The following is a 57,671-nucleotide window of genomic DNA, read 5'->3' as shown; positions in this document are numbered from 1 at the left end:
CTTTTGAGCGTCAGTTGCGTGGTATTCCGACGGTGTAATATTCTTATAGTGAACTTGTCCAGCTTGCATTTCTTGTCGCGAATAACCAGTCATGCGACAAAAGGTCTCGTTGGCATCGATAATCTGCCCTTCGGTGTTCCAAAAGAGAATGCCGATCAGATCGGATTCAAACACGCCTCGGAAGAGAGCTTCGCTTTGACGCAAAGCTGCTTCGGCTTGTTTGCGTTGTGTAATATCTCGAATCAACCAACGCCAACCGACTAAATCTTCTTGACCGTTGCCGATCGCCGCTAGCGAAACTTCCGCAGGAAAAGGCTTGCCTCGGAAGGGTTTTAAGTTCAATTCCCAAGTTTGAATTAGCTGCGCGGATGTAGAATGATTCGCCTTTGCTGCAAATCGATTTAACTGTCTCCAAAAAACCTGCATTTCTTGCGGAGCGACAAAGGCGTTTAAAGGTTTGCCAATTAACTGTTGTCGATCGATCGCTAGCAAGCTTGTTATAGCTCTGTTGGCTTCTTGAATTATGCCTTGGCAATTGGTAACTAAATATCCATCTGGGGCAAAATTGAATAAATCTTGATACCGCTGGCTTTGTAGTTCGCTCAAATTACGAGCTTGGCTCAGTTCTTCGTTTTGTTGGTTAAGTTCCTCTTGAGAAATTTGGAGTTCCTCTAACGCCACCTGCAAATTCTGATTGCTCTGTGTTAATGCGGCTGCGCGTTGCTCTAGTTGAGCGTAAACATCTCGTAGGGTTGCTTCAGCTTGTTTCTTATCGCTAATATCTCGCCCTTCAGGAATAAGCAGCACGACTTGTCCGGTTTCATCAAACACTGGTTTGAGGGAAAAATCAATCGTTGCTATCCTGTCACCTGCACTCAACACATCCACTTCATATCGAACAAATTCCCCCGCCGCCGCTTGCTCGATCGCTTCTCGTAACCGTGCTTGAATTTCGGGTGAAATCGTCCACCATTTGGTTTCCCAAAACGGGCGATCGATAACTTCTTCTTTTGCCACTCCCGCAAAATCTAGGGCAGTTTGATTCACTTCGAGTAAAATTCCTTCAGGGGAGAGCGATCCAATCATCTGAAATGTGGAATTGAAGATGGCGCGAAAACGGCGATCGCTCTCTCGCAGTTTTGCCGCTAACAAACGGTATTGCTGTTTATTTCTTTCCGCTGCCTCACGCACTTGTTTTTCTTGAGCTAATATTTGTTCTCGCTCAATTTCCGCTTGTTTGCGTGCCGTGACATCTCGCCAAGCTGCAACAAACCCATCATTTAATTTACTAATCCGAATATCGAAAGCTCTGGTTAAGCAGCGCTCGCCATAAACATCTGTATAGTCGAGAGATTCTTTAATCAGCGGTTTGCCTGTTTCTACGACTTGGCAATATTCCTCAAACAAACCACTGTCCTTGTGAGCGGGGAATAACTCGCAAAGTCTTCTCCCAATTTGCTGTTCCTGGGACATGCAATTCTGTTCGCAAGCCGCTGCATTGACGTATTCAACTTGAAAGTCTACGATGCGTCCAGATTCATCGCGAATACTTGAATAAATGCCAAAACAGTCGAGTAAATTTTCTACAGATGTTTGGAACCGTTGTTCGCTAGCTTGCAGTTTTTGTCGTAGTTGAGTATTGGCGATCGCACTACCTACTGCTTGCCGCAATTCATCCGCTGTGGCTTGCCCTTTCACGAGATAATCTACTGCACCATTTTTCAGTGCTTTGACTGCGATCGCCTCACTCCCATAACCTGTTACCATGACTACGGGAGGGCAATCTTCACCTGCTTGCTGTCTCAGCCTAGTTAGAAATGCCAAACCATCTAAATCTGGCAGTTGATATTCCAATAAAATTCCATCAACCGATCGCGATTGACACAGCAATAAACCACTTTGTCCCGATTCCGCCTCTATAATTTTATACTCAACTTCTTGCTCTGCTAAAAGATACTCTCGATAAATTTCTCGCTCTGGCGCACAACAATCAACAATTAGAACTGTGCGGTGCTGTGTCATAAATTCTATTTATAGATGCAGTACTTTACGGGCGATCGAGAAAGGCAGAAAGCAGAGGACAAAAGGTAGAAAGAAGTTTGACTACCAGTAATAGAATATACTCAATTACTGAGCAAATTACTGATAAATTTTTACATCCTATCTTTCGATACTTTGAAGCAATTCTCCTCCTTAAGACATCTATCCAAAAGTAGATTGCTTTTTGGTTAGTCATTTGTGAGTAGCTGGCGGCTAGTGGCTAGTGACTGAACTCTTTTCTAGCCACCAACCGCTAGTCACTATTAAAACTCTGCCTCTAGCTGCCGATATAAACGTTGATGGCGAGAGAATAACTGATGATAGGTGCGTGTCAAGTCAGGGTTGGGCGAAATGCGATCGCGAATTTTAATTGTCGGTTGCACCTCAGATAAATCGGCGATCGCACCTACGGCATACATTGCTAATACAGCTGCCCCGTAGCCACTGGCTTCGTAAACTTCAGGTATTGCTACCACCATACCAAATGCATCTGCCATCATTTGCAACCATGCATGAGAACGGGCAAAACCCCCAGAAGCGCGAATTTCTCCTGTCGTTCCAGCGATCTCTTGAATTGCCACGTTGATACTGTAGACGGCAAAGATAATTCCTTCCATCGCTGCCCTAATTGTATGCGATCGCGTGTGGTTGAAATTCAATCCGAAGAAGACACCTCGCGCTTTAGGGTTCCAGTAGGGGGCGCGTTCTCCCGATAAATAGGGTAAACAGATCAATCCTTCTGCGCCTGCGGGTATTTCCATCGCCGCTTGAATCATTACGTCATACGGATCGATACCTAATCGTTTCGCCTCTTCTACTTCTGGATGACAAAAGCGATCGCGCAACCATCGTAAAACAATTCCACCGTTATTGGTCGGTCCCCCGATCGCCCAATGTTTTTCGGTGAGGGCGTAACAAAAAGTTCGCATCTGCGGATCGGTAATCGGTTCGGCGGCTACAGTGCGTACTGCACCACTCGTACCGATGGTAATGGCAAATTCACTAGGGGCGATCGCGCCTACGCCTAAGTTTGCTAATACGCCGTCGTTTGCACCAATAATAACAGGTGTATGCGGATCGAGTCCCATTGCTTCTGCATACTCTGTTTGCATCCCGCGTAAGATGTGGGTGGTAGAGACTAATTGGCTTAATTGTTCTGGTTTTATTCCTGCTATTGTTAAAGCTTCTGCATCCCAATTCAGTTGTTTTAAATTAAATAATCCTGTCGCGGAAGCAATAGAATAATCTACTACATAACGTTGAAAAAGTCTGAAAAAAATATACTCTTTAATTGAAATAAATTTTGCTGCTTTATGGAAAATCTCTGGCGCTTTTTCCCGCAGCCACATGAGTTTAGTCACAACAGAGACGGGATGAATTGGGCTACCCGTTCGCAGATATAAATTATGAGCAATCTCCTCCTGTTTGAGTCTTTCTGTTTGAGTAACACTGCGATTGTCCGCCCAAATAATGATATTTGATAAGGGTTTATTGTTAGCATCTACTGGCAGTAAACTATGAGTTGCTGCACTAAAACCAACTGCGGCGATTTCCTGTTTAGAGATACCAGTACCCATTGCTTGACGCACGGATGTAATGACTGCATTAAACAGCGCTTCTGGGTCTTGTTCTGCCCAGGTTGGATGCGGGACGATAATTTCATATCCCTGACTGCCCTTAGCTTTAATAGCACCATCATGAGAAAATGCGATCGCTTTGGTGCTAGTTGTGCCGATGTCTACGCCGAGGAAGTAGTTCATGATGGGAAGGGATAAGGGGGACAAGGGGGACAAGGGAGACAAGGGGGACAGAGAAAAATTATTTATAAAATCAATTTTAGGTTTTTGTGTGAGAGAAAGTGCGATCGCTTCAATTTAAATAACAGTTTGTTTTAAGTAGCGATCGCCATTTGAATTGTAGCTGACATTTGTAAGACAATTACATCAGCAGAAACAGAAAATATTTAAGAGGTAAAATGCAAAAAGTGAAAATTGTTGAAGTTAATCAAGAGAACTTTAATGAGTGGCTAGACCTGGCGTTAAAACTTTGGTCAGATGAATCAGTTGAAGAAATGCAAATAAGTCTGACCAATATTCTTTACTCTCCTCGCGAAGCAGGATTTTTAGTCAAAGATGATAACGCTAAAGCAATTGGATTTATAAATCTTTCGCTGCGCTACGACTATGTTCCTGGTGCTACTCAAAGTCCTGTGGCTTATGTAGAAGGAATTTATGTAGAAGATGAATATCGCAAACAAGGTATAGGGACAAAATTAATTCAATTTGCTCAACAGTGGGCAATTGAACGTGGATGTATGGAGCTTGCTTCAGATGCTTTATTGGACAACACGGCAAGTTATGATTTTCATACAAAGGTGGGGTTTCAAGAAGTAGAAAGAGTTGTCACTTTCATTAAGCAAGTAACATCTTCTAGATGATACTGTTATTGTAAACATGCGATCGCTATTCTTTTACTTCTATTTTGTTGATCTCAAAGATAGTGAAATTACGTCATGACACAAGCACTCGAACGACAAATCTACACGCCTGAAGAGTATCTCGAACTCGAAGTTGCGTCCGAAACCCGCAACGAATACCGTAATGGAGCAATTACCCCAGTGGCAGGAGGTACACCCGCACACAACCGCATCAGTGGAAATCTTTACATCGCTTTGAGCGTCGCTATGAGACGTAAGCCTTACGAAACATTTCATACCGACCAACGGCTTTGGATTGGCGATCGCAACTTATATACATACCCTAATGTTATGGTAGTCGAAAAGCCTCTCCAATTTAAAGAAGGACGCACAGATACATTAGTTAATCCATGTTTTATTGCGGAAGTCTTATCTAAATCTACGCAAGATTACGAGCGTGGTGAAAAATTTGTCGCTTACCGTACTATTAATAATTTTCAAGAATATTTACTAATTGACCAATACAGCATTCATGTAGAACACTATGTTAAAACTGCTGTTAATCAATGGTTGCTCTCAGAATATGACGATCTTAATGTGACGCTATCTTTTAAAGTTTTTGAGTTTCAAATTCAAATTGCAGACCTCTATGAAAATATTGAGTTTGCCAACATATAAATTTTTCAACTGATAGCAAATAGTCTACAAGAATTAAATCTTTATTACACGAAAAAGCTGATAATAAAAACTACTAAGAAACCTACGCAACCAACGATTGTTTCCATGACCGTCCACGCCCGTAAGGTTTCTTTTTCTGATAATCCTAAATAACGACTGACTAACCAAAAACCAGAATCATTAACGTGGGAAAGTACGGTTGCACCAGAAGCGATCGCAATTGTAATCAAGCCTACCATAGGCGGCGAATATTTCCCCGCTTCAATTGCTGGAGCCATGATTCCTGCTGCTGTTACCATCGATACTGTAGCTGAACCTTGGGAGACTCGCACGGCAGTTGCAATCAGAAATGCTAGCAGAATTATTGGTAAATTTGAGGCTGCCATTGCCCTAGCTAAAACATCCCCAACACCACTGGCGACTAAAACTCTACCGAATACACCCCCAGCACCCGTGACTAAAATAATTAATCCTACTGGTTCTAGCGATTTGGTAGCAATTTGTTGAACTTCATCCAGGGAATATCCGCGTTTAATTCCTAAAATATAAAAGGAAAGTAGGGCAGCAATCATTAAAGCTGTAAATGGGTGTCCTAAAAAGGTAAGGAAGTTCCGCAAAAAGTTTCCTTCTGGCAAAATGACTGTAGAAACAGTATTGAGCAGAATTAATACTAAGGGAATGGCAATGATAGAAACTACCGTACCAAAGCGAGGTGGTTCCTTGCCGAGTTCGTGCTTTGGTGCTTCAATTTCCATATATTCTGGGACTGTAGCGTGAATTTTCCCTGCTATATATTTACCGAAAAGTACACCACCAAAAATCGTAGCAGGAATCCCCGCGATCGCACCAAATAAAATCACCCAACCTAAGTCTGCATTAATTAATGAGGCGACTGCAACTGGACCAGGAGTCGGGGGAATGTAACTATGACCGATCGCCAATCCAGCTGTCAGAGGTATAGCATAATATAACAATGACTTCCCCGTGCGTTTTGCTAAACCATAAACTAAGGGGATGAGAATAATTAGCCCGACATCAAAAAAAACGGGAATCGATACAATCAAACCTGTTAAACTCAAAGCCCATTGAGCTTTATCTTGACCAAATTTTTTCACTAACGTAGCTGCTAGCACTTCCGCGCCGCCAGATACCCGCAGCATTTCACCAAACATCGTCCCTAAGCCTACCACGATCGCGATAAAGCCGAGGGTACTGCCCATTCCCTGCTGGATCGTTTCGGCTATTTTATCTAACGGTATACCCGCTGCTATGGCAACAAACAGACTCGTCAATAACAGGGCAACAAATGCTTGCAAGCGCACGCCAATGACGAGAAATAAAAGAAGGGCGACACCTAGCATCGCCACAAAAATTAATGCACCAGGAGACATAATTAGTTATCAGTGACCAGTGACCAGTTAACTTTGACTTTTGACTTGTAACTTTCGACTAGCTATCAGTTGACCAATTACCAATTTGAAAATCTAATTTTGTTTATTTTCGGAGATTAAGAGTGTTTTTACTTCTATCTTGAGATTCATTCTTAGCTTGGCAATTTTAGTTGCATTGCAGCTAAATTAATAAGTATTTTTAGTCAAGATAAATTTAATAGTTTTTAATTTATTTGAGAGAACTAATATATACAAAAATTAATATTTTAGTTTTGACAGCGATCGCCGCCAAACAATTTATTTTTTAATAATAGACACGCTATATAAACTTATTAGCAATATTTCTTAAATTATTTTGAATGTAAAAATATACATAAAAGTTAATATTTAAAGCAAGCAGTTTTACTAGAAGCGATCGCCTAACGAGTGTTTATCAGCTAAATTTATATGTACTTTACAGAATTTAACTCTAAATAGGGTTGAAATGAAAAGAAATACTCATCAGCGGCAAGACTATCACTTTATTCGAGCAAGAAGCATACGCCCTGAGACAGTTTGTCGCGATCGCCTCCCTATATCTTGAGAGAGTTGTAGTCTTAATTACAATTAGATTATTTTATAAATTGCGGGATAATTGCCGCTAATACCATAAGTAATTTTAACTAGAAAACTGCGAGTTAGAACGGGATTGAAGTCATACTCAATCTAAGCAAGAATAAACTGGTAAAATCGTTTCATGTTGGTTTAGTACAACATAGTTGTTGATTTACTTCAACACCAATAGCAAAATTTCTACTGGGTTGAGTGCTTGAATATACTCAGTCTAAAACGGTGCGCGATCGGCGATCGCGATTTTAATTAACCCAACGATCGATTTTCAATTCAATAACATTTCAATTCACATCGATTGAACTCTTAACATCACAATGGATCGTCAGTCAAAAAACAAACTGCATACTCTCCATCAAAAACTGAAAAAGTGGTATCGATGGATGCTGCTCTTCGTGCTGTCCCTTAGTATTATCCTGACAGCATGGATAGCGATCGCACAGCAACCAGTTGTCTTGAATACCTTAATTCTTGCACCCGATGTCAAAGATCTACGAGCAGGAATGTTTCAAGACTTTGAGAAAGAAAATCCAGGAATTCGCATCAACGTTATTGAAGGTCCAAATGCTGCTAATTTAATTGAGGATCTTTACTCCTCAGCTTTTCTCTTAGGTGAATCTCCTTACGACTTAGTACTTTTAGATATCATTTGGACCCCAAAATTTGCGGCGGCTGGATGGTTGATGGACTTGCAAAATCGGGTAAGTCCAGAGGAATTAAAAGCATTTACAGCCCAAGATATAGAAGCAGGAAGATACAGGGATGGATTATATCGCATCCCAATCCGTGCAGATGTTGGCATACTTTACTACCGCGAAGATTTACTCAAAGCAGCAGGATTAAAACCGCCAGAAACCTTCCAAGATTTAATTCAGGCATCTCAAACTTTACAAAAACAAGATAAAGTCGATTGGGGTTATGTCTGGCAAGGACGGCAATATGAAGGACTATCAGCAATGTTCGTTGAAGTTCTTGAAGGTTATGGCGGATTTTGGGTAAATTCAGATACACAGGAAGTTGGGCTAGACAAACCCGAGGCAATTCAAGCAGTCCAGTTTCTCCGCAGTACGATTGAAAAAGGTATTTCTCCACCAGGGGTAACAACATACATAGAAGAGGACACTCGCCGCCTATTTCAAAGCGGTCAAGTTGCCTTTTTAAGAAACTGGCCCTATGTCTTACCTTTAGCAAATGAAAAAGGGTCTCAACTCAGAAATCGAGTAGCTATTAAACCAATGGTTCACGCCCCAGGAGAAACAAGTGGTGCTTGTTTAGGAGGCTGGGGTTTTGGTATTTCGAGTAACTCGACCCATAAAGAAGAGGCTTGGAAAGCCCTGCAATACTTTATGAGTCGGGAAGCGCAAAAGCGATTTATCTTAGGGGCGGGATACGTACCCAGCCGGAAGGAATTATTTACCGACCCAGACGTTGTGGCAAAATATCCCTACTTTCCAGAGTTACTGCAAATTGCTCAAAAAGCAGTTCTGCGTCCGGCAATTCCCCAATACGCGCAAGCTTCTGATATTTTGCAACGTTACCTCAGTGCTGCCCTTTCCAACCGTATGAGTCCCGAACAAGCAATGGAAGCGGCTGCTAAAGAAACCCGCACTTTATTAGGTCGAAATCAAGCCTAGAAAAAGTCAAAAGTTAAAAGTCAAAAGTCAAAAATAATAAGTACTAATGACAAATGACGTAGGGCGAAGCCCTTCCCGAAGGGTATGACAAATGACCAATGACCAATGACAAAACTATGAAACTCGATGTCGTACAAAAAAGAGAACAGAAAACTGGATGGATCTTACTCTTACCAGCACTAATTGTCATGTTGGTAGTGTATGCCTATCCAATTTTACGAGCGTTTTGGCTGAGCGTCTTTACTCAAAACCTGGGAACTGAGTTAGAACTAGTGTTTTCCGGTTTGAGTAATTACGGGCGGATGTTTAACGACGGGCGATTCTGGCAAAGTTTGTGGAACACCACCGTGTTTACAACCGCTTCCGTGTTGTCAGAATTAATTTTAGGTATTGGTGTCGCTTTGGTACTTAACCAAGCCTTTAAAGGACGGGGAATTGTGCGGACAATTACCTTAATTCCTTGGGCTTTGCCAACGGCGGTTATGGGGGTTGCGTGGGCGTGGATTTTTAACGACCAGTATGGTGTAGTTAACGATATATTACGCCGCCTGGGGTTAATTGAAACAGGGATTAGTTGGCTGGGAAATCCAACGCTGGCAATGATTGCGGTCATTTTAGCTGACGTGTGGAAGACAACACCATTTATTGCATTGCTGTTGCTAGCGGGGTTGCAGTCAATACCTGGCGACTTGTACGAAGCGCATTCTTTAGATGGTGCGACTCCGTGGCAGAGTTTTTGGAAGATTACCGTCCCTTTGTTAATGCCGCAAATTATTGTTTCTTTGTTGTTCCGTTTTGCTCAAGCTTTCGCTATCTTCGACTTAATTCAAGTTATGACTGGCGGTGGTCCTGGTGGGGCAACGGAAACGGTTTCAATTTATATCTACAGTACAGTGATGCGTTATTTAGATTTCGGCTACGGTTCGGCGTTGATTGTCGTGACATTTTTGATTTTAGTCATTGCTGTCGCGATCGCATCCTTACTCTTAACCAGAGCGCGGGCTAATGCCGCAGGAGTACGTTAATTATGGCAATTGCACAATCGCGATCGCAAGCCAAAGCAGGGATAAATTGGCGAGCCATTTGGCTACCAATTGCAGTAGCTTTAGTTGTTATATTCTTTCTCGCCCCCGTGCTGTGGCAGGTATTAACTTCCGTAAAAGTTAACGAAGACATCTCAGCCGTTCCTACAGTTTACTTTCCCACTCGCTTCACCTTCGAGCATTACGCATCTCTATTTACCCGTCGTCCATTTGGACTTTACATTTTAAATAGTGCCTTTGTTTCTATTACCTCTACCCTACTGTGTCTAGCTTTTGGCGCACCAGCAGCTTATGTTTTGGCACGGTTGCGATTAGTGGGTAAGGAAGTTATTCTCGCGATCGTCCTAATCGTTACCTTATTTCCCACGGTATTACTATTTCTAGGACTGTTGGAAATTGTTCAAGTAACCAATTTAGCCAACAACTTTTTAGCGCTAATAATTCCATACACGGCGATTAATTTACCTCTAACAATTTTGGTAATGCGCAGTTTTTTTCAACAACTACCTAAAGATTTGGAAGATTCAGCGCGAGTAGATGGATACAACACATTTCAATTACTATGGAAGATTCTATTACCCATGACTCTTCCCGCTTTGGTGACGACAGGAATTCTGACTTTTATTGCTGCTTGGAATGAGTTCATTTTTGCCCTAACATTTATTTCGCGAGAATCAATGAAAACCATACCCGTAGCAACCGCTCAATTGAGTGGGGCTTCAGTATTTGAAATTCCTTATGGACCCATCGCTGCTGCAACCATTTTAGGCACTCTACCTTTAATTCTCCTCGTCCTCTTCTTCCAGCGCAAGATCGTTCAAGGTCTGACTGCTGGCGCTGTTAAGGGATGATTCAAAAGTCAAAGTCAAAAGTCAAAAGTCAAAAGTCAAAAGTCAAAATTAAACACTCGCCACTACTCATTATTCACTTTTAAAAATGGCTAAACTCGAACTCAGAAATTTAAATAAAACTTATGCTCCTAAAGTTGTCCCAGTTAAAGATGTGAGTTTGACTGTGGATGATGGAGAATTTTTGACGTTACTCGGTCCTAGTGGCTGTGGTAAGTCTACAGTATTGCGGATGATTGCAGGGTTAGATGCCCCAACTCGCGGACGCATCTTTTTAGGTGGGGAAGATATCACCTCCAAACGACCAGGCGATCGCAATATGGCGATGGTGTTTCAAAGCTATGCTCTCTACCCGCACATGACGGTAAGCGAAAACCTCGCTTCTGGACTGAAGCTGAAAAAAGTTTCTCGCGCCGACATCGAACAACGGGTAGCGGAAGTTAGCAGACTATTGGGACTGGATGAGTTAATGAACCGCAAACCAGGACAGCTATCTGGCGGACAAAGACAACGGGTAGCTGTCGGTCGGGCGCTGGTACGTCAAGCTCAGGTATTCTTGTTAGACGAACCCCTAAGTAACCTCGATGCATTATTGCGGGAACGAGTCCGCGCCGATCTCAAGCGCATATTTGCAGCCCAAAAAGCCCCTGTAGTCTACGTCACCCACGACCAAACTGAAGCAATGACGCTTTCTTCTAAGGTGGCTTTGCTCAATGATGGGTACTTACAGCAACTCGACTCGCCCGATCGCATTTACAATCATCCGGCAAATCGATTTGTAGCAGGATTTGTTGGCAGTCCTCAAATGAATTTGCTTACCCTACCCTGTAAAGGTAGATCGGCAATGCTAGGAGATTTCCAAATTCCCCTACCTGACTTGCCCACCGTACCACCAGAAATTATTTTGGGTATCCGTCCTGAAAACGTTGGCATTGCTCGACCTGGCGATACTAGCTTTGTCCGAGGGCGAGTCAACGTTGTAGAAAACTTGGGAATGAATTATTTGGTCAGTACGCGGGTCGAAAGTCACAGCACCCCCACGCAGATCGTGCGGGCGTTGCTACCTACAGACCGTCGCTGGAACGAAGAGGAAGAAATAGCCCTTACCCTACCACCTCAACACCTGCACTGGTTTGACGTTCAATCGGGTGATGCTTTAATTGGGCGGCAGATGGCAGGAGTTTATTCATAATTTGTAAATGTAGAGACGTTACATGTAACGTCTCTACATTTATGTTATTCTTCGTTGACTAACTTTCTGGCTTTATTGGCTCTCGCTTCAGCGTTTGTCATCACTTCGTCCATTTTCTCTTGAATTTCCCCTGGATAGTTTTCTAAAACTTTTGTGGAAAGGGAAATTCTGCCTCTACCTTCATCCAAATCGATAATTACCGCTTTAATTTCCTGCCCAATTTTAAACAGGGCGGGTAGAGAAGCGGTATAGTTTTGGCTTACCTGCTTGATGTGGAGTAAACCACTGACTCCATTAAGATCGACAAACACACCAAAAGGTTGAATGCTGGAAACTTTACCCGTAGCAAGTTGACCAATTTCCAATTGGCTGAAGCTACTGGCGCGAGTCGCTAAGCGATTGGAAAGGACGAGTTTTTTATTGTCGTAATCGACTTCCAGAAAACTAACTGTCAGGTTTTGACCCTTGAGCGATTCCATGTTTTCTTTTTCAACTAAATGCGATCGCGGAATAAATCCCCTCAAACCCAGCACGTCAACTGTCACGCCACCCTTATTTGCTCCTGTCACTCGTACCTGCACTGTCTGGCGATTCTCTTGCATCTGCTCGATGCGCTCCCAAATGTGCTGAATTTCTAACTGACGACGCGATAAAGTGACCTGTCCATCTGCATCTTGGTCGCGGATAATCAGAAACTCTAGTTCCTCTTGCAAAGGTAGTACGGTAGACAAATCCGTAACCTGTTGTAGGGAAGCTTGATCTGCTGGGAGGAAAGCAGCGGATTTACCACCAATATCGACATAAGCGCCGTTGCTGTCGTATTGAAAAACTTTACCGCGTACTGTTTGCCCTTTCTGGAACTGATAGTCATGTTGTTCCAGTGCTTTAGCAAAATCCTCCATCGAGAACGATGAGCTAGATACAGATGGGGTCGAATCAGATTTCATAGGAATACAAAAAGGGAGTCGAGAGTGGGAGGACAAGGGAGACAAGGGGGACAAGGGAGACAAGGGAGTAATTAAGATTTGTATTCTTCTGACTCCTGACTCCTGACTTCTGACTCCTCACAAAGTTTCAAACAGGTGTTTCACTTGCTCCCAGGCATTAGCTGTAGCTTCTGGATTATAGCTTGCGCGGCGATCGCAGAAGAAGCCGTGACCTGCTCCATGATAGCGAAAGATTTTATGAGATATGTGGTATTTCGTCAGCTCGGCTTCAATTTGGTTTATATGCTCGGTAGGAATACTCCCATCCTCCAAGCCAAAAAAAGCATAAATTGTGCCGGAAATCTCGGATGTACGAGATAGGGTAGGAGAACCACCACCAGGAGTACGGGTAGGAATGCCAGCACCATAAAAAGCCGCAGTCGCTTTAATATCTGGTAAAGTTGCCGCTAGATATGCGACGTGACCCCCAAAACAAAAGCCGATGCAACCAATTGCGTTTGGTTTGACTTGAGGCAAAGCTTTTAAGTAGGCGATCGCGGCTTGGATATCGCTTAACAGTTCTGACGCTTTGGTTTGCTCCCAAGCATATTTTCTCCCCACTTCCAATTCTTCTGGAGTATAACCAGTCTCAAAACCTGGTGCGAGGCGTTGAAATAACGCGGGAGCGATCGCCACGTATCCCAGTTTAGCGATTCTCTCCGTCACATCCCGTATGTGAGAGTTGACCCCAAATACTTCCTGCAACACCACAATCCCAGGATACGTCCCATCTACTGTTGGTGCTGCTAAATAAGCATCGATATCCAAATCTCCAGCCAAAATTTTGACGTGATTTGTCTGAATTTCTTTATCTGTCATGATGGTATAGATTCAGTTATCAAGGAGTGGTGCGTGGTACGTGGTGCGTGAATTTTGAATTGCTCCCTCAGCCCCCTCAGCCCCCTCAGCCCCCTGGGCTCCCTCAGCTCTCTTCCCCCGACTCTCTAAAAAAATGGTTCAATTTCACATTCAGCCAGATAGCGATATTCCTGCTTCTACTCAACTTTACAATCAAATTCTTTATGCGATCGCCTCTAGGCAGTTTCCACCTGGACAGCGTTTACCCAGTACGAGAGCATTAGCAATCCAGACTGGTTTGCATCGCAACACTATTAGTAAAGTTTATCGTCAGTTGGAGGAAGACGGTTTAGTCGAAAGTTTGGCAGGTTCGGGCATCTACGTCCGCGCTCAAGCTCATAATAGCAGCCCCCGCTCGTCTTCCCCCGTGATAGAAAAGTATCCCGCAGCAGAAAAGATTGTCCGACGCAGTTTAGAGGAATTACTCAAGTTAGGCTGTTCGCTCAACGAAGCACGGGAAGTATTTATCGCTGAAATTGATTGGCGATTGCGCAGTAGCGCTCAAGTCTTGGTGACGGTTCCAAGTGATGATATCGGCGCGGGTAAGTTGATGGTGGATGAATTGCAAAAAGCATTAGGTGTAAGTGTTCAGCTAGTTCCGATTGAGGAATTAGCTGCAATTCTAGAACAAACACCTTCTGGTACGGTGGTGACGAGCCGCTATTTTATTGGTGTTGCAGAAGCGATCGCCTCACCTAAAGGAGTACGTGTCATCCCTGTAGATGTCTACGATTACAGTCAAGAAATTCAAACTTTGAAAAAATTACCTAAAGGTAATTGTGTGGGGATTGTCAGCCTCAGCTCTGGTTTGTTAAGAGCTGCTGAAGTCATTATTTATAGCCTGCGAGGGAGCGAATTGTTAGTACGAACAGCCCAAACAGGAGATAGCTATAAGCTTAATGGCATTGTCAAAAGCGCCCACTTAATTATTAGCGATCGCGCCAGTTATGCTGCTGTTAGAGCCGCCGTTCAAGCTGCGAGAGAAAACATTATTCGCCCGCCCCAACTTGTTTGTTGCGAAAATTATATTGCCACTGACTCAATTGATTCTCTCAAACGCGAGTTAGGGATTGATTAAGAAATGGTTGATGGTTGATGGTTGTTAGTTTCTATCCCCGATCGCCAATAACTGTTTAAACTTAAATCATTTATACTTAAAATATTAGATTAATACTCAGCATTTAGTAAATAAAATGACTGTAGACATTCATCCTTCCACTGGTTTGAAAGAAGCGATCGAGCAGCGCCGTGCAGCTAGAGCGTTTCGTTCCAATCCAATTCCCGAAGCAATTCTAGAAGCAATTTTTCAGATAGGATTACGCGCTCCCTCTGGCTTTAATCTCCAGCCTTGGCGATTTATCGTCGTGCGAGAACAACAAAATCGCGACAAACTGAAAGCTTGTGCCTTTAATCAGCGTCAAGTAGGGGAAGCCCCAGTCGTACTAATTTGCTGTGGCGATCGCGCCAGTGCGGAAATGGAAAATATTGAAGCCGTCATCGCATTGGGTTCTGAAGTGGGGGCGATGAACGATGACTACGCAAATTACATGCGATCGCAAATTCCACCTTTCTTTGAAAACCATCCTAGTTTCGAGTCGATGGAAGCGTGGACAAACCGCCACACCATGCTAGCTGTCGCCCATCTAATGTTAGTTGCTAAAAGCTTTGGTGTTGATAGTTGCCCGATGGAAGGCTTTTCTACAGCACAAGTCAAGGAAGCCTTTCATATTCCACCCCATGTCGATGTTTGCTGTTTAGTCGCCCTCGGCTACGCCGCCGAACCCTTCAAACAATACGGCGGGCGTTTCAAAAGCGATCGCGTTTGCTTCAGCGAAACTTACGGCGATCCTTTTTTAGGATAAACGTAGGCGCACACAGCTGTGCGCCCCTACCCGTCCTGCCTTCTGCCTGTTTTACACAGACACAGGAAGCGCCAAAAACTCCCGTACTTGCTGAAGGTAACTCTGAGGATCTTCCAGCATGGGAAAGTGAGCCGTATTGGGGATCGTCACAAACTCCACGCGATCGCTCAATGCAGCTGCCTGTTTCCCCATCGCCGCTGGAATAATCTTGTCATACTCCCCAGAAATTAATAACGTCGGCACTTTCAGACGGGTAAACTCCTGGGGCATCACTTCTGCTGCTGTCTTGCTGACGGAAGTAAAAATCGTTCCCAAAGCTGCTTCGTAATCCGCTACCAAAAAATCTTCTAGAAAAGCTTGGCGTTCGGTAGCAGGAATCGAACGATGCAGAAACCGTGCCATAAACATGCGATCGACAAATGGTATTTTCTTCAACCACTGGGGACGAAACTTGACAACGTAACCGCCAAATTTATGAAAGGCAGCAAAAGCCTTCTCGTCATACTCAAAGATGCCGCTACAAGTAAGAATCGCTTTTTCTACCCGTGCTGGATAGCGATTGAGAAAAAATGTTGCTACCGACGCTCCCATCGAATGAGCGTTAAGGTATACCCAAGGTAATTTCAGCCGATCCAGCAATCCTGCAAGATCTTCGGCGTACTCTTCTAGCTCGTAGCTTAACTCAGCGATCGCCTCAGCTTGTGCTTGCGGTGACTCTGCCTCAGCTACATCAACGTTAGCAGCAGATAGGGCAGGTTTCCCGCGCGATCGCCCAAATCCCCGCATGTCATATAACAAGCAATCGAACTGTTCTGAAAGTGCTTGTGCCGTACTGCGCCAATAACGAGCTGAACCAGCCCAGCCATGCAGAAATACCATTACAGGCTTATCTTGTTTGGCTTCCGGTGTCCGAATCCACTCGTAGTAATGCTCAACGCCACGAACTGAAATATAAGGCATCTATAATTTTTGTCCTTTGTCATTTGTCATTTGTCATTTGTTAGCAACTTGAGGCAAATGACAAATGACGGTTGACCAACGACCATCAAGCCGATTCCGGTTTGGGCAAGGAAGACGGATGCAGCAGCAGTTCGGCGGTAGAGCGTTTCTCTACCATTTCCCGCGTCACCGCACAACGAGTTAGATCTTTGCGCGATGGCAACTCGTACATCAACTCCAACATGAGTTCTTCTACAATTCCTCGCAGCGCCCGCGCCCCAGTCTTGCGACGATAGGCTTCTTGAGCGATCGCCCGCAGGGCTTCAGGTTTGAACTCTAGTTGGACGTTATCCATCTTCAGCAGTTTTTGATATTGCTTGACTAACGCGCTCTTAGGCTGAGTCAGAATTGCCACTAACGCTTCTTCATCCAATGGTTCGACCACAGCTACCATTGGCACGCGACCGATAAATTCGGGAATCATGCCAAATTTTACCAGATCGTCTGGCTCTAAGTGGACGAGAATATCTGCCGTCCGCTTTTCTCGCGATAGCCCTTCTCCTGGCTGAATGAAACCTATTGACTTTTTGCCAATTCTCTGCTCTACAACTTTTTCTAACCCGACAAAAGCCCCACCGCAGATAAATAGAATGTTGCTAGTATCGATTTGGATGCAGTCCTGGTAAGGATGTTTTCTCCCCCCTTGGGGTGGAACGTTTGCCACAGTACCTTCCAGCATTTTTAGCAGCGCTTGTTGTACGCCCTCTCCCGAAACGTCCCTGGTAATTGAGGGGTTCTCACTCTTGCGGGCAATTTTATCGATCTCGTCGATGTAGATAATGCCTCTTTGAGCTTCTTCTACATCTAAATCGGCAACTTGCAATAATCTGAGCAAGATGTTTTCTACATCCTCGCCAACGTAACCCGCCTCTGTAAGCGTTGTGGCATCGGCAACCGCAAAGGGTACGTCAAGAATCTGCGCTAAAGTTTGCGCCAGTAGAGTTTTGCCGCAACCAGTCGGACCAATTAACAAAATATTAGATTTTTGTAACTCTACGATATCTTCTGCACCAGCTTTACCGCTACTATTTTTCGACTGTACTAAGCTCAGGCGTTTGTAGTGGTTGTAAACTGCTACCGATAAAACTTTTTTCGCCTCATCTTGACCGATAACGTGTTCGTCGAGATGTGCTTTAATCTCGCGGGGTTTGGGAATTTGGTTGAGCGAGATCCCCCCAGTTCGACTGCGCCGCTTTGGTGGTGGTTCTGGACGAGGCTGTTGGGGTGCAGCAGCAGTTGAGTCTAATAACTCCTCATCCAGAATTTCATTGCACAAATCTACACATTCATCGCAGATGTAGACTCCCGGTCCGGCAATCAATTTCCGTACCTGCTCTTGCGATTTGCCGCAAAATGAACACTTTAAATGGGAGTCGTACTTAGACATAAGAAGCCTCTTACTTCACTGATGTGACTGCTTCGCCCGCTTTGGGGAGATTTTGCTTAGAGATCGTTTGGTCGATCAACCCGTAATCTTTTGCCTCTGCTGCCGACATGAAAAAGTCGCGTTCCGTATCGGCTTCGATTCTCTCCAAGGGTTTACCTGTGTGGTAGGCGAGGATTTCATTTAATCGCCGCTTGTGGTAGAGGATCTCTTTGGCTTGGATCTCAATGTCAACTGCTTGTCCTTGAGCGCCACCGAGGGGTTGATGGATCATGATTCGCGCGCTGGGTAGAGACATCCGTTTTCCGGCTGCTCCGGCTGCGAGCAAAAACGCTCCCATACTAGCTGCTAATCCAAAACAAATAGTAGCAACATCAGAGCGAATCTGCTGCATTGTGTCATAAATCGCCATACCAGCCGTAACAGAGCCGCCTGGAGAATTAATGTAAAGATGGATATCTTTTTCTGGGTCTTCAGCTTCTAAGAATAACAACTGAGCCACGATCGAATCAGCAACAGCATCATCGACTGGAGTGCCCAAAAAAACAATCCGCTCTCTGAGCAATCTAGAGTAAATATCAAAGGCACGTTCTCCCATGCCTGATTGCTCCACTACCATTGGCACGATGTTGCTAGGAGCCATCATAGAGTTTAGCTCTAGATGTTTGTGGCTGCTAATGAGTGGATAGTATGAGGACTGAGATACAAGCATAGATAATTGTTCCAGAAGTAGAGCCAGATGCAGTGGATTTAACTGGCGCTGAAGGCGATCGCACTTTTCACCAGTGGCTTTGCTATCTGTTGACTATTATGCCTCATGAACTAGGGGTTAGGAGTAAGGGGTAAGGGGTAAGGGGTAAGGGAAAAGTTAAAAATCAAAAGTCAAAAGTCAAAATTTTCTTACATTCCACTCCCGACTACGCGGCTCCGATGCGGAGGATACCTCCGCCTCCACCCGCTTCCCGACTCCCGACTTCCCAATCACTCAGCTTCAGTTGCTTCTACTGTTATAGTCGCTTCTGACGCTTCTGGCTGGGTCGATTCTTCTATAATTTCCGCATCATCAATTTCATCCTCTTCATCGTCCTGTAAAGAACCTTCTGGTACGAGTTCGATCGCGGAATGTTCTTCTAGCCAAACAAAAATCTTGTCTGTTAGCAGTTCTTCTTGGACGACTTCTTTGAGCCTGTCTCGATCGATATCTTGACCGGAGTATTCAGCCATTAGCTCTTTGACCCGTGCTTCCACGGCAGCTGGCTCGACTTCAATCGATTCTTTTTTCGCGACTTCCTGTAGAGCTAACGATCGCTTCAATCGATCGATCGCTTCTGGACGCGATCGCTGTCTTAGCTGCGGCACTGTATCTTTAGTAAACAGTTTCTTGACATCAATTCCTTGTCTTTGGAGCTGCATCGCCGTTTGCGTCAACACCGAATCGACTTCTTGCTCGATCATCGTCTCCGGTAAATCGGCTTCTAGATGCTCGATCAGATCGTCCAACAATGCCTGTTGCTTATTTGTCTTAGTTTTCTTTTCTGCTTCTTCGCGAAACCGAGTTTCTAGCGTCGAGCGCAGTTCTGCTAAAGTCTCAAATTCACTAATTTCTTGAGCAAAATCGTCATTCAGCTCCGGCAACTCTTTCTCTTTTAACTCTTTCACGGTTACCGTAAACTTTGCTGGCTTGCCTGCTATTTCTTGCTGAGGATATCCTTCGGGAAACTGCGCCGATATTTCCTTTGTTTCCCCTGGACTCATACCGACAATGCCATCTACAAAGCCTTCAATAAATCTTCCTGGCGATAGCTCTGTTTCAAAATCCGTGGCTGAGGCTCCTTCGATCTCCTGTGGTTCTTCGCCTTCTGCCTCCGGTACGAGATAGCCCTTGAAGTCTATAATGACTACATCTCCCATTTGCGCCGCCCGCCCTTCTACAGGAATTAAGGTAGCTCGTTCCTGACGATTTTCTTCTAAAACTTTTTCTACCTTTTCTGGGTCATACTTGACTTCTTCTGCCTTAACTTGTAAGCCGCTGTACTGCTTCAGCTCAATTTCCGGCAGTACATCCACCGCAGCGGAGAATGTCAAGGGTTTTCCTGGCTCGAACGCACCAATTAAATCCTCAAAAGAGGAACGCAACTGAGGTTGACCGATCGCTTCTATTTCTGCTTGCTTAATGGCTTCCGTAATGCCACTTTGAATTAACTCTTCTAACGCTGCTGCCTTGATCCGCGTTGTCCCTAGCCGTTGCAATAAGATTTGGCGCGGCACTTTACCTTTACGGAACCCAGGAATGTTGGCGGCGCGGGTGAAGTTTTGAATTACCTGCTCGTAACTCTGTTGAGACTTGTCGGCGGGAATTTCTATTTCCAGACCAATTTGACTGGCGGGAAGCTTTTCCTGGGTGACTTTCATTTTGATAGAAGATATGTAACTGATTGTTTTTTACCTGCTGAAGTACCACACTAGCACTAGTCCTACTCCGATCGCCTAATGCCATAAATTAGCGGCTGTGACCGACATTGCTTGCCTTGAGGGAGGACGACTTCTAAAGCGTTTTAGCTTTTCTGTTTGCTTGGCTCTCGACTTGCTCGGACAAATAACTGCTTTGAGGTCTAGTTGCTAGACGTAACTAGTCATCTATAGACTATACTGCTGGAACACCTGTTATGAACTGAATGCATTCTCCTCAATTTTCTGATAATATGCCAGCTTATATGTGATGATAATTGTTAAAATCATTGGAACTTTTTGCGACCATCCGCCCCAAGCCGCCAGCGATCGGCGAAAGCCGAAGGTTAACTGAATTGTTAAAATTACTTAAGTAGGGAGATAGAAAACGGCAGACAAGAGGCAGAATAGTGAATCCTTAAATCTATAGATAGACTTTTTATCTTTTTCGTTCTAACAACACAATTATTAAGTTCATCATCATTGAATCCAAACGCTAATGGGTCGCGATCGCCAAGGCTAATTTGAATTTTTTAAAATTTTAAAGTATAACCCCAAACTTTTAAAAAAACTCGTTTCAGTTTATTGCAATATTAGGAGGCAGAAATTTTGAGCAAATCCTATTCAGTTGCCATCTTGGGGGCAACGGGAGCTGTTGGGACAGAATTACTAAGTTTACTAGAAGAACGCCACTTTCCTGTCGCCCAATTGCGGCTACTCGCATCGCCTCGTAGTGCTGGTACGATCGTGACATTTGCAGGAGAAAATATTCCGGTAGAGCCAGTAAGCGATCGCTCCTTCGACGACATAGATATTGTCCTAGCATCAGCTGGTGGTTCCACTTCTAAGGCATATGCTACCAAAGCCGTAGCAGCAGGGGCTGTTTTTATCGACAACTCCAGCGCCTTTCGGATGCACCCAGACGTTCCCCTCGTCGTTCCAGAAGTGAATCCCCAAGCAGCAGCTACCCACAAAGGGATTATTGCCAATCCCAACTGCACCACCATTTTGATGAACGTTGCTGTTTATCCCCTCCATCAAGTCAGTCCAGTAAAACGGATTGTTGCCGCGACCTATCAATCAGCGAGCGGTGCTGGTGCTAGGGCAATGGAAGAAGTTAAAGCTCAAGCTCAAGCGATTTTAGCAGGCAACACCCCCATAACTGAGATCTTCCCCTACCCTCTGGCGTTTAATCTCTTCCCTCACAACACTCCGCTCAATGACCAAGGGTACTGTGAGGAAGAAATGAAAATGGTGAACGAAACCCGCAAGATTTTTGCCGAACCTCAGTTGCAAATTACGGCAACCTGTGTGCGGGTTCCCGTACTCAGAGCGCATTCAGAAGCGATTAATCTAGAATTCGAGCAGTCTTTAAGCGTCGCCGAAGCAAAGGAAATTTTGTCACAAGCTCCTGGCGTGCGTGTAGTCGAAGACTTCGCTGCTAACTATTTTCCCATGCCCATCGATGCCTCCGGTCGCGATGAAGTACTCGTAGGTCGCATTCGCCAAGACATTTCCCATCCCCGAGGCTTAGAACTATGGCTGTGTGGCGACCAAATCCGTAAAGGTGCGGCATTGAATGCCGTGCAAATTGCAGAATTATTGGTAGCCAAAAACTTACTTCAGCCCTCCGAAGTAGCAGCAGTGTAGGCAGATTGAGTGCAAGCAGATTTTTTACAGTTCTTACAGCTGAGCGCTTTGGCAAAGAATGCCGACAGCTAAAAATTAGGAGTCAAGCGTGGTAGATTTTGGCAGAGTGGTGACCGCAATGGTCACGCCATTTCAAGCAGACGGTAGCGTAAATTATGCAGTTGCGGAGCAACTAGCAGCGCATTTGGTGACACAAGGAAGTGACGCTTTGGTGGTTTGTGGTACGACAGGAGAGTCTCCCACTTTGAGTTGGGACGAGGAGTACCAGCTATTCCAAGTCGTAATTAAAGCTGTTGCAGGTAAGGCACTAGTCATTGCGGGAACGGGTTCTAATTCTACTCAAGAAGCGATCGCGGCTACCCAAAAAGCAGCTAAAATAGGAGTACATGGTTCTTTACAAGTAGTCCCCTACTATAATAAGCCTCCACAAGCAGGGTTATTTAGCCATTTTCAGGCGATCGCACAAGCATGTCCCGATCTGCCAATGGTGTTATATAATATTCCCGGTCGCACGGGTCAAAATCTCTTGCCGCAAACAGTGGCTCGGTTGTCAGCAATAGGTAACATTGTCGGAATTAAAGAAGCGACGGGTAGCCTCGACCAAGCTAGTGAAATTAGTCGCATGACACCGCCAGAATTTAAAATCTACTCTGGTGACGATTCCCTCACATTACCTTTACTGGCGATCGGTGGATATGGTGTCATTAGCGTGGCAAGTCATTTAGTTGGCAAGCAGCTACAACAAATGATTCAAGCCTTTGCCGCAGGACAAGTTCAAACGGCAACTCAAATTCACCTCCAACTACTCCCTCTATTCAAAAGTCTGTTCCTGTCAACAAATCCCATTCCCGTAAAAGCAGCCCTCAGACTTCAAGGCTGGGATGTAGGTTCAACTCGTCTACCGTTAGAAGACGACCAAAATGGATTAGCACAGAAACTCAAGCCAGTACTAGCAGAGTTAAACCTGATATAGGTATAGAGCTTTCAGACAACTGAATAATTCGTGCAAGATACTTCCAAGTCGTTATCGCGATCGCTCGGATTGAAAATAATTGCCCCTATTGACAACTCTTATCTATCGCAAAACCACCTGACTTTGTTTTATCTAACTCAAACAACAAACGTGAATCTAAAAAAACAACTGTAAATTAAGGATACAAATGAGTAACAACGGAACGACAGCCGCCGTCAAAATTATTCCCCTTGGCGGTTTGCACGAAATTGGCAAAAACACTTGCGTTTTTGAATACAACGATGAAATTTTTCTCCTCGATGCAGGGTTGGCATTTCCTACAGATGAAATGCATGGCGTAAACATCGTTCTACCAGATGTTACGTACTTACGCGAAAATCGGCATAAGATTAAGGGCATGATCGTCACCCACGGTCATGAAGATCATATTGGTGGCATCGCCTTTCATTTAAAGCAATTTGATATTCCGGTTATTTACGGTCCCCGCTTGGCGATGGCAATGCTAGAGGGGAAACTAGAAGAAGCAGGAGTCCGCGATCGCACGGAGTTAAGATCGGTACGTCCCCGCGAACTCGTCCGTATTGGTTCCTCTTTTATTGTTGAATTTATCCGCAACACCCACTCAATCGCTGATAGCTTCACCGTCGCCATTCACACCCCCCTCGGCGTAATTATCCACACGGGGGATTTTAAATTCGACCATACTCCAGTTGATGGCGAACATTACGACATCCAACGGCTGGCAGAACATGGAGAAAAAGGCGTATTGTGCTTAATTAGCGACTCCACTAATTCCGAAGTCCCAGGACATACGCCTTCAGAACGATCGGTATACCCCAACTTAGACCGTATTTTTATGCAAGCTAAGGGTAGAGTCCTCGTCACCACCTTTGCTTCCTCCGTACACCGGATCAACATGATTCTGGAATTGGCGCAAAAACACAATCGTGTCGTCTCAGTCGTCGGGCGATCGATGTTAAACGTAATTGCTCACGCTCGAAATCTAGGCTACATCAAATGTCCAGATAACTTGTTGCAGCCGCTACACGCCATTCGCCAACTTCCTGACGAAAATGTTTTGATTCTAACTACTGGTTCTCAAGGCGAACCGATGTCAGCCATGACGAGAATTTCTCGCGGCGCACATCCCCATCTCAAAATTCGCGAGGGAGATACAGTCGTATTTTCAGCAAACCCGATCCCAGGTAATACGATCGCCGTAGTCAATACGATCGATCGCTTGATGATGCAAGGTGCTAAAGTCATCTACGGTCGGGAACAGGGCATTCACGTTTCTGGACATGGTTGCCAAGAAGACCAAAAACTGATGATTGCCTTGACTCGTCCCAAGTTTTTCTTACCCGTGCATGGCGAACATCGGATGCTAGTGAAGCACTCTCAAACAGCACAAAGCATGGGGATTCCGGCTGAGAATATGGTCATCATCCAAAATGGTGACGTAGTAGGACTATCAACAGAGGAAATTAAGGTAGTCGGGAAAGTGCCAGCGGGGATCGAACTGGTAGATACCTCTGGTTCTGGTATTGTCAGCGGTAAAGTGCTGCAAGAACGTCAGCAAATGGCAGCAGATGGCATTGTTACTATTGCCGTCGCGATCGATTGGAATGGGAAGCTAATGACCAAGCCGGATATTCACTTGCGAGGCGTAGTCACTACGATTAACCGCGATTTGTTGCAAAAGTGGGTACAAGACCAGATCGAGCAAATATTAAGCGATCGCTGGACGGATTTCGGTCGCTCCTTTGACGGACAAGAAGTTGATATTGATTGGACGGGATTGCAGGTACAGCTAGAAAAAGACTTACAACGGGCAATTCGGCGCGAGTTACAATGTCAACCCACTGTCACTCTACTCATGCCTATCCCTGAAGAACCGGTCAAGGCAGCTGACGGTAGAAGACGGCGACGCACTGCTGCTGCACCAGTCGCCTCGTGAACAGCAACCAGCAACCAGTAACCGGCTGTCAGTGACAGATAGGGTTTCTATCTGGCTCAATACGTAAAATCCCTCCGATGCGCTTTCAAAAGGCGATTACGGGGGATTTTATGTTGTCAGCGATTGGTGTAGAAGTCTGATAGCGCTTTTCAATTGGATGCAATATATGTCTATATGTCTGGTAGGGGCGCACAGTTGTGCGCCCCTACCAATGTCATCCACACAATCGAGAATTGCTATGACATGTCACATCACTTATAGAGTGACTAACAACCATCAACTATCAACTATCAACTATCAACTATCAACTATCAACTCTCCATCAACTATAAAGAAAATCTAACGAAATTAGCTTGACAAATCGTCAAACATCGGTAAATATACGGAAGCTGCTTTTAATTATTTCTTTATTATTTTAAAAATTTCCGTATTGTTGCTCATACATCACGCAGGAATTTTAGGCAGAATCAAAGCGATTCCTATTAGAGAGGTAGAACAAAAATTGTGTTTGAAACTACAAAGAATAAATTTGTATTTTTGAATACGAAATTGATGTAGATGTGATTCGTGCATCGCTTGAATGTTTGTTCTACATGCACTTCCAGTCAAATTCGCTAAACTTCACTAAAGTTTTATATAGGTCAAATTTCAGAAAAATCTCTCTAGTAACCTACCAGTTCTGCCAAATCGTTAGTTAACGTGGGGTAGTGATAAATAGGTTCCTGAATTGAGAGAAAATCCTTCAAAAATTTTTAATTGATTTAGGAAACATTATTCCGGTAAAGATCGTTGAGACATTGTATGTGTTCTATAGCAAGCTCAAGTTGCTTCATACAGTACGAGGAGTGAATCATGAATGCTTCCCCATATACATCCCAAGATATTGCCCTAGCCAGTTGGATCTGGATCGACCAAACTCAACAGTCTCCAGAAATACCCATTGCAGCTAGTCCGTTACAGCAACCCAAACAGCGCAAATTAGACTTGTTGTTACCTCTGCGCCGCTGGCTGGATAGCGTTGAAGTTCGCAATCCTCAGTTAGCACATCGCTTATGTCAACTTATTCCTTCCCAGTGTCCGTTTGAACGGGATGTCGTTCTATTCGGTCGCAAGCTGTTCCACATTCCACCAATGTGCAAGCTCAACCCGCTATATGAAGAAGTTGTAGGCTTGCGTTTCCGCGCCTTATGCTACCTAGCCGACGAATGTGGTGAAGACGTAACCCCTTACTGTTAACAGTTATTAGTTAACAGTTATCAGTGAAGAAAGCGAGCAGGGAGCAACTATCAAGTCACAAATCGCTCTTTCGCAAGTCGCCATGAAATTCACGCACTACGACTGATGTGACGATCGCTTGACATGGAGTTATACTGAGGCTGAGCTGCAACAACCTAAAAAGAAGGAGATCGCGGCTATCGGCGCTCAATATAATTACCAAATTATAAGTGTTAAGCGACTATGGGGAGATACTTCTTTCACCAATGGTTGGATCTAGCAGCCAAAGCGACTAAAATTGCTGTTGTTTCATTCAGTTCCCTGGGGCTAGCAAGCAGTTTCTGGCTGGTAATAGAGCATCAAGTACCACAAATTGCCCGCACCCAAACAGTCAATACTGACGTGACACTCGACCGTCGCCCCGACGAAACCTACGAAGCACTACGCAGTCGGGCTATAACAGCGGCTAGAACAGCAGCAACACAGAATTTAGCAACCAATCGACAAGCTACAGATATCACCGTTACGGTAGTTATCCGCGATCGCGGGCAAATTGCACCTATACTTTCGCTGACAGCAAATCGCACTGAAGGAATTGACCCCGATCCCCGGCAAGGAATTAAATATTTCGACCAAGCGCGATCGCTACTTCGATTTGACGAGCGTGATGTAGCAACAAACGATGCCGATAGCGCACCTCGAAGATCGTTTCCGAATCCAACTCCCTCCTCATCGAGAACGCCAGCCAACTCGAATTCTAGCAACACAAGAGGTAGCGGACAGGGAACGTTCTCCCAGCCAGGACGCTTGATTCCATCTACATCGGAACAGCCTACTAACACCACTCCTTTTAGTCAGCCAGGTACGACAAACTCAACCAATACACCTAGCAGTCAAACACAACCAGGTACGGGTTTAGTCCCTCAATCGTTGCCAGATACAACTCCCAATTCCATAACCCCCAATTCATCAAACACGCCGACAAACCAACCAACTGCATTTCCCGATTCATCACCAGATACATCAACCAGTCCGTCTACAACAACTCCTGCTTCATCTTCTAACACGGGTATAACTCCAGCAACGCCTGCTACTCCTTCGGGACTCACACCCAGTCAACCCCTGACTCCATCAACCTCACCCCTACCAGGAACGAGTTCTACTCCCACGACTTCACCTTTTGGAACCACTACGCCGACGACACAACCTTGAGGTCAGTTGTCAGTTATCAGTTATCAGTTATCAGGGAGCAGTGACCAACTACCAACTACCAACTACCCATTACCCATTACCACTCAATAAATATTTGGCTTACAATGGAAAGGTTGTGAAAAATTAAGTCTGTGTCGTCATGGCTGTTCCAAAGAAGAAAACATCTAAGTCTAAAAGAGATAAGCGCCGAGCTACTTGGAGAGGAAAAGCTGCAATAGAAGCACAAAAAGCCCTGTCGTTAGGTAAGTCTATTCTCAGCGGACGCTCTAAGTTTGTCTATCCCAATCCTGAAGAAGAGGAAGAAGATACTGAATCCTAGTTGTGGTGCGCTTAGGCATCTATCGCTCATGGATCTGCCTAGAAGTGTTGTAAGAGATCGGTGAGTTGCGCTAAAGATCTAAGTAAAGGTTTTTTAACCTTTGAATGCAACAATAACCTATACGTCTACACCGCATGGTAGGAAAATTTTTTCAGAAACCAGGAGCAGAACAAAGCGATCGCGTCCCTCCTGGTCAATACTTAACCAAGGGGTTTCCCGTACTAACCTATGGTGATACTCCTCGGGTTAATCGAGAACAATGGCAATTTAAGGTTTGGGGTCTGGCACAACCAAAGACTCTGACTTGGGAAGATTTTATGGCGCTACCGCAGCATGATTTTACTGCGGATTTTCATTGCGTCACTCGCTGGTCTAAATTGGATGTCAAATGGACTGGCGTGAAGGTGACAGACTTCATGCAACTGATTGAAATCGATCCTAAAGCCGCTTATGTCATGGAACATTGTTATGGCGGCTACACGACAAATATTCCTTTAGAAGACTTTCTGCGGGAAGAAAACTTTTTTGCCCACACTGTATTTGACGAACCTCTTCCTGCCGAACATGGTGGACCAATGCGGTTAGTCGTACCTCACCTTTATGCTTGGAAAAGCGCCAAGTGGATCAATGGTCTAGAGTTTTTAGAACAAGATGAATTAGGCTTCTGGGAACGGAACGGCTATCATCGTCGAGGCGAACCTTGGGCAGAGGAGCGCTACAGCGGCGGGTTTTAGGTTTCAATGCTAACCAGCTAGAAAAAAACTTGTATATTCTGGTGGGCATTGCCCACCCTAATTCTTTGCATGAGCGTGGCAACAAGCGCCTTACTGACAAAGCATTTGCTGAAGTAGCAATTGAAGCGAATGTTACTTCAATCGCGCCGTTCTTGGTAGTCATCAGAAGATTTGGGATCTAATTCCCAACGGCGATCGTCGCGGTCTTCTAGAATATCTTGAGTGCGTAAAAAACTGCGATCGTCCATTTCCAGACCAACAGCTGCTTCAATCTCTTCAGTTACGTCTTGGTCGGGAGTAGCAACAGTACCACCTACAGCCTCATCTCCTTCTTCTGCTGCTGTTTGCCACGATGCATCGACATCTCCGCCAGTCAATTCTGGACTAGTATTAGTGTATTCTCCTGCTTCTCTACCAGCGTTCGTCCTTGGGTCATCGTGAACGCCAGTACCAAAAGATTCAGTAATTTCTTCGGATAAGTCTTGAATATTTTTATCGTTGCGATCGCCCATAAGTTCAGAGTCATTTAGTTGTTGGTTGATGGCAACTATTCGTTGGTCACTGATAGCTCCACTTCAAGATAGCGTTTTATATCAAATTGCACCTATTCCCAGAGTTATATCCCCAGAAAAGAACATAATCCATACCCTTTGGAGGAAGAGGATTTGGGGTACGGCTGCATAGGCTTGGTACTGGAGCAAAGAAGTTTTACTGAGTTTGAGGACATACAGAGTGAAGTACGACGAGTTCATCAAACACGTTCAGACAGTGGCACAGATGGATTCCCGTGAAGATGCACAACGGGCGACACAAGCAACTCTAGAAACTATTAGAGAAAGGATTGTCGGTAACGAAGCCAAAGATTTAGCTTCGCAATTACCGCAACAATTCAGTGAATATTTGCGTGGAAGAGAGGGTGAAGACGGTCAGCCTTTCTCAATGGAAGAATTTCTACAGCGCGTCAGTGCCAAAGAACAAGTAGAGCCAACTGTCGCAGCTAACCACGTTCGGGCTGTATTTGCAGTGTTGCAGAATGCAGTGACACCTGGAGAATTCACCGATTTCAAAGCTAACTTTTCGGACGATTATATCGACTTATTCGCCACAGGATCGAATCTAGGAGCGTCTGCTGCTTCGTAGCGATCGCTGTTTTCGGCTTTCAATAAAACTTACAAAGTAGGAGAGATATTTATGACACAAGCTAACGGTAATCTCGAAAAAAAAAGAGTTGCCATTCTGATTGAGAATGGTGTGGAAGATGCGGAATTCAAAATTCCTTATGAAGCCTTGAAAATGGCGGGAATTGAAACTGTAGTTCTCGGTTCTCGGACAAACGAAACATATAAAGGTAAGCAAGGTAAAGTTTCGCAATCGGCTGACGGCACGACAACTGAAGCAATGGCATCAGAGTTTGATGCCGTGGTTATTCCTGGTGGGATGGCTCCCGACAAAATGCGTGTCAACCCCAACACCGTGCGCTTCGTTCAAGAGGCAATGCAACAAGGGAAATTAGTTGCTGCTGTCTGTCATGGACCCCAAGTTTTAATTGAAGGCGATTTGCTAAAAGGCAAGCAAGCCACAGGATTTATTGCCGTGCGCAAGGACATGATCAATGCGGGTGCAAACTACGTCGATGAGCCACTGGTAATTGATGGTAATTTAATCACTTCCCGTCAGCCCGGAGACTTGGCAATTTTCACCACAGCTATCCTCAGCCGTCTAGGTTACGGTGGCAAAGAAGCTGCTTTACCAGATGTGCGAGATGTCAATGCAGAATGGTGGAAACTAGCTGATGCTTGGGGTGGTTCTACTAAAGGAGAAATTGTCAAAGGGCTAAATACTGCTTTAGCTGGTGAAAAGTACGCTCAAGAGGCGTTTGGGCAGTATATAGAGAAAGCATCTGACCCTCAATTTAAGGCATTGTTGCTAGAGATTGTTGCTAATAAGCAGCAACACATCGAGCGGCTAGAAGCACGACTATCAGCTTTAGGCGAGAAACCATCACTGACGGCAAATGTGGCTGATAAGTATGCCAAAGTGAAAACTGCTTTACAAGGTAGCGACGATCGCAATCTAATGCGACGGGCTTTAGGAGATATTCAGACAGGTGTGGTAGATGCGCACAATCTGTTTGTTCAATTTACAGATCCCGTATCAACAGCCTTATTTAAGCAGATCGAGCAAGATGGAGCGCTGTACGAACGCCATATGGCAGAACTCTATCGCTTGCGTGTAGGAACGACACAGCCTGGGAAGCCGACGACTGGGGCGGCGGTAACTATGTAGGAAGATCCCCCAACCCCCCTTAAAAAGGGGGCTAAGAGATCCCTGCAATCTCCACTTTTAAGAGGGGAGATCTATTCAGACAAGGGAGACAGAGAAGGTGGCTTCGACGGTAGAGAATCAGCAAGGACAGGGAGATAGTAACGAAATCGGGCGCTGGGCATCACTGATTGGTGGTGGTGCAATGGTACTGATGGGGTTACAACAGCGATCGCTACGGGGTGCTTTGTTGGCGATCGCAGGTGGTGGATTGGCATATAAAGCAGCAACGGAAAAGGGCGATATGCAACAAGCATTGGGTTTAAACCAAGCAATTAAGGTAGAAAAGACGGTAACGATAAATAAGCCTGCTGATGAGCTGTATCGTTACTGGCATGATTTCAAATATCTGCCAACTTTTATGAAACATCTCAAGTCAGTAGAGGTGTACGACAACAAGCGATCGCATTGGGTAGCAAATGCACCTTTAGGTGCAAGTGTTGAATGGGATGCAGAAATTATTGAAGACCGCGAAAACGAATTTATTTCCTGGACTTCGGTAGAAGGGGCAGATGTAGACAATTCTGGTTTTGTCAGATTTAAGCCAGCACCAGGAAATCGCGGTACGGAAGTAAAAGTAGTCATTGAATACGCGCCACCAGGCGGAGTCTTAGCATCGGCGATCGCCAAACTCTTTGGTGAGGAACCGGAACAACAAATTGGTGACGACCTGCGCCGCTTCAAAATGCTTATGGAAGCAGGTGAAATTGCTACCACTGAAGGACAACCAAAAGGCGGTTGATAGTCAACCATCAACCATCAGCTATCAACCAACAACCAACAACTAAAAGTTAAGTATGAAAGCAGTTTGCTGGCACGGCGCAAATGATGTGCGGGTGGAATCCGTACCCGATCCGAAAATTCTTAATCCTCGCGATGTGATTTTAAAGATTACCTCTACTGCAATTTGCGGTTCTGACTTGCACATTTACGGCGGCTACATTCCCACCGTGCAACCAGGTGACATTATCGGTCACGAATTTATGGGGAAGTGGTCGAAGTTGGTAGAGGAATTAACAACTTAAAAGTCGGCGATCGCGTCGTCGTTCCTTCTACAATCGGTTGTGGTGGTTGCTATTATTGCCAACACGATATGTGGTCGCTGTGCGATAACTCTAACCCTAACGGTTGGGTTGAAGAGAAGTTGTTTGGCAATATCACCTCAGCGATTTATGGATACTCCCATGCTTTCGGTGGATATGCTGGGGCGCAAGCAGAGTACGTGCGCGTCCCATTTGCCGATGTGGATGTGGTCAAAGTCCCTAAGGACATACCAGACGAAAAGTTACTATTTATCTCCGATGCCATTCCTACAGGTTACATGGGAGCTGAGTTATGTGACATTCAACCTGGGGATACAGTAGCAGTGTGGGGCTGCGGTGCAGTCGGGCAATTTGCCATGATTAGCGCCTACATGATGGGTGCAGAAAAAGTGATTGCGATCGATCGCTTCCCCGAACGCTTAGAATTAGCCAAAAATTTCGCTAAAGCAGAAGTAATTAACTACGAAGAAGTAGATGCAGGCGAAGCTTTGAGAGAAATGACGGGGGGTATGGGTCCCGACGCTTGTATTGATGCTGTAGGCTTGGAAGCGCACGGAGTTGGCTTTGAAGACTTTTACGACCAGACTAAGCAGAAATTAAAGCTAGAAACCGACCGTCCGCATGTTTTGCGACAAATGATTCTATCTTGTCGTAAAGGTGGAACTCTTTCAATTATGGGTGTCTACGGTGGCTTTGTAGATAAGATGCCTTTTGGTGCAGCATTCAATAAAGCTTTAACTTTCAGAATGGGACAAATGCACGGACAAAAATATATGCATTTGTTGCTCAAGATGATTCTGGAAGAGAAATTCGATCCCTCCCGCGTTGTCACGCATCAATTACCCCTCGAACAAGCTGCCCACGGCTACGACATTTTCCAACAAAAGAAAGACAACTGTATCAAAGTTGTACTGAAACCGTAGATGGGTAATTGGTAATGGGTAATTGGTAATTATAATTACCACTTGAAAAGTAAAAGTAGAGGATGACAATGAAGAAATTAATTTCCCTTTTTCGTCAGGTAACAATTGTTTTTTTGGTAGGGCTGACTGTTTCTATACTGCAATTTGGCTATAACAGTAATTTGTCTGCTAGAGCTGAAACAGTAACACCTGAAGCTAGAGCATATCAAGCAAAGCAGCCTGGAACTGAAATGAATCGAGGAAATCCGCTTGAAAAGGCTAAGGAAAGCATCAAAGAAACTGCTGAAAATGTTCGAGAAAAGCTCAATTTAGATGAGCCACTCGATCCTGGTACGAAAGAAGTTTTGAATTCTGCTCAGAAAAACGTGGAAAAAACAGTTAAGCCCGTCACTGGAAAAGAGCAAGGTTCTTATCAGCAAAATACAAATTAAGTCGTAAGTCGTAAGTCGTAAGTAAGAAACGTATTACCAATTGACTTACGACTAATGACAAAGGACAAATAAAAAACTACTTCCTACTCACTAATTAATTATGAAAGCAGTTTGCTGGCACGGGGAAAAGAATGTCAAGGTAGATACAGTCCCCGATCCTAAAATTGCAAATCCCCGCGATGCAATTGTCAAAATTACGTCAACAGCAATCTGCGGTTCGGATTTGCACCTTTATAATGGCTTTATCCCCACTATGGAGAAAGGGGATATCCTCGGTCACGAATTTATGGGAGAAGTGGTTGAGGTTGGGAGTGCGGTTAAGAATGTAAAAGTCGGCGATCGCGTCGTCGTTCCTTTTACAATTTCTTGCGGTAACTGCTTTTTCTGCAATCGCGATCTGTGGTCGTTGTGCGATAATTCTAACCCCAACGGTTGGATGGCAGAGAAGCTGATGGGACATTCACCAGCTGGTCTATTTGGCTACTCTCATATCTTTGGCGGTTATGCTGGCGGACAAGCGGAGTACGCGCGAGTCCCATTTGCCGATGTCGGGTTATTTAAGATTCCTGATGGGCTGACAGACGAGCAAGTATTATTCTTAACCGATATCTTTCCCACTGGCTACATGGCAGCAGAGAATTGTCATATTAAGCCTGGTAATATCGTTGCTGTCTGGGGTTGTGGTCCGGTAGGACAGTTCGCGATTAAGAGTGCGTATATGCTGGGTGCGGAAAAAGTCATCGCGATCGATCGCATCCCAGAACGCTTGCAAATGGCTAAGGAACAGGGTAAAGCCGACGTACTTAACTACGAAGAAGTGGATGTTGGGGAAGCGTTAAAAGAAATGACTGGCGGGCGCGGTCCCGATGCGGTAATTGATGCCGTAGGACTAGAGGCGCACGGTACTGATTTTATGAACTTGTTCGATAAAGCAAAACAAGTCGTGCGATTGGAAACAGACCGACCCACAGCCTTACGTAATGCGATCGTTGCTTGCGGGAAAGCAGGTCATGTCTCGATCGCAGGGGCGTATGGTGGTTTCCTCGATAAAATCCCAATGGGTGCGGCAATGAACAAAGGTTTGACATTCAAGATGGGACAAACCCACGTCCATCGGTACTTAAAACCACTACTAGAACACATTCAAAACGGTGACATCGATCCAACGTTCATCATCACTCATACTCTTCCCTTAGAACAAGCACCCCACGCCTACGATATCTTCAAGCATAAAAAAGATAATTGTATCAAAGTTGTGTTGAAGCCTTGAAATTGGTAATAGGTAATTGGTAATGGGTAATTGGTAGTTGCGACTTGCCAATTACCAACCAGTAACTACCAAAGAAAAAACTATGTTTTGGCACAGCTTGCGACAAAAATTCTTCTGTCTGCTTTTATCGAGTTTATTGTTTCTTGCTTTTGTTCCTCCGGCTTATGCCTTACCGCAGGAAAAGACCGTGGGCAAGATTGAATCGGTAGCTTCGTTTAACGGTGCTATGCCGACCGGAGTAACAGTGTCTCAAAGGGGGAGAATTTTTGTTAACTTCCCTCGCTGGGGAGACAAAGTAGATTATACGGTAGCGGAGATAGTCAGGGGTAAAGTCGTAGCTTATCCCAACGCCAAATTCAATCGCCCTCAAAAAGACCAATCGAAGTCACTCGTTTCTGTTCAAAGTGTGGTTGTCGATCCTTTAGACCGTTTGTGGATCTTGGATACTGGCAGCATTCAGTTTGCACCTACTGCTTATGGGGGACCGAAATTAATCGGGATAAATCTGAAACAAAATCGAATTTTTAAGACTATCTTGTTTCCCCAAGATGTAGCGCTACCGACTACCTATTTGAACGATATCCGCTTCGATTTACGGCGCGGTAAAGCAGGGATGGCTTTTATTACCGATTCTTCCGGTAACGGTGCTAATGCCATTATTGTTGTCGATTTAGATTCTGGTAAAAGTTGGCGGCGGCTGAACGACCATCCTTCTACGAAAGCAGAACCGAATTTTCTCCCAGTAGTGGAGGGACAACCGTTGATGAACCGTCCGCCAGACAAGCCACCCAGCCCAATTACAATTGGTGCGGATGGAATTGCAATCAGTGCCGATGGGAAACAGTTATTTTACTGTAATTTAGCTGGAAGAAGGTTATATAGTGTCAGCGTTGATGCTTTAGTCGATGAGAAATTAAGCGACAAAGAAGTAGCAGCGACCGTACAAGATTTGGGAGATAAAGGCGGTGCATCTGATGGCTTAGAGTCGGATGCTCAAAATCGAGTTTATCTGACCAACTACGAGCATAATGCAATTTTGCGGCGATCGCCTGATGGGATGTATGAAACTGTAGTTCACGATCCTCGCGTTTTATGGGCTGATACGCTGTCTGTCGCCAATGACGGCTACCTCTATTTCATTGCCAATCAACTTCACCGTCAGCCCCAGTTCCATCAGAAGAAAGATTTGCGCGAAAAACCATACAGTCTGTTTCGTACCCGCATTAATGCGAAACCAGTGCTGTTGCGATAACAATCTGTAGGGGCGCACAGCTGTGCGCCCCTACTAACAATTACAGGGCAAAAAAATATATGTTGAATGCAGTCAAAAATCTCCTCACGCGCAGGCAAATAATTGGTTCTGGGATGGGAATTTTGGGTGTAGGAGTGGCGGGGTTGGTAACGCGAAATTCACCTGCGATCGCCCAGCCCGCTTATAAACCAGCTAAAGAACCACCAATACCCGACGAAAAGAAACTCGGTTGGGCTGTTGTCGGGTTGGGTAAATTTGCTACGCAACAAATTATTCCTTCATTTTCTCAGTGCAAGCAGTCAAAATTAGTGGCGTTGGTGAGTGGCGATCGCGCTAAAGCTGAAAATTATGCGCGGCAATATAATGTCAATCCTAAAAATATTTACAATTACGAAAATTACGATTCCATTCGGAATAATCCAGAAGTAGACATTATCTATATAGTTCTACCCAACGGTTTACACGCTGAATATACTATCCGTGGCGCACAAGCAGGAAAGCATATTTTATGTGAAAAGCCGATGGCAAATACGGTAGAAGAGTGTCAGGCGATGATTGCTGCTTGTAATCAAGCAAACCGCAAGTTGATGATAGCTTACCGCGCTCAATACGAACCTTTCAACTTAGAGGCGATCGCGATCGCGCAGAAAAAACAACTCGGTCAACTCAAGGCGATCGTCGCCGACCACGGGCGCAACCTCGACCCCAAAGATCCAGCGGATGTCTGGCGGATGAATAAGAAACTAGCTGGTGGTGGTTCGCTATTTGATATTGGGATCTACAGCTTACAGGCTGCGCGTTACATTACAGGCGAAGAACCTACAGAAGTCTGTGCTATGACCTATAGCACTCCCAACGATCCTCGCTTCAAGGAAGTGGAGGAGAACGTTAACTTCATTTTGCGTTTCCCTAGCGGCGTGCTAGCCAACTGTACTTCTAGTTATGGCTACTCCAGTACCAAACGCTTTCAGGTATTTGGTAGTAATGGTACGCTCGAACTCGACCCTGCTACAGATTACTATCGGCATCAATTAACTGTAAAACGAGAAAAGGTACAAGAAGAACGGCAGATTCAGGAACAAAACCAGTTTGCCCTAGAGATGGATCATCTTTCTGAATCGGTCATGCAAGATCGGCAACCGAAAACTCCTGGTGAAGAAGGCTTACAGGATGTGAGATTGATGTTAGCAATTTACGAAGCAGCACGGACAGGTCGCACGATATCAGTTGACAGTAGAGAGTGACTAGCGACTGGTGACTGGTGACTAGAAAAGATTCCAGCCACTAGCCACTAACCGATCGACTTTTCCAAATATCGAACTGTTAAATTTAAGCTAGAAAAGATTCCAGCCACTAGCCACCAGCCACTAGCCACTTATAACAACCAATTACCAATTAAGGATGATGCGCTAAAGCAGAAATCGAGATGGGATGGAAAAGAGCAGGCAGTGCAATCGCAAATTCTATGGGAGATGAAAATATGAGCGATACCAGTGTTAAAAAGGTAGATTCTAGTAGTTCCCCTCATGGTAAGCAGGGACAGAAGTATTTAGCTTCCGGTAAATCTCTTTCGATGCGTTTGTGGGAAAACGAACAACCAGCAGAAACTAAATCTCCCACGACAAGAGACTATGAAACCGTTGGCTATGTAATTAGCGGTAAGGCAGAGTTACATCTTGAAGGTCAAATGGTATTACTAGAACCTGGAGATTCTTGGGTTGTACCTAAAGGTGCATCTCATACTTATAAAATTTTGGAACCTTTTACTGCTGTCGAAGCTACTAGTCCTCCGTCACAGGTTCACGGAAGAGATGAATAAGATTTGTTAGTGAGGAATAAAGCTTTCAGCCGCTACTATTTAATAGCGGCTGCACTATTTGATAGAGCGTATCTTACAGTAGTTTCAGTTTATTTTCTTGAGTTCGCTGCCGTAAATTCTATTCGATCGCCAGATTGCTGTATCGGCAGATGAATTTTAACACTATCTTTAAAGCATAGCAGTCTTACTTAATATGTGAAATTGAAATTCAGATTGGATAGCACCCACTCTGCAAGGAAACTTTGTTCGATTAAAAATATTCTAGTTTTCAAAAAAGAATAGAGCAACTAAACCTAAATAATAATACCTATCTCTTTCAGTTGAATTCCGTCATTCTGTCTGTAGGTTGAGGAAAAAGAAGTGAGTCAGTAGTTACCTAGATAGGGTAATGCAACAAAATTCTAGCAACAAAATTTCGCCAGTCAAAATATAGATCGCACTACAACCGATCGCGTCGATCAGTAAAATTTTTTCAGGAGATCTTCATGTTTTATCACAAGAAGCAGCTACAGTATTTCACTCCACCAGCAAAACCCGATGCTGCCTATGCAAAAAAGCTGCAAGAACTAATTGGCGGTTCTTTTGGCGAAATGACCGTGATGATGCAGTACCTATTTCAAGGTTGGAACTGCCGGGGACCCGCTAAGTACCGCGATATGCTATTAGACATTGGAACTGAGGAAATCGGTCACGTTGAAATGCTAGCAACGATGGTTGCTCATTTGTTGGATAAAGCACCAGTCAATATGCAAGAAGATGGGGCAAAAGATCCAGTCGTTGGTGCGGTCATGGGTGGCGTTCGTCCGCGAGATGTGATTATGGCAGCGGCAATGAATCCTCAACACGCCACTGTTTCGGGTGGGGGGGCAATGCCAGCGGATAGCGTAGGTTTTCCTTGGAACGGACGCTTTATTGTTGCTAGTGGCAACTTGTTGGCAGACTTCCGCTCTAATCTTCACGCCGAATCTCAGGGTCTTTTACAGGCTGTACGGTTGTACGAAATGACAGACGACCCAGGTGTAAGAGACATGCTCAGTTTCAATATTGCCCGCGACACCATGCATCAAAACCAGTGGTTAGCGGCAATTGAAGATCTGAAAAGCGAAGGATTTGAGGAAACAGTTGTTCCCAAGATCGCGTATGAATATGGGAAGAAAGAGAACGCTTATCAGTTCTGGAATCACTCTGAGGGAGAAGAAAGCGCTCAAGGTCGTTGGGCGAAAGGTGCTTCAATCGACGGTAAAGGTCAGTTTGAGTATGTAGCAAATCCGCAGCCAATAGGACCAGAACCAAATCTTCCTCAACCCGATCCAAAACTTCACGGTACGATGAAATCACCTCAAGCTCAACAGATGCAGGAGGGTAGTGTTGTATCTAAGGCAGTCCAGGGTGTAGCTGATGCAGTTGAAGGTACGGCTAATACCATTAATAAAATTACTGGTGGAGACGGACAGTAAGCTAGTACGAGATAGCAGGGGAGAACGATGCTTGTAGCATTAGCTCGGGGCATTTTCTCGACTGTATAGCTGCCAATCAAAATAAATTAACATAGCAAAAGACGCGAAATTCCGCGTCTTTTGCTATTTAAGGCATGAATTAGCCTTAGTGAATTGGTGGTTGTGAAAAAATCGTCACAATTGAAGTAATAAGACTGTTGGGGATTGAAGTTAAATACAAGGAGAGTTGTTGGTGATGCGATCGCATTGCTTAATAACTCAGCCAAAGCTATATAACTTAATCTACGCAGTAGTTTATGACTCATTTTGGAATCATTTGTCCCAGCTCAACAGGACCCCTCAATACCATGCTTCCGCTGGGACAGGAACTTCAACGGCGGGGTCATCGCGTCACTGTAATCGGGATACTGGACGCTCGACCTAAAGTATTAGTAGCAGGATTAGAATTCCAGGTAGTAGGCGAGGATGAGTTTCCAGAAGGTGCAATGGCAGAATCTTTTGCCCAACTGGGAAAACTGAGTGGATTAGCAGCGTTGGCATATACTATTAATCTGCTGAAAAATTTGGCGACTGTTACCCTGCGGGATGCCCCAGACTTACTCCAAGCATCCAATGTAGAAGCCTTGCTCGTAAACCAAGGTTCTAGAGAAGGAGGTACTGTTGCAGATTTTCTAGGTATTCCTTTTGTGACCGTGTGCAGTGCCGTGGTGCTGAATCGAGAACCTAGCGTTCCTCCTTTTAACACTCTTTGGCAGTATAGCCCTGCTTGGTGGGCGCGTTTACGCAACCGAGCAGGTTATGCGTTATTAAATCGCGTTGCTCGTCCTACTCGAACCGTTATTCAAGAATATCGCCGAGAGTGGAAATTGCCCTTACACGCTCACCCCAATGATGCGTACTCTCGATTAGCTCAAATCAGTCAAGCCCCTGCCGAATTTGAATTTCCTAGAGAGAAATTACCTTCTTGGTTCCATTTCACTGGCTCGTATCATTCTTCTGCTAGTCGAGAGCCTGTGCCTTTCCCCTACGAAAATTTGACTGAAAAGCCCTTGATTTATGCTTCGATGGGAACGTTACAAAATCGTTTGATTGGAATTTTTCAGCAAATTGCATCAGCTTGTGAAGGATTGGATGCTCAATTAGTCATTTCATTGGGTGGTTCTGCTCGTCCAGAATCATTACCAAAATTACCTGGAAATCCCGTAGTCGTCGAGTATGCACCCCAACTAGAAATACTCAAAAAAGCAACTTTGATGATTACTCACGCAGGCATGAATACAACGATGGAATGCTTGAAATATGGAGTACCGATGGTGGCAATTCCAGTGACAAACGATCAACCAGGTGTAGCCGCAAGAATTGCTTGGACTGGGGTAGGGGAATACGTACCATTATCTCGCTTGAACGTTCCCAAGTTAAAAGCAGCTATTCAAAAAGTATTCACCGAAAATTCTTACAAACAAAATGCGGCAAGATTGCAACAGGCAATTCAAAAAGCTGGTGGCGTGACTCGCGCTGCCGACATTATCGAACAAGCTATATCTACAGGTCAACCTGTCCTTGCTGATGTTAGTTAAAATGTAAGATTTCCCATTTAACCAAATTACAATGCGATCGGGAGAAATTTGATATGGCAGTTGCAAGTTTGGTAGACGAAATTATTAACGGGAAAGGTTACGTTGTGATTCCCGATCTTTTGAGTACAGTAGAAGCAGAATTAGCTCGCTCTGGTTTGCAACAAGAGGTTGTAGACCGTGCAACACCTAAACTTAAGCAACTACTGGGATACGAATTTAAGTCGGCACTCTTCAAAGATATCCAAAAACTTCGCACGCAAAGGTAATACAGACTAGTGCTATGTAGCAAAAGAATCTTTACAGTTGAATAACGCGATCGTCTTATTACGCCTGTCAGCATTATTTTCTTCTACCTTCTGCTTTCTACCTCCTGCCTTCTTGCACTAAATCATTACTCAAACTGGTAGCAATGCCTGAATTTGTGCTGGCGTAAGTTCCTCAACATTGCCAAAAACGATCGCCGCACCCGCAGATTTGAGAGTTTCCGTATAATTCTGGCAGCGATCGCTGATAGCTTGAACGTGAGGAGGTACAATACCCACCCCAATCCATTGACGTTGAGGTTGAAGTGCTGCGGCTTTGATGACGGTATACATATCCGCTACCGTATCTCCTGCATACAAAACTGGGGTTGTTGCTGGTAGCTGATGCTGGACTTCTAACTGATGCACGACAGCTAGCAATCCTGTCGGATCGGGTTTACCTGGTGCATCTTCCATTGCAATTAAGGCTGGAGATACTACACCAAGACGTTCTAAGACGTATTTCGCCTCGTCGCGAGTCGCACCACTGAAAAAACCCCAAGGAATACCAGCCGCACTCAATTGTTCGAGATACGTAGGTTGCACCAGCAATGTTTCATCGCAAATATAACCCGTCCAGTTTTGCGGGTCTGTACCTTGATAAAGAGATTGAAAATAGGCGACTAGAGTAGGATAGTCTAGATCGAGCTGCGATCGCCCCTTTCCCCGGGTCTCAAAGTAGCGATAAACTAACTCCTGGGATGCTTCCCAATCGTTATTCCAAATTCCTTCCGACTTCAAGCGGTCAATATCAGCCTGGGTAGGACGATAAGCACCTGCCGTAAAATACTCTACAGTATCCGCGATCGCCCGTCGATAGGAAGCGCTCACATCGCGCACGACACCATCAATATCAAACACTGCGATCGCCCTAGTTTGCTGAGTCAATTTATCGTTACCTCCTGCAAAAAGAAGTCAAAAGTTGTAGGGACGGGTTCACTGAAAATATTTGCCCTAGTCAAAATTGTTTGATAAACCCGCCCGTACAGAAGTTAAAAGTCAAAATGTCGGTGTTTGGTTGAGAGCGGCTTTTTATCTCTCGGTACTGAGTTAACCGAATGTAAGATACAAGATTCATTTTATTTAGATATTAAGGTATAGTAATAGATTGCACCTATTTGTAGTTTTGCTGAATCGGAACGAGCGGAGGTTGGATTGACAAAGTTTATCTTAAAAGTTTTGTGGTTAGAAGAAAACGTTGCTTTAGCAGTCGATCAGGTCGTGGGCAAAGGCACAAGCCCCTTAACCAAATACTTTTTCTGGCCTCGCAATGATGCTTGGGAGGAATTGAAAAAGGAATTAGAATCAAAAAGCTGGATCACGGAGCAAGAGCGCGTGGAGTTACTCAATAAATCCACGGAAGTGATCAACTACTGGCAAGAGGAAGGCAGGCGGCGACCGCTAGGCGAAGCTCAGTCAAAATTTCCTGAAGTTACTTTTACAGGTAGCGCTTAAAGATAACTTGCGGTGTAACACATTTCTAAAAGCGATCGCCAAAACCGCCCTTACATGACCTAGCACGGTACAGTAGGGGCGGTTTTTAGCGTTCATCTGCGTTAATCTGTAGTTTATCTACGATTAAAATCATCTAAACCTCGATTAGCGATGAGCGTTGCAACCAATAGACAGAACCGATTTGACCGTCGATTGTGGAGAAAATTTTGGGCGATCGCCAAACCTTACTGGTTTTCCGAACGCAAGTGGAAAGCAAGAGGACTGTTACTGTTATTGCTCTTGCTGTCATTCGCCGTTAATGCCATTAATGTCAGCATTAGTTTTATTTTTAGAAATATCGATACATCCCTAGCAAGATTTCCTCAAACTAAGGATGCGTCAACTTTTTGGCAATTCATTTTTATTTATATTGGGCTATTGGCGATCGGCACTCCCATTGTTGTCATGTTTGCCTATCTTCGAGATAAATTAGGACTAGCTTGGCGAGAGTGGCTGACGAATCGTTTTCTGAATAAATACATGCAAAATCGAGCTTACTACCAGCTCAATTTTAACGGAAATATCGACAACCCAGACCAGCGAATTGCTGAGGATATTAGAGCTTTTACCCGTACTAGCCTGACTTTTCTGCTATTAATTTTGACATCGGTTATCACATTAATTTCTTTCACTGCTGTTTTACTATCTATTTCCGTTTCTCTATCGATTTCTCTGCTAATCTATGCAATTTTAGGGACAATTATCACTGCTTGGATCGGTCAAAGGCTAATTAGTATTAACTTCGACCAGCTCAAAAAAGAAGCTGATTTTCGTTATGGATTAATTCACGTCCGCGATAACGCAGAATCAATTGCTTTTTATCAAGGTGAAGCAGAAGAATCTATTGGGTTGAGACAGCGTTTTCTTGCAGCAATTCGGAACTTCGATTTATTAATTAGCTGGCAGCGAAATCTTGGTTTTTTTACTACTAGCTACAACTACTTTGTTGCGGCACTACCTTATTTAGTGGTCGCACCAATTTACTTTGCCGGAAACACGGAATTCGGGACATTTGCCCAAGCAGCGATCGCCTTTCGACAAATTTTCAATGCCTTATCTATTGTCGTAGATCAGTTTGAGAACTTAACAGCTTTCGCGGCGGGAGTCGAGCGTCTCAGCAGCCTTACCAATGCTTTAGAAAACCCATCTCAGGTACAGCCTGGATCGACGACAATCGACGTAACAGAAGCTGCCAAACTAGCCATGCAGCGCGTGACGCTGCTGACTCCCAACCATCAAAGAACTTTAGTTGAAGATTTATCGCTCAGTTTAGAGCCAGGAGAAGGGCTAGTATTAGTGGGGAATAGCGGTAGCGGTAAAAGTTCGATTTTACGAGCGATCGCAGGGCTGTGGAATGCGGGTACAGGTCATCTTACCCGTCCGCAGCTCCAAGAAATGCTGTTTTTGCCCCAACGTCCCTACATGGTATTAGGTTCCTTACGCAGCCAGTTACTTTATCCCCATACAGATCGCCAAATTGATGAGGAGCAATTGCGTCAAATATTAGCACAAGTCAACTTAACAGATTTACCAGAAAGGGTGGGGGGATTTGATGCTCAATTAGACTGGGCGAACGTACTTTCTTTAGGGGAGCAGCAGCGGCTTGCGTTTGCGCGGCTTTTACTGACTCAACCAGCCTACGCGATCTTGGATGAAGCAACGAGCGCGTTAGATCTGGCTAACGAAAAACGCCTTTACCAACAACTCAAAGCAATGGAAACTACGACAATTAGTGTCGGACACCGTGCCAGTTTGTTGCAGTATCACAAGTATGTACTAAACTTAGCAGAAGACACTCGCTGGCAGTTGATGCTAGCTGAGGAATACCAGCAGACCCAGCAAATTTGATTTTACGTTCTGAGAAGCGTAAAATTCGTAGGGGCGCACAGATGTGCGCCCCTACATAGAAATATCGGCAAGAAACGATTAAACTGTAACCATACCACCTGCGGCTTGAAACCTAGCCCGAGCGCGTTTAAACGCTTGAGTTGCTTGGATCTGTTCTTGACGAGAAGCGCCTTGAACCTGGTTGAGCTTAGTTTGAGCTTCGTTATATGCAGCACGGGCGGCTTCCATATCGATTTTGTCGCCACGTTCTGCACCGTTGACGAGAATTGTCACCTCATCGCTCTCGACTTCGGCAAATCCACCCATCAGGGCGATCGCCACCCAACTTTGCCCTTTTTCAGGACGAACGCGCATCACGGCAGTATCGAGGGCAGTTAATAAGGGAGCATGTCCGCTGAGAATACCCAGTTGTCCAGTGGTACTGGGTAAAATCACTTCTTCAGCTGAAGCATCCCAAACAGTCTTGTCTGGAGAAATTACACGAACTGTCAATGTCATAGAAAAGTGAGTAGTGAGTAGTAAATAGTGAGTAGGGGCGCACAGCTGTGCGCCCGTACAGGAGTAGCGAGCAGTGGTTAGTGGTTAGTCTTTTTCTAGCCACCAGCCACTAGCCACTAGCCACTAACCTTTCATTTTTTCCGCTTTGGCGACTGCTTCTTCAATGCTGCCTACCATGTAGAAAGCCTGTTCTGGCAGGCTGTCTAATTCTCCAGACAGAATTGACTTGAAGCCTTTAATTGTTTCTTCTAGCTTCACGTACTTACCAGGAGAACCAGTGAAGACTTCAGCTACGAAGAACGGCTGCGAGAGGAAGCGCTCGATCTTCCGCGCCCGTGCGACTGTCAGTCTGTCTTCTTCCGACAATTCATCCAACCCCAGAATGGCGATGATGTCTTGCAGTTCTTTGTAACGCTGGAGGGTCGCTTGAACGGCGCGAGCTGTACCGTAGTGATCGTCACCGACGATATTGGGTTGCAACATGGTGGAAGTAGAACCCAGTGGATCTACAGCCGGATAAATGCCCTTAGCCGCCAAACCACGAGACAGTACGGTAGTACCGTCTAGGTGAGCGAAGGTCGTTGCTGGTGCGGGGTCGGTCAAGTCGTCCGCTGGAACGTAAACGGCTTGAATGGAGGTAATAGAACCTTCTGTAGTCGAAGTGATCCGCTCTTGCAGTTCGCCTACGTCCGTACCCAGAGTGGGTTGGTATCCTACCGCTGAAGGCATCCGTCCTAGTAGTGCGGATACTTCCGAACCCGCTTGGACGAAACGGAAGATGTTGTCGATAAACAGCAATACGTCTTGCTTGTTGACATCGCGGAAATACTCAGCCATTGTCAACGCTGATAGTCCCACCCGCATTCTGGCTCCAGGTGGTTCGTTCATTTGACCGTAAACCAGAGCGATTTTCGACTCGTTGAGGTCATCTTTATTGATTACCCCAGATTCGATCATTTCGTTGTAAAGGTCGTTTCCTTCGCGGGTGCGTTCGCCCACGCCACCGAATACAGACACACCGCCGTGTTGAGTTGCAATGTTATTGATCAACTCCATCATGATTACGGTTTTGCCGACACCAGCACCACCGAACAGACCGATCTTGCCACCACGTCGATAGGGTGTGAGTAGGTCAACCACTTTGATCCCCGTTTCAAACACGGAAGGTTTGGTTTCCAAATCTACGAGTTTGGGTGCTTCGCGGTGGATGGGGAATTTTTCTTCTGTGTTAACAGGTCCTCTGTTATCTACGGGTTCGCCCAAGACGTTGAAAATTCGACCCAAGGTAGCCTTACCTACTGGTACGGAAATGGGAGCGCCTGTATCAACCGCTTCCATCCCGCGAACTAGACCATCGGTGGAACTCATGGAAACTGTACGCACCTGTTGATCGCCCATAAGTTGCTGCACTTCACAGGTGACAGAAACTTCTTGTCCAGCTTCATTGGTGCTTTTGATAGTCAGAGCGTTGTAGATCGCTGGCAGTTTGCCTTCTGGGAATTTTACGTCTACAACAGGACCAATGATTTGTGTAATGTATCCAATACCTGTTTTTTCTGCGGTGGTGACCATTCTCTCGCCTAAGTTCGATTTCAGCTATGTTTTAGATCCGGTCGGACAGTTTATCTACAAACTTGCCATCATTCAGACGGATGCGAGTTTGCCATCTTTACAGACAGACATAAACTTGCCATCTTCCAGAGTACCACCGATCAGTTATCAGTTATCAGTTATCAGTTATCAGGGAGTCGGGAGTCGAGAGTCGGGAGTCGTAGGGGCGGGTTTAGCCAGCAGATTCACGGCTTCCGTCTATAAATTGTGACTTAAAACCCGCCCGTACAGGGGAGTCGGGGAAGAGAGCTTCAGGTGCAGAGGGGCACAGGAGCAAGAACTATCAATCGTCAATTACCAATTACCAACTACCAATTACCACGTTTCATTCGTCTGTTTTCACTCGCCGAATTGGTAAATTAGCAATTAAAGCCGTAGCTCTTTGGTTGTTTTCTAAAGAAAACTCCATCCCTTCTACATCCAGTTCGACGTACCGACCAACCACTTCTAATATTTCCCGCCGCATTTTTTCGATTGTTTGCGGACTCAAATCGCTGCGATCGTGGGAAATTACTAATTGCAGCCGTTGCTTGACTTGAGAACGACTGTTGTTATCGTTCGGATTATTAGAAAAAATTTTATCTAAAAGATCGCTAAACATGGCATCTGGATGCAGGTTGCAGGTTGTTAAATTGGGGCTTAAATTAGTTTCGTCCACAACAATTTGCGCAGACGAGAAAGAAAACCCTCATGCACGGGATGGAGATCGAGAAATTCGATTTTTTCGCCTTCTAATCGGCGGGCAATATTATCAAATGCCTTACCAGCTAGGGTAGGGTCTTCAGCTAAAACCAGGGGTTCGCCTCTATTAGTGGAAACGATCACGCGCTCGTCTTCTGGGACTACGCCTAATAGGGGAATGCCCAAAAGTTCCTGCACGTCCTGCACTGACATCATATCATTCATTTGCACCATCGCGGGGCGCAGGCGGTTGACGATTAACTGAATCTGCTTGACTCCGTTCGCCTCCAATAGACCGACTACGCGATCGGCATCGCGGACTGCGGCGATTTCTGGTGTAGTGACAATGATTGCTTCTTGCGCTGCCACGATCGCATTTTTGAAGCCCGTTTCAATTCCGGCTGGGCAGTCTATAACTATGTACTCATAACTTTTGGTCAAAGTCCCCACCAGTTGTTTCATCTGTTCTGGGGTTACTGCCTCTTTGGTACGATTTTGGGCGGCTGGTAGCAGGACTAGTTTTGGTTCGCGTTTATCTTTAACTAGGGCTTGTTCTAAACGACATTCTCCAGTGACAACTTCAACGGCAGTGTAGACTATCCTGTTTTCTAGACCTAGCAGTAAGTCTAAATTACGCAGCCCGAAATCCGCATCGACTAGGACAACCGTGCGCCCCATGCGGGCTAGTGCCATGCCAATGTTGGCTGTGAAGGTAGTCTTACCCACCCCTCCTTTTCCAGATGTTGTGACGATGATGCGAGTCATGGCTTAGATATAAACTGGGACTTAGAAAAATCAGCGGCTTTTGTGATGCGGATGCCTTCGGGTGTAACGTAGGCAACTTCAGGATAAAACCGATCTGGTATCGTTGTTGGCGCTCTAGCTACAGAATCGGCAATTCTTAACTGCGTGGGTTCCATTTGCAGGGCAACAATTAGGCATTTAGAATTACCGCTGGCTCCTGCGTGGGCAACTCCCCGCAATCGCCCCCAGACTAAAATGTCTCCATCGGCAATGACGTTTCCACCTGGGTTAAGATCGCCCAAAATCACGACCGTACCAGGGTGGCGAATTTCCGTCCCCGATCGCACGGTCATTTGTAAGTACAGCGGTTCTGCTAAAGGCACGGGCGATGCTGCCGGGAGTTGATTGATTGCCGATACTGGTGGGGCTTGTTGCTCGACGCAATAACCAGCGGTAGCGGCGGCTACAGCAGTTTGACGGCGCGTCGTACAGACACGTCGCAGTTGCAATTGGACTTCCCACAAGGCATCAGCGATCGCCTTCAGTTGTCTGCCATCCAGCAACCGATCCGCTGCCATGAGATCGACAGTCGTATTTGGTTGCCAGAAGCGATCGCCTCCCTGCAACCGTTGTTTTAACTGTATCCAAAGATCCGACCAGTTGAGCGCCGAGGGTTCTCCTTCTGCTGGTAGCGTTAACACCAGCCGTCCTTCCTCACTTTTGAGGCGAACTTGTAAACTAGCGATCGCCTCTGGGGAAGGCGCAGTAATAGTTGGAACTAGTTCTGAATGGGCAGAATCAGATGTCATGTAGTATCAGGTCAGCAGAGGCACGCGAACCGACTTACCAAATATCCATATATCCATAACATATTAAATGGATTGGGGCGGAAAACTTTTTAGGGAAGTTAATAATTGTCATTTCGTTGATAATTATTCTCCCTTGTCCCCCCTGTCTTCCTTGTCCCCCTTGTCCCCCCTGTCTTCCTTGTCCCCCTTGTCCCCCTTGTCCCCCTTGTCCCCTTGTCCCCCTTGTCCTCCTTGTCCTCCTTGTCCCCCTGTGCTCCCTTCCCCCTAAGGAGGAAGACACCGATCGCGGCAAGGGCATACAGTAACAGCAAAATTGCTGGCAATAGCCAAAAAATGGAGGCGGTGCTGTGCGGATCGGGCAATGGATTGGTTTTCTCGCCCTGATTATCTCTCTCTACGTTCTGTGGCAACTGCGACAAGTTGTTTTGCTCATATTCGCTGCTGTTGTCTTGGCAACGGTTCTCAACCGAGTCGTGCGGTTGCTTCAGCGCTATCGTATCCAGCGCGGGATTGCCATAGCAATTACGGTTATTGCCTTACTCGCGATCGTGGCTGGGATTTTCGCGATCGTCGTGCCGCGCATTGTAGAGCAATTGCAACAGTTGGTAAAGCTCCTGCCAGAAATATCGGATCGGGTGCTTGGCTGGTATAACTGGGTACGCAGCTTAATTCCCGGACGAGTTTTAGAAGCCGCCCCACCCTTGAGCAATCTGACTCAACAACTTCAGTCTTTTGTAGGGGAATATTAGGTAACTTTGTCACCGTGTTGAATAACTCTTTGGCAGCGGTGGTGAATTTCCTCCTATTTTTTGTCCTCACGATTATGCTGCTACTCAATCCCGTCCCCTATCGCCGCACGTTGATTCTTGCTTTTCCTGCTTTCTATCGTCGTCGAGTGGACGAAATTCTTTCAGAATGCGAAGACTCTTTAGTTGGTTGGATTAAAGGCACTCTCTTTGCAATGGTAGGGATTGGAGTCGTCTCTTTTATTGGATTATCTCTTTTAGGAGTTCCATTACCTTTAGTGAATGCTTTAATAGCAGGCTTATTGGAATTTATTCCTAACGTGGGACCTACTTTAAGCGTCATTCCTCCGGTTTTGCTGGCACTTTTAGACGCTCCTTGGAAAGCTGGAGCGGTTATTGTTTTATATCTAGCAATTCAGCAGTTTGAAAGTTTAGTACTCGTACCAATAATCATGCAACGGGAAGTTTCTTTGTTACCCGTATTCACTATTCTTGCTGTCGTTGTATTTGCCAGTTTGTTCGGCTTTTTAGGCTTATTTCTTGCTATTCCATTATTAATCGTGACTCAAATTTGGTTAAAAGAAGTTTTGGTTAAAGATATTCTCAACCGATGGCAAGGAGAAAAAGAAAGTAAGGAAGACAAAGAAACAAGAGGACAAGTTGAAATATGAGTGCTAAAACTTTAAATCATTTTGTTGACTATCGCATCCAAGTGCAAGATTGCAGCATTTTTTATCAGCAAAGCGTTCGGCATTCTTCAACTCCCATTCTGTTTTTACATGGCTGGGGAATCTCATCCGAGCCTTACCAAGAAGTTTTAGAACTCATCGCCGAACAACACGCTGTCATCGCTCCCGATTTACCTAGTTTTGCTCGTTCCTCCTACCACAATCTAATTTCTGATTACCACAGCTATGCAAAATTCATTGTTTCATTCTTAGAAGCACTAAATCTTCCACAAGTGCATCTGGTGGGACACTCGTTAGGTGGAGGAATTGCCATTACTTTAGCTACTCTCATTCCAGAGCGGGTAAAAAGTCTGGTTTTATTAGATAGCACGGGAATTCCATCTGTATCTATTCCAGAAATTGTACCGCGTCGAGCAATTGAGATGACCGCTCAAATTTCTATTCCCAAGCTAAAGTTACAGTTTTTTGATATTCCTAAAGTCTTTACTCATAATCTCTTATTTAATACTGGAAATATTATTTATGCCTTACTCATTTCATTGTATCAAGACTCGACACATTTATTACCTAGTATTAAAGCCCCTTGCTTAATATTATGGTCGGAGAAAGATCTAACTACACCATTATCTGTAGCACGAGACATGGCTAATCTCATTCCAAATTCCACGCTAACTATTGTTAAAGAAGGTTATCATGAATGGATGCTTTGGCATCCCGAAAAACTTGCATCGATCGCGCTTGATTTTATTAAGCAAGTTGAGTTAGATTGAGGCGATCGCCTGTTAGTTTAATGACAAATGACAAGCGACAAATGACAAATGACAAATGACAGCCATAACGCTAAGTATTACAAATTACTGAGAGCTGGCATAGTTAGGGTTAAAATTGTAAGTATCAAGAGACAGAGAACCATCTCTTATCTAGGCTGCAAGGAGCGAGTCTTATGGCAGGTACAAATCCTTCTGATGCAGTCAACCCTTCATCAAAGCCATCAGTTGAAAATGAAGAGTTGTTATTAGCAGATCTCATTGGTACGGACAATATCGACATAGTCTTCGAGGAATTGAGCGATCGCGACGCGGAAATCGGTACGATTCTGAAACGTTTGAAAAATCCATCGATCTATGGTGAAGACGTGACGGGCGGCGATCTTGACGATGATTGGTATCAAGCCGAGGTTGTCGGTGAAGAAGCAGTTGGGGGAGACAATCCCACTCCCGATCAAAGCGTGACTGAGAATCTGTTGCATTCAATGGGGATTACCTCAATAGACGGACAGCCAGTAGAAACCTGGAAAAATTTGCAGCAACGCGATCTCGAACGCTGGGAACTCAACCCTGAATCGTCAGAAGATTATCGGGAACACGGAGAATAATTTGAATCAAATCGCCTGCGATCGCACTATGATGCGTCTATCTCAAGGACAACTCAACTTGCTAGAACGTTGCCCGCGTCAATTTCAACATACCTATTTAGATCTATTCGGTTCGCCTACGACATCGGAACAACAAGAAAGACAAGCTTGGGGAAGTCGGTTTCACTTGCTGATGCAACAGCGAGAATTGGGCTTGCCAATTGAATCTTTAGTGCAGGAAGACATCCAGTTACAACACTGGATGAATGCCTTTGCGACTGCTGCACCAGAAATTTTAAATCTAGATGCAAATCGGCAGATTTTTCGCGAAAGCGAACATTACCGCACGCTGCAAGTGCAAGATTATTTATTATCGGTTATTTACGACTTATTAATCGCAGACGATCGCCAAGCCCAAATTTTCGACTGGAAGACAAACCCCAAATTACCAAAAAAAGCTCAGCTCGAAAAGAATTGGCAGACAAAGCTATATTTATATGTCTTAGCCGCAACCAGCGACTACCTACCAGAACAGATTTCGATGACTTATTGGTATGTCCCATCTTCTTTAGAAGTAGCGCAGCCAAAATCGTTACAACAAATTAAATTTACCTACAGTCAAGCCAAACACGAAAAAACAGCTAAAGAATTACAGCAGTTATTACATAGATTTACCTATTGGTTGAAATGCTACGAACTAGGCGAACCATTTCCGCAAATTCCAGAGGGAAATAAAAACTGCGAATATTGTCAATTTGCCACTCGTTGCCAGCGCGATCGCGATCGCGACGATTCAGCAGCTAGCAGTCAAAATTGGTTGCCCGATTTAGTAGATATTCCAGAAGTTTCTCTTGGTTGAGATTTAACCCCATCTATTACAACTAGCCGATGCACGAATACGTCAAAGGTAGAATCTTTAACAAATTATCTCAGTGGTCGTTCGCTCTTCCCCGATTTGCCTTATGATGTCAAAGCTACTGCATTTCAACTGCAAGTTTGGCAGGCGCTACAAACCATTCCCATTGGTACGACCGTAACATACAGCGATATTACCCGCAGTATCGGGTAGCCAACTGCCATCCGCGCCGTTGTCCGTGCCTGTGCGACTAACCCAATTGCCCTCATTTTTACCTGTCATTCGGGTAGTTACTACAGGTAGTTTAGAAGGCGATCGCTGGGGAATTACCTGCAAGCAAGCACTACTGGAGTTAGAGCAAAGGTATTCAAAGCAACAGTATACGGAACCTCAAAAATGAATTTCCACGGCAATGCAGGAAGCGCCATGATGCAAGACACGATTTATAAAACCTTACAGGCAAGTAGGGTGCAATTTATTCGTATTCTCTGGTGCGACAATGCCAATATCATTCGTGGCAAAGCAATACACATCGGCGCGTTATCTCAGCTAGTGGATTATGGAGTCGGCATTAGTGCGGCACAGCAAGCGGTTCCCGTGATGCACGACGCGGTAGTGGCGGAAACGGGGTTGAGTCCTGTAGGTGAAATTCGCCTAATCCCAGATTGGAATACCTTGAGCGTACTGCCTTATTCTACAGGTCACGCTCGCGCGATTGGCGATATGATGCAAGATGGCATTCCTTGGGCTTACTGTCCGCGAGACTTTTTGAAACGAGCGATCGCGGCAGCGCAAGAAGCAGGGATAGAGGTGATGGCAGCGTTTGAAAATGAATTTTATCTACTCCATCCCGCTGAGAATGGATTGGGAGTAGAACCAGGCGATCGCACGGTCTTTGCTTCTACTTTCGCGATGGATGCTAATTTAGCAGTTATTAACGAAATTGCTGAAGCCCTCCTCGCCCAAAATATCCCTGTAGAACAGTACCATCCCGAATCTGGTGGCGGACAACATGAAATTTCAGTGCGTTACACCCGCGCTTTGTCAGCAGCAGATTACCAAATTGCTTTTCGGGAAACCGTGCGTGCAGTAGCATTGCGCCACAAACTCAAAGCCTCGTTTCTACCAAAAATCTTTGCCGAACAAGCGGGTAGTGGTTGTCACCTGCACCTGAGTCTCTGGCAAGATGGTAAAAATCTGATTTCCGACACTGGGAACGCGCCTGGAATCTCAAAAATTGCCCGTGCTTTTATTGCTGGCATTTTGGAGCATTTACCCGCCTTGATGGCACTGACTACCCCTAGTATCAACTCCTATCGTCGCATTCGCCCTCACTCCTGGAGTGGGGCTTTTCGCACTTGGGGATACGACAACCGCGAAGCCGCGATCCGAGTCCCTAGCGATCCTGCAAGTCCCAGTCCGACGCAGATTGAAATCAAAACTGTTGATGCTTCTGCCAATCCCTACATCGCTCTAGGCGCAGTCATCACCGCTGGATTGGACGGCGTGCGTCGTCAACTCGAACCAAAAGAGGCGATCCCAGTTGACCCAGGATCTATGTCCCAATCGGAACGAGCAGCGAAGGGAATTGATGCCCTACCAACAAATCTAGGTGAGGCGATCGCCAATCTCCAAACCGATAAAGTTCTCCTTGATGCTTTAGGCAAAGAACTCGCTCAAGCATACATTGCCGTCCGTCTGGCTGAGTGGGAAGCCATGAAAGATTGGGCGTTGAAAGAAGAAGTAAAGTTGTTATTGGAAAGATATTAAGGAAGTCAAAAGTCAAAAGTTCAAAGTCAAAAGTTCAAAGTAGGGTGGACAATGCCCACTTTACTAACTTTGAAATATGCTTTTATCAATATTTGAAAAGACTTCGTGCTGAAAATTTTTGGGAATATCTTCTGTAGCAATTTGATTTGAGCTAAGAATTGATAGAGCTTCGCGCATCAACTCGTTTTGCTCTTGATTAAGCAGGGCTAACTTAGCAGAAATTTCTAATAGTCGCTGGTGTTGGTCGGTATAATTTGTTTGCGCGTCTGATGTCGGTACGACGTGCATTTGATGCATGTTTCTTCGATTAGATTTTAGGCTAAATCGAGCGAATAATTTATGCAGCGATCGCCAGCTCATTTGAATTAAAAAATACCCTAATTTCAGCGGCATTTGTAATACGGACAAACAGAACTTTTCAAGCAAGCGTCCGATAGATTTAATTAAACTCCAGGCAATCGCAATGACAAATAACAGTATAATTACACTTATAATGGGGTGTTCTGTTGCCCAATTCAGAACTTGTAGCGATCTCTCTACGGTTGGATGTGCTTCTAACCAACTCTGAAACACAGTCGCCTGCGTGGAGGCAATCGGTGCGATCGCCTGATCTGCTAGACTGCCAGCAGCATCTTGAGTTGTGGTAGTTATCCGCGCGATCGTATGGCTAAAAGTATCGCCAGCCGCAGCTACCCAATCTTTTGTTCGCTCCAGAATTGAAGTGCCATTTTCTGCTTGAGATCTCATCCTCAACAATCTCCTGCGATCGTGCTATCTCAAGCCTATCTCTGCCAACTCATTTTGAGCAGATGGCATAAATTTGTAGAGAGTCACTATGCAGCTACGCTACAGATGAATACCAATAATCTCATTATAGTTAGAGCAAAATAGTTAGAGCAGATCGTTATGGTAGACTCAATCCTAAGACCCAATTTTTAGAACGATATATCACTCTTTTAGCTTCAGGTTTCCAGCGGAATAGTTGTTTTAATATAAACGTTTCGGAGAGGAATCTAATGCAAGATAAATTAACAAGCGTAGCCAAGAATTGCGATTTAACGGGTAGTTCTTTAAATCGCGAGGTTGTTGAGACTCTGAAAGAGTTTCTAGCTGATGGTGAGAAACGGGTACAGGTAGCAGGCGTTATTGGTTCCAATGCAGCTGAGATTGTCAAAACAGCAGTTAGTCTATTATTCCAAGAATATCCAGAGCTAGTTAGTCCAGGTGGCAATGCTTACACAACACGCCGCTACAATATGTACGTGCGAGATATGAACTACTTCTTGCGATATTGTAGCTATGCGATCGTGGCTGGAGATGCTAGCGTCTTAGACGAACGATTGCTGGCTGGTTTGCGAGATACGTTCAACTCTCTAGGAATCCCTTTAGGTCCCACTGCTCGAAGTATCCAGCTGATGAAAAATATCGTCAAAGAAAAGTTAGTGACGGCTGGAATGACTAACATTACGTTTGTCGATGAACCATTCGATTACGTCGTGCGTGAGATTAGCGAAACGGAAATTTAGCAAAGTGTGGTGGGCAATGCCCACCCTACTGAATTTGTTGGAAAAATAACAATCCGGCTTGAAATAGTCCCACGACAAAACCGAGAACACCACCTAAGTTAACAATTGCCTGTAACTCATTTTTGACAATTCCTTCGATCGCAGCTTCTAATTCGGCAGGAGAGGTAGATTTGACGCGATCGATAATTACCTGGTCGATCGATAGAATTGGAAGTGCCTGTGCCACCAAATTTTCTAAATCTTGCTCTAAATAACGCTCCAAAATTAAAGATAACTCTTGACCGATCGCGGTTAGAGAAGAACTGAAAGCAGGAGAGTTACGCAAACGATTGAGCAGCACGCTAGCAGTATTTTCCCAATCAATCGAATCGCTAAATCCTTGAATAAACTCTGGTCCGTGAATTTGAGAATAGCCGATTGCTGTTTCTCGAATTGTATTGCGTAATTGCTTTACAGTAGAAACAGGTAAATTTTGCAACGATAAACTTTTCAACCAAACTTTAAGGCGCTCGCGGACTTGAAGCTCTTGAATTAACTCCTTAATCCGCGCATTCGTAACTTCTCTTTCGTCCAAACAAAACGTTCGCAGGCGCGCCAAAGTGTTACGCAAACCAAATAAGTTAGCAACTACCCAATACGTACCGCTCGTTTTTTCGCGAAAACTCTCATCAATAATTTGAATTGTGCGATCGGTTAAAAGATCGATGACTAACTGCCGAATTGCGTCTGGTGGAAGAACGACTTGCAGCAACCAATCAGCTAACCTCCCCGCTTGCTCGTCGCTGAGTTGAAACTCAAGTAATACCTGGTCGAAAATTTGATTGAGTTGAGTGCCTAAAAACTCTTCTCGTCGCAACAACACCTTAAACAAACGCGGTAAAGATTCCCCAACCAAATCGCGTAAAATTCCCGCCAGAATTTTGGTTGCTCTTTGATCTCTATCAGTACGAACCTGTTCGATCGCCAGTCTTAACAGCCATTCTATCCCTCCTCGCACTCGCTCCGGTTGCAGCAATCGCCGCGTCAACTTCTGCAATTCCTCTGGTGTCAGTAGAGAACCCATGATCGTGTCCGACACCCGCTTTGCCAAGCGTTCTTGGTTGCGAGGAATTAAACCAGGAGTAAAAGGTAATTGTCTTCCGGCAAAATAACGCGCTCGGTAGGGACGAAACAGCATTTTAATGGCTAAATCGTTCGTGAAATAGCCAATAATTGCTCCCGCGATCGGCGGACTAACATAAACCCAGAAATGAGACCAATCCATACAAGCAGGAGATGAGAGTTAGGGAGTGGGAAATGGGGAGTCGTAGGGGCGGGTGCGCGCAAATAGATAGTAACTGAGGCAATGAATTCTCGGTCAAAACCCGCCCGTACAGGAGTCGGGAAAGAGTGTAGTGCGTGTTTTAATTCCGAATTCCGAATTCCGAATTCCGAATTCCTAACCCCATCCCTTAGTTAAGACCAATATCCCCATCATACCGTTGGCAATTGGGTAGTGAGTGGCTGTTGCAAACCCTACTTCTTGCGAGAGTTGAACTTGTGCTTTACCTGAAGGAAATCGATCTAAACTGGGGCTGATATAGGCGTATTCTTCCGTGAGATTGAAGTGACGGGCGGCGGGAACGACGAGATTATCTAAGTACCATTGTTGAAAAGCTCTAAATTGAGGATTTTCAGGGCGATGAAAGTCTAAAATTGCCGCTTTAGCGCCAGGTTTGAGAACTCGATGCAGTTCTTTTAAGCAACAAGGAATATCGATAACGTTGCGCAGTCCATAGCCCATCGTTGCAGCATCAAAATGATTATTGGCAAAAGGTAAATTCAATACATCTGCTTCTACCCAAGAAATCGGGGGTTGGGGATATTGGCTTTGGCTGCGTTGTTGGGCGATCGCCAGCAGTTGCGATGAAAAATCTATCCCGTATACTCGTCCGTTAGCTCCTACTTGACGGGCGAGACGCAGCGCTAAATCGCCGCTACCACAACATAGATCGACACAGGTATCCCCCAAGCTTGCTTGGCTCCACTTAACTGTCATTTGCTTCCAAATGCGGTGCTGACCTAAACTCAGCAAGTCATTTAAGCGATCGTAAACTGGGGCAATGCGATCGAATATCTGTTGAACTTCCATATGAGGGGTGAGGAGTGACGAGTGAGGAGTGAGGGGATAAGGGAGAGGGGGAAGATAAGGGGGATAAGGG

Annotated in this window: 56 protein-coding genes and 2 pseudogenes (1 of these 58 cut by a window edge); 38 read left to right on the top strand and 20 right to left on the bottom strand. The window is 45.0% G+C overall.

What is annotated here, in order from left to right:
• On the bottom strand, positions 1-2,022 hold the 5' portion of the coding sequence (locus M5J74_RS09505) for a PAS domain S-box protein (RefSeq protein ID WP_250016415.1). The gene continues 1,494 nt to the left of window position 1, outside the view; only the first 2,022 of its 3,516 coding nucleotides appear in the window; the start codon lies at positions 2,020-2,022; its stop codon lies beyond the left edge, outside the window.
• Positions 2,023-2,303: 281 nt separating this feature from the next.
• On the bottom strand, positions 2,304-3,800 hold the full coding sequence (locus tag M5J74_RS09500) for a gluconokinase (protein WP_250016412.1): 1,497 nt from the start codon (positions 3,798-3,800) through the stop codon (positions 2,304-2,306).
• A gap of 215 nt (positions 3,801-4,015) precedes the next feature.
• Between M5J74_RS09500 and aac(6') the strand changes: the two genes are divergently transcribed.
• Positions 4,016-4,477, top strand: coding sequence for an aminoglycoside 6'-N-acetyltransferase (aac(6'), locus tag M5J74_RS09495; protein WP_250016410.1), 462 nt, complete (start codon positions 4,016-4,018; stop codon positions 4,475-4,477).
• A gap of 75 nt (positions 4,478-4,552) precedes the next feature.
• On the top strand, positions 4,553-5,134 hold the full coding sequence (locus M5J74_RS09490; RefSeq protein WP_250016408.1) for a Uma2 family endonuclease: 582 nt from the start codon (positions 4,553-4,555) through the stop codon (positions 5,132-5,134).
• A 44-nt stretch (positions 5,135-5,178) separates the two neighbouring features.
• On the opposite strand, the gene M5J74_RS09485 is transcribed toward M5J74_RS09490, so the two are convergent.
• Positions 5,179-6,525, bottom strand: a complete 1,347-nt coding sequence (locus M5J74_RS09485; protein WP_015153878.1) for a GntP family permease — start codon at positions 6,523-6,525, stop codon at positions 5,179-5,181.
• A gap of 926 nt (positions 6,526-7,451) precedes the next feature.
• Between M5J74_RS09485 and M5J74_RS09480 the strand changes: the two genes are divergently transcribed.
• The 4 genes from M5J74_RS09480 to M5J74_RS09465 all read left to right on the top strand — a co-directional run bounded on the left by M5J74_RS09480 (position 7,452) and on the right by M5J74_RS09465 (position 11,851).
• Positions 7,452-8,768, top strand: coding sequence for an ABC transporter substrate-binding protein (locus tag M5J74_RS09480; RefSeq protein ID WP_106218826.1), 1,317 nt, complete (start codon positions 7,452-7,454; stop codon positions 8,766-8,768).
• Between the two features lie 98 nt (positions 8,769-8,866).
• Positions 8,867-9,793: a carbohydrate ABC transporter permease gene (locus M5J74_RS09475; protein WP_106218825.1), complete on the top strand. Its 927-nt coding sequence runs from the start codon at positions 8,867-8,869 to the stop codon at positions 9,791-9,793.
• Between the two features lie 2 nt (positions 9,794-9,795).
• Positions 9,796-10,662: a carbohydrate ABC transporter permease gene (locus M5J74_RS09470; protein WP_015153875.1), complete on the top strand. Its 867-nt coding sequence runs from the start codon at positions 9,796-9,798 to the stop codon at positions 10,660-10,662.
• An 85-nt stretch (positions 10,663-10,747) separates the two neighbouring features.
• On the top strand, positions 10,748-11,851 hold the full coding sequence (locus tag M5J74_RS09465) for an ABC transporter ATP-binding protein (RefSeq protein WP_250016406.1): 1,104 nt from the start codon (positions 10,748-10,750) through the stop codon (positions 11,849-11,851).
• Between the two features lie 44 nt (positions 11,852-11,895).
• Here M5J74_RS09465 and M5J74_RS09460 read toward each other — a convergent pair whose 3' ends face one another.
• Together M5J74_RS09460 and M5J74_RS09455 are read right to left on the bottom strand one after the other, a co-directional pair.
• Entirely contained in the window at positions 11,896-12,798 is a 903-nt protein-coding gene (locus tag M5J74_RS09460) for a S1 RNA-binding domain-containing protein (protein ID WP_250016403.1), read from the bottom strand.
• Between the two features lie 117 nt (positions 12,799-12,915).
• Positions 12,916-13,656: a dienelactone hydrolase family protein gene (locus tag M5J74_RS09455; RefSeq protein WP_106168190.1), complete on the bottom strand. Its 741-nt coding sequence runs from the start codon at positions 13,654-13,656 to the stop codon at positions 12,916-12,918.
• A 133-nt stretch (positions 13,657-13,789) separates the two neighbouring features.
• Here M5J74_RS09455 and M5J74_RS09450 point away from each other — a divergent pair, with 133 nt between their 5' ends.
• Together M5J74_RS09450 and M5J74_RS09445 are read left to right on the top strand one after the other, a co-directional pair.
• Positions 13,790-14,773: a GntR family transcriptional regulator gene (locus M5J74_RS09450; protein WP_015153871.1), complete on the top strand. Its 984-nt coding sequence runs from the start codon at positions 13,790-13,792 to the stop codon at positions 14,771-14,773.
• A 115-nt stretch (positions 14,774-14,888) separates the two neighbouring features.
• Positions 14,889-15,557: a nitroreductase family protein gene (locus tag M5J74_RS09445; protein ID WP_015153870.1), complete on the top strand. Its 669-nt coding sequence runs from the start codon at positions 14,889-14,891 to the stop codon at positions 15,555-15,557.
• 51 nt (positions 15,558-15,608) lie between these two features.
• Here the strand turns inward: M5J74_RS09445 and M5J74_RS09440 are convergent, their stop codons facing one another.
• The 4 genes from M5J74_RS09440 to tig form a co-directional block, all read right to left on the bottom strand.
• The gene (locus M5J74_RS09440; RefSeq protein WP_250016401.1) at positions 15,609-16,517 is read right to left on the bottom strand and encodes an alpha/beta fold hydrolase; all 909 of its coding nucleotides are present in this window, start codon (positions 16,515-16,517) and stop codon (positions 15,609-15,611) included.
• Positions 16,518-16,602: 85 nt separating this feature from the next.
• Positions 16,603-17,943, bottom strand: coding sequence for an ATP-dependent protease ATP-binding subunit ClpX (gene clpX, locus M5J74_RS09435; protein WP_015153868.1), 1,341 nt, complete (start codon positions 17,941-17,943; stop codon positions 16,603-16,605).
• A gap of 10 nt (positions 17,944-17,953) precedes the next feature.
• Positions 17,954-18,652: an ATP-dependent Clp endopeptidase proteolytic subunit ClpP gene (clpP, locus tag M5J74_RS09430; protein WP_041462410.1), complete on the bottom strand. Its 699-nt coding sequence runs from the start codon at positions 18,650-18,652 to the stop codon at positions 17,954-17,956.
• 269 nt (positions 18,653-18,921) lie between these two features.
• Positions 18,922-20,352 carry a trigger factor gene (gene tig / locus M5J74_RS09425; RefSeq protein WP_015153866.1) on the bottom strand — a complete coding sequence of 477 codons (1,431 nt, stop codon included), beginning with the start codon at positions 20,350-20,352 and terminating at the stop codon, positions 18,922-18,924.
• A gap of 645 nt (positions 20,353-20,997) precedes the next feature.
• Here tig and M5J74_RS09420 point away from each other — a divergent pair.
• From M5J74_RS09420 to M5J74_RS09390, 7 genes are all read left to right on the top strand, one after another.
• The gene (locus M5J74_RS09420) at positions 20,998-22,038 is read left to right on the top strand and encodes an aspartate-semialdehyde dehydrogenase (protein WP_106167529.1); all 1,041 of its coding nucleotides are present in this window, start codon (positions 20,998-21,000) and stop codon (positions 22,036-22,038) included.
• Between the two features lie 88 nt (positions 22,039-22,126).
• Positions 22,127-23,011, top strand: a complete 885-nt coding sequence (gene dapA, locus M5J74_RS09415; protein ID WP_015153864.1) for a 4-hydroxy-tetrahydrodipicolinate synthase — start codon at positions 22,127-22,129, stop codon at positions 23,009-23,011.
• Positions 23,012-23,198: 187 nt separating this feature from the next.
• Entirely contained in the window at positions 23,199-24,968 is a 1,770-nt protein-coding gene (locus M5J74_RS09410) for a ribonuclease J (protein WP_106217992.1), read from the top strand.
• Positions 24,969-25,820: 852 nt separating this feature from the next.
• Positions 25,821-26,204 (top strand): Mo-dependent nitrogenase C-terminal domain-containing protein, encoded by a 384-nt coding sequence (locus M5J74_RS09405; RefSeq protein ID WP_106167527.1) that lies wholly within the window; start codon positions 25,821-25,823, stop codon positions 26,202-26,204.
• A 222-nt stretch (positions 26,205-26,426) separates the two neighbouring features.
• Positions 26,427-27,395, top strand: a complete 969-nt coding sequence (locus M5J74_RS09400) for a hypothetical protein (RefSeq protein WP_250016399.1) — start codon at positions 26,427-26,429, stop codon at positions 27,393-27,395.
• A 139-nt stretch (positions 27,396-27,534) separates the two neighbouring features.
• A complete protein-coding gene (rpmF, locus tag M5J74_RS09395; protein WP_015153860.1) occupies positions 27,535-27,714 on the top strand; it encodes a 50S ribosomal protein L32 in 180 nt (59 codons plus the stop codon).
• A 134-nt stretch (positions 27,715-27,848) separates the two neighbouring features.
• A complete protein-coding gene (locus M5J74_RS09390; protein ID WP_015153859.1) occupies positions 27,849-28,448 on the top strand; it encodes a sulfite oxidase-like oxidoreductase in 600 nt (199 codons plus the stop codon).
• Between the two features lie 137 nt (positions 28,449-28,585).
• Here the strand turns inward: M5J74_RS09390 and M5J74_RS09385 are convergent, their stop codons facing one another.
• Entirely contained in the window at positions 28,586-28,960 is a 375-nt protein-coding gene (locus M5J74_RS09385; RefSeq protein ID WP_015153858.1) for a DUF6335 family protein, read from the bottom strand.
• 220 nt (positions 28,961-29,180) lie between these two features.
• On the opposite strand from M5J74_RS09385, the gene M5J74_RS09380 reads away from it, so the two are divergent.
• The 12 genes and pseudogenes from M5J74_RS09380 to M5J74_RS09320 all read left to right on the top strand — a co-directional run bounded on the left by M5J74_RS09380 (position 29,181) and on the right by M5J74_RS09320 (position 40,808).
• Positions 29,181-29,588 (top strand): DUF2267 domain-containing protein, encoded by a 408-nt coding sequence (locus tag M5J74_RS09380; RefSeq protein ID WP_015153857.1) that lies wholly within the window; start codon positions 29,181-29,183, stop codon positions 29,586-29,588.
• A 51-nt stretch (positions 29,589-29,639) separates the two neighbouring features.
• Positions 29,640-30,734, top strand: coding sequence for a DJ-1/PfpI/YhbO family deglycase/protease (locus M5J74_RS09375; protein WP_250016397.1), 1,095 nt, complete (start codon positions 29,640-29,642; stop codon positions 30,732-30,734).
• 97 nt (positions 30,735-30,831) lie between these two features.
• Entirely contained in the window at positions 30,832-31,512 is a 681-nt protein-coding gene (locus M5J74_RS09370) for an SRPBCC family protein (RefSeq protein ID WP_015153855.1), read from the top strand.
• A 55-nt stretch (positions 31,513-31,567) separates the two neighbouring features.
• A pseudogene (locus M5J74_RS09360) lies at positions 31,568-32,736 on the top strand (zinc-dependent alcohol dehydrogenase).
• A gap of 68 nt (positions 32,737-32,804) precedes the next feature.
• Complete coding sequence (locus tag M5J74_RS09355; RefSeq protein ID WP_250016391.1) at positions 32,805-33,167, top strand: hypothetical protein; 363 nt, start codon at positions 32,805-32,807, stop codon at positions 33,165-33,167.
• A gap of 100 nt (positions 33,168-33,267) precedes the next feature.
• Positions 33,268-34,437 (top strand): zinc-dependent alcohol dehydrogenase, encoded by a 1,170-nt coding sequence (locus tag M5J74_RS09350; RefSeq protein WP_015153852.1) that lies wholly within the window; start codon positions 33,268-33,270, stop codon positions 34,435-34,437.
• 82 nt (positions 34,438-34,519) lie between these two features.
• Positions 34,520-35,689, top strand: a complete 1,170-nt coding sequence (locus M5J74_RS09345; protein ID WP_015153851.1) for an L-dopachrome tautomerase-related protein — start codon at positions 34,520-34,522, stop codon at positions 35,687-35,689.
• A gap of 59 nt (positions 35,690-35,748) precedes the next feature.
• Positions 35,749-36,933 carry a Gfo/Idh/MocA family protein gene (locus tag M5J74_RS09340; protein WP_250016389.1) on the top strand — a complete coding sequence of 395 codons (1,185 nt, stop codon included), beginning with the start codon at positions 35,749-35,751 and terminating at the stop codon, positions 36,931-36,933.
• Between the two features lie 236 nt (positions 36,934-37,169).
• Positions 37,170-37,508, top strand: a complete 339-nt coding sequence (locus M5J74_RS09335) for a cupin domain-containing protein (protein ID WP_041462945.1) — start codon at positions 37,170-37,172, stop codon at positions 37,506-37,508.
• A gap of 485 nt (positions 37,509-37,993) precedes the next feature.
• Positions 37,994-38,965, top strand: coding sequence for a manganese catalase family protein (locus tag M5J74_RS09330; RefSeq protein ID WP_015153848.1), 972 nt, complete (start codon positions 37,994-37,996; stop codon positions 38,963-38,965).
• 296 nt (positions 38,966-39,261) lie between these two features.
• Positions 39,262-40,542: a glycosyltransferase gene (locus M5J74_RS09325; protein ID WP_371933993.1), complete on the top strand. Its 1,281-nt coding sequence runs from the start codon at positions 39,262-39,264 to the stop codon at positions 40,540-40,542.
• A gap of 53 nt (positions 40,543-40,595) precedes the next feature.
• Complete coding sequence (locus M5J74_RS09320; protein WP_015153846.1) at positions 40,596-40,808, top strand: hypothetical protein; 213 nt, start codon at positions 40,596-40,598, stop codon at positions 40,806-40,808.
• A gap of 129 nt (positions 40,809-40,937) precedes the next feature.
• On the opposite strand, the gene M5J74_RS09315 is transcribed toward M5J74_RS09320, so the two are convergent.
• Entirely contained in the window at positions 40,938-41,732 is a 795-nt protein-coding gene (locus M5J74_RS09315) for a TIGR01548 family HAD-type hydrolase (RefSeq protein WP_250016386.1), read from the bottom strand.
• 267 nt (positions 41,733-41,999) lie between these two features.
• Between M5J74_RS09315 and M5J74_RS09310 the strand changes: the two genes are divergently transcribed.
• Positions 42,000-42,299 (top strand): 30S ribosomal protein PSRP-3, encoded by a 300-nt coding sequence (locus M5J74_RS09310; protein ID WP_015153844.1) that lies wholly within the window; start codon positions 42,000-42,002, stop codon positions 42,297-42,299.
• Between the two features lie 150 nt (positions 42,300-42,449).
• Positions 42,450-44,186: an ABC transporter ATP-binding protein/permease gene (locus tag M5J74_RS09305; RefSeq protein ID WP_250016384.1), complete on the top strand. Its 1,737-nt coding sequence runs from the start codon at positions 42,450-42,452 to the stop codon at positions 44,184-44,186.
• 78 nt (positions 44,187-44,264) lie between these two features.
• Here M5J74_RS09305 and atpC read toward each other — a convergent pair whose 3' ends face one another.
• Positions 44,265-44,684: an ATP synthase F1 subunit epsilon gene (gene atpC / locus M5J74_RS09300; RefSeq protein ID WP_015153842.1), complete on the bottom strand. Its 420-nt coding sequence runs from the start codon at positions 44,682-44,684 to the stop codon at positions 44,265-44,267.
• 123 nt (positions 44,685-44,807) lie between these two features.
• Entirely contained in the window at positions 44,808-46,256 is a 1,449-nt protein-coding gene (gene atpD, locus M5J74_RS09295) for a F0F1 ATP synthase subunit beta (RefSeq protein WP_015153841.1), read from the bottom strand.
• Here atpD and M5J74_RS09290 point away from each other — a divergent pair.
• A complete protein-coding gene (locus M5J74_RS09290) occupies positions 46,249-46,506 on the top strand; it encodes a hypothetical protein (protein ID WP_127024054.1) in 258 nt (85 codons plus the stop codon). The genes atpD and M5J74_RS09290 overlap by 8 nt on opposite strands.
• Positions 46,507-46,620: 114 nt before the next feature.
• Here M5J74_RS09290 and minE read toward each other — a convergent pair whose 3' ends face one another.
• From minE to M5J74_RS09270, 4 genes are all read right to left on the bottom strand, one after another.
• Positions 46,621-46,896, bottom strand: a complete 276-nt coding sequence (gene minE / locus M5J74_RS09285; protein WP_041462942.1) for a cell division topological specificity factor MinE — start codon at positions 46,894-46,896, stop codon at positions 46,621-46,623.
• Between the two features lie 38 nt (positions 46,897-46,934).
• Positions 46,935-47,741 carry a septum site-determining protein MinD gene (gene minD / locus M5J74_RS09280; protein ID WP_015153839.1) on the bottom strand — a complete coding sequence of 269 codons (807 nt, stop codon included), beginning with the start codon at positions 47,739-47,741 and terminating at the stop codon, positions 46,935-46,937.
• Positions 47,738-48,529, bottom strand: coding sequence for a septum site-determining protein MinC (minC, locus tag M5J74_RS09275; protein WP_250016382.1), 792 nt, complete (start codon positions 48,527-48,529; stop codon positions 47,738-47,740). Before minC ends, minD begins: the two co-directional genes overlap by 4 nt.
• A gap of 98 nt (positions 48,530-48,627) precedes the next feature.
• Positions 48,628-48,852, bottom strand: a complete 225-nt coding sequence (locus M5J74_RS09270) for a hypothetical protein (RefSeq protein WP_250016380.1) — start codon at positions 48,850-48,852, stop codon at positions 48,628-48,630.
• 24 nt (positions 48,853-48,876) lie between these two features.
• Between M5J74_RS09270 and M5J74_RS33380 the strand changes: the two are divergent.
• The 7 genes and pseudogenes from M5J74_RS33380 (at position 48,877) to M5J74_RS09240 (ending at position 53,944) form a co-directional block, all read left to right on the top strand.
• Positions 48,877-49,946: pseudogene (locus M5J74_RS33380) on the top strand (AI-2E family transporter).
• Positions 49,943-50,734: an alpha/beta fold hydrolase gene (locus tag M5J74_RS09260; protein WP_015153836.1), complete on the top strand. Its 792-nt coding sequence runs from the start codon at positions 49,943-49,945 to the stop codon at positions 50,732-50,734. Before M5J74_RS33380 ends, M5J74_RS09260 begins: the two are co-directional and overlap by 4 nt.
• 173 nt (positions 50,735-50,907) lie before the next feature.
• Positions 50,908-51,339 (top strand): DUF6335 family protein, encoded by a 432-nt coding sequence (locus tag M5J74_RS09255; protein WP_015153835.1) that lies wholly within the window; start codon positions 50,908-50,910, stop codon positions 51,337-51,339.
• Between the two features lie 31 nt (positions 51,340-51,370).
• Entirely contained in the window at positions 51,371-52,177 is an 807-nt protein-coding gene (locus M5J74_RS09250; protein ID WP_371934022.1) for a PD-(D/E)XK nuclease family protein, read from the top strand.
• A 96-nt stretch (positions 52,178-52,273) separates the two neighbouring features.
• Complete coding sequence (locus M5J74_RS33375; protein WP_199197710.1) at positions 52,274-52,387, top strand: MGMT family protein; 114 nt, start codon at positions 52,274-52,276, stop codon at positions 52,385-52,387.
• A 25-nt stretch (positions 52,388-52,412) separates the two neighbouring features.
• Positions 52,413-52,574 (top strand): hypothetical protein, encoded by a 162-nt coding sequence (locus M5J74_RS33370; RefSeq protein WP_199197711.1) that lies wholly within the window; start codon positions 52,413-52,415, stop codon positions 52,572-52,574.
• The gene (locus M5J74_RS09240; protein WP_250016376.1) at positions 52,571-53,944 is read left to right on the top strand and encodes a glutamine synthetase family protein; all 1,374 of its coding nucleotides are present in this window, start codon (positions 52,571-52,573) and stop codon (positions 53,942-53,944) included. Before M5J74_RS33370 ends, M5J74_RS09240 begins: the two co-directional genes overlap by 4 nt.
• A 63-nt stretch (positions 53,945-54,007) precedes the next feature.
• Here M5J74_RS09240 and M5J74_RS09235 read toward each other — a convergent pair whose 3' ends face one another.
• Positions 54,008-54,691 carry a hypothetical protein gene (locus M5J74_RS09235; RefSeq protein ID WP_250016374.1) on the bottom strand — a complete coding sequence of 228 codons (684 nt, stop codon included), beginning with the start codon at positions 54,689-54,691 and terminating at the stop codon, positions 54,008-54,010.
• Between the two features lie 269 nt (positions 54,692-54,960).
• Here M5J74_RS09235 and M5J74_RS09230 point away from each other — a divergent pair, with 269 nt between their 5' ends.
• A complete protein-coding gene (locus M5J74_RS09230) occupies positions 54,961-55,470 on the top strand; it encodes an allophycocyanin subunit beta (protein ID WP_015153831.1) in 510 nt (169 codons plus the stop codon).
• A 25-nt stretch (positions 55,471-55,495) separates the two neighbouring features.
• Here the strand turns inward: M5J74_RS09230 and M5J74_RS09225 are convergent, their stop codons facing one another.
• Positions 55,496-56,734, bottom strand: a complete 1,239-nt coding sequence (locus tag M5J74_RS09225; RefSeq protein WP_015153830.1) for a DUF445 domain-containing protein — start codon at positions 56,732-56,734, stop codon at positions 55,496-55,498.
• A gap of 174 nt (positions 56,735-56,908) precedes the next feature.
• Complete coding sequence (ubiE, locus tag M5J74_RS09220; protein ID WP_250016372.1) at positions 56,909-57,601, bottom strand: bifunctional demethylmenaquinone methyltransferase/2-methoxy-6-polyprenyl-1,4-benzoquinol methylase UbiE; 693 nt, start codon at positions 57,599-57,601, stop codon at positions 56,909-56,911.
• Positions 57,602-57,671: the final 70 nt, after the last annotated feature.

Source organism: Chroococcidiopsis sp. CCNUC1 (assembly GCF_023546805.1).
Classification (GTDB): Bacteria; Cyanobacteriota; Cyanobacteriia; order Cyanobacteriales; family Chroococcidiopsidaceae; genus Chroococcidiopsis; species Chroococcidiopsis thermalis.
Note: the sequence above shows the minus strand (reverse complement) of the source record. Positions and strands in the feature narration are given on the sequence as shown.

What these genes read in the sequence shown, in the direction of transcription:
- M5J74_RS09345 (WP_015153851.1), top strand. Translation starts at nt 34,520, where the DNA reads ATGTTTTGGCACAGCTTGCGACAAAAATTCTTCTGTCTGCTTTTATCG.
- M5J74_RS09240 (WP_250016376.1), top strand. Translation starts at nt 52,571, where the DNA reads ATGAATTTCCACGGCAATGCAGGAAGCGCCATGATGCAAGACACGATT.
- M5J74_RS09465 (WP_250016406.1), top strand. Translation starts at nt 10,748, where the DNA reads ATGGCTAAACTCGAACTCAGAAATTTAAATAAAACTTATGCTCCTAAA.
- M5J74_RS09390 (WP_015153859.1), top strand. Translation starts at nt 27,849, where the DNA reads ATGGTAGGAAAATTTTTTCAGAAACCAGGAGCAGAACAAAGCGATCGC.
- M5J74_RS09450 (WP_015153871.1), top strand. Translation starts at nt 13,790, where the DNA reads ATGGTTCAATTTCACATTCAGCCAGATAGCGATATTCCTGCTTCTACT.
- M5J74_RS09230 (WP_015153831.1), top strand. Translation starts at nt 54,961, where the DNA reads ATGCAAGATAAATTAACAAGCGTAGCCAAGAATTGCGATTTAACGGGT.
- M5J74_RS09260 (WP_015153836.1), top strand. Translation starts at nt 49,943, where the DNA reads ATGAGTGCTAAAACTTTAAATCATTTTGTTGACTATCGCATCCAAGTG.
- M5J74_RS09410 (WP_106217992.1), top strand. Translation starts at nt 23,199, where the DNA reads ATGAGTAACAACGGAACGACAGCCGCCGTCAAAATTATTCCCCTTGGC.
- minE (WP_041462942.1), bottom strand. Translation starts at nt 46,896, where the DNA reads ATGTTTAGCGATCTTTTAGATAAAATTTTTTCTAATAATCCGAACGAT.
- M5J74_RS09475 (WP_106218825.1), top strand. Translation starts at nt 8,867, where the DNA reads ATGACCAATGACAAAACTATGAAACTCGATGTCGTACAAAAAAGAGAA.
- M5J74_RS09375 (WP_250016397.1), top strand. Translation starts at nt 29,640, where the DNA reads ATGACACAAGCTAACGGTAATCTCGAAAAAAAAAGAGTTGCCATTCTG.
- clpP (WP_041462410.1), bottom strand. Translation starts at nt 18,652, where the DNA reads ATGCTTGTATCTCAGTCCTCATACTATCCACTCATTAGCAGCCACAAA.
- minC (WP_250016382.1), bottom strand. Translation starts at nt 48,529, where the DNA reads ATGACATCTGATTCTGCCCATTCAGAACTAGTTCCAACTATTACTGCG.
- M5J74_RS09440 (WP_250016401.1), bottom strand. Translation starts at nt 16,517, where the DNA reads ATGCCTTATATTTCAGTTCGTGGCGTTGAGCATTACTACGAGTGGATT.
- M5J74_RS09355 (WP_250016391.1), top strand. Translation starts at nt 32,805, where the DNA reads ATGAAGAAATTAATTTCCCTTTTTCGTCAGGTAACAATTGTTTTTTTG.
- M5J74_RS09250 (WP_371934022.1), top strand. Translation starts at nt 51,371, where the DNA reads ATGCGTCTATCTCAAGGACAACTCAACTTGCTAGAACGTTGCCCGCGT.
- M5J74_RS09350 (WP_015153852.1), top strand. Translation starts at nt 33,268, where the DNA reads ATGAAAGCAGTTTGCTGGCACGGGGAAAAGAATGTCAAGGTAGATACA.
- tig (WP_015153866.1), bottom strand. Translation starts at nt 20,352, where the DNA reads ATGAAAGTCACCCAGGAAAAGCTTCCCGCCAGTCAAATTGGTCTGGAA.
- rpmF (WP_015153860.1), top strand. Translation starts at nt 27,535, where the DNA reads ATGGCTGTTCCAAAGAAGAAAACATCTAAGTCTAAAAGAGATAAGCGC.
- M5J74_RS09320 (WP_015153846.1), top strand. Translation starts at nt 40,596, where the DNA reads ATGGCAGTTGCAAGTTTGGTAGACGAAATTATTAACGGGAAAGGTTAC.
- ubiE (WP_250016372.1), bottom strand. Translation starts at nt 57,601, where the DNA reads ATGGAAGTTCAACAGATATTCGATCGCATTGCCCCAGTTTACGATCGC.
- M5J74_RS09485 (WP_015153878.1), bottom strand. Translation starts at nt 6,525, where the DNA reads ATGTCTCCTGGTGCATTAATTTTTGTGGCGATGCTAGGTGTCGCCCTT.
- clpX (WP_015153868.1), bottom strand. Translation starts at nt 17,943, where the DNA reads ATGTCTAAGTACGACTCCCATTTAAAGTGTTCATTTTGCGGCAAATCG.
- M5J74_RS09330 (WP_015153848.1), top strand. Translation starts at nt 37,994, where the DNA reads ATGTTTTATCACAAGAAGCAGCTACAGTATTTCACTCCACCAGCAAAA.
- M5J74_RS09445 (WP_015153870.1), top strand. Translation starts at nt 14,889, where the DNA reads ATGACTGTAGACATTCATCCTTCCACTGGTTTGAAAGAAGCGATCGAG.
- M5J74_RS09325 (WP_371933993.1), top strand. Translation starts at nt 39,262, where the DNA reads ATGACTCATTTTGGAATCATTTGTCCCAGCTCAACAGGACCCCTCAAT.
- M5J74_RS09225 (WP_015153830.1), bottom strand. Translation starts at nt 56,734, where the DNA reads ATGGATTGGTCTCATTTCTGGGTTTATGTTAGTCCGCCGATCGCGGGA.
- M5J74_RS09255 (WP_015153835.1), top strand. Translation starts at nt 50,908, where the DNA reads ATGGCAGGTACAAATCCTTCTGATGCAGTCAACCCTTCATCAAAGCCA.
- M5J74_RS09490 (WP_250016408.1), top strand. Translation starts at nt 4,553, where the DNA reads ATGACACAAGCACTCGAACGACAAATCTACACGCCTGAAGAGTATCTC.
- M5J74_RS09460 (WP_250016403.1), bottom strand. Translation starts at nt 12,798, where the DNA reads ATGAAATCTGATTCGACCCCATCTGTATCTAGCTCATCGTTCTCGATG.
- M5J74_RS09500 (WP_250016412.1), bottom strand. Translation starts at nt 3,800, where the DNA reads ATGAACTACTTCCTCGGCGTAGACATCGGCACAACTAGCACCAAAGCG.
- atpD (WP_015153841.1), bottom strand. Translation starts at nt 46,256, where the DNA reads ATGGTCACCACCGCAGAAAAAACAGGTATTGGATACATTACACAAATC.
- M5J74_RS09455 (WP_106168190.1), bottom strand. Translation starts at nt 13,656, where the DNA reads ATGACAGATAAAGAAATTCAGACAAATCACGTCAAAATTTTGGCTGGA.
- M5J74_RS09305 (WP_250016384.1), top strand. Translation starts at nt 42,450, where the DNA reads ATGAGCGTTGCAACCAATAGACAGAACCGATTTGACCGTCGATTGTGG.
- M5J74_RS09385 (WP_015153858.1), bottom strand. Translation starts at nt 28,960, where the DNA reads ATGGGCGATCGCAACGATAAAAATATTCAAGACTTATCCGAAGAAATT.
- M5J74_RS09400 (WP_250016399.1), top strand. Translation starts at nt 26,427, where the DNA reads ATGGGGAGATACTTCTTTCACCAATGGTTGGATCTAGCAGCCAAAGCG.
- M5J74_RS09405 (WP_106167527.1), top strand. Translation starts at nt 25,821, where the DNA reads ATGAATGCTTCCCCATATACATCCCAAGATATTGCCCTAGCCAGTTGG.
- M5J74_RS09480 (WP_106218826.1), top strand. Translation starts at nt 7,452, where the DNA reads ATGGATCGTCAGTCAAAAAACAAACTGCATACTCTCCATCAAAAACTG.
- atpC (WP_015153842.1), bottom strand. Translation starts at nt 44,684, where the DNA reads ATGACATTGACAGTTCGTGTAATTTCTCCAGACAAGACTGTTTGGGAT.
- M5J74_RS09235 (WP_250016374.1), bottom strand. Translation starts at nt 54,691, where the DNA reads ATGAGATCTCAAGCAGAAAATGGCACTTCAATTCTGGAGCGAACAAAA.
- minD (WP_015153839.1), bottom strand. Translation starts at nt 47,741, where the DNA reads ATGACTCGCATCATCGTCACAACATCTGGAAAAGGAGGGGTGGGTAAG.
- M5J74_RS09340 (WP_250016389.1), top strand. Translation starts at nt 35,749, where the DNA reads ATGTTGAATGCAGTCAAAAATCTCCTCACGCGCAGGCAAATAATTGGT.
- M5J74_RS09470 (WP_015153875.1), top strand. Translation starts at nt 9,796, where the DNA reads ATGGCAATTGCACAATCGCGATCGCAAGCCAAAGCAGGGATAAATTGG.
- M5J74_RS09335 (WP_041462945.1), top strand. Translation starts at nt 37,170, where the DNA reads ATGAGCGATACCAGTGTTAAAAAGGTAGATTCTAGTAGTTCCCCTCAT.